We start from the raw sequence: 57,671 nt of genomic DNA, 5'->3' as shown, positions 1-57,671 counted from the left end.
CCAGCGATAGCCGACGAGATCGGTGCCGTTGCGTCCGTGGAACGTGAACGTATTCGTAGGCATGAATGTATTGGTGGGCATTCGGGCTTCTCCTCGCCGGGAAGACGACTTTGTCGGCAGGCGGTCCACAACGGGGCGCCATAAGGTATGACCATAATACCTTCAATCCGAAGATGCGACAGTGTTCTGCTGTGTTCGCCATTGCCCGGAGTCCGCGCCCGATGATACATTTGCGCATCGACTGATGTACATCTGTGTCGACGGGAATGAAAGGCCGCATGTCATGTCATATGACTCCATCTATCAACCCGGGTTGTTCCGGGGCCAGGTCGTCATCGTCACCGGCGGTGGCAGTGGCATCGGGCGGTGTACCGCACATGAACTCGCGCAACTCGGCGCCCACGTGGCGATTGTCGGGCGATCCGAGGAGAAGTTGCGGCGGGTCAGGGACGAGATCGAGAACGATGGCGGATCGGTATCCACGTATGTGTCAGATATCCGTGACGAGGAGACTGTCGCGCAGACGATCGACACGATTCTGGCGGAGCATGGACGCATCGACGGACTGGTCAACAACGCGGGCGGTCAGTATCGTGCCGAATTGAAGACGATCAAGACCAGGGGCTTCGAGGCCGTGGTGCGCAGCAATCTGACCGGCGGCTTCATTGTGATGCGGGAGGTCTACAACCGCTGGATGGCAGACAACGGCGGCGCGATCGTGAACATGATCGCCGATATCTGGCACGGATGGCCCGGCTTCTCCCACTCCGCGGCGTCCCGCGGCGGCATGTTGACCTTGAGTGAATGCGCGGCCACCGAATGGGCCGAGTCGGGCGTGCGGGTGAATACCGTCGCGCCGGGTTCGATCGCGTCGAGCGGCCTGGACACCTACGACGACAAGGACACCTCGTTCATCCAGAACGAGGTCGTCACGGGTATTCCGTTGCAGCGGTTCGGCACCGAGTCCGAGGTATCGGCGGCCATCGTCTTCCTACTGTCGCCGGCGGCGAGCTTCATCACCGGCTCGTGCATTCGGATCGACGGCGGTGCGCCCAATGCGCGTCGGGGCTGGTGGGATCTGCAGCCGGTTCGTAATAACCAGGCGTACAACGGTTTTCACCGCGCCGCATTGCCGTCGATCCTGTCCGAGGTGGCTGGAAAGCCCTGACGACTTCGCATCTCGGCCACACGTACGGCGCGACGCGGAACATTTGTTCCGCGTCGCGCCATATGTACGTCTACAGCAGGTAGTTTGCAGCGGCCTCCTGATCAGCCTTCCGAGTGGGTGAGGCCGGCGGCCGCACGGGCCGCATCGAGAAACGATCGCACCAGTGCCTCGTCCTTGTAGTAGGGGTCGCCCACTCCGGACACCGCGCGTCGGCGACCGTACTCGTAAAGTACCGCCAGTTTCCACTGGGCCAGCGTGATGTACCAGTTCAGATTTGCCAGACTCCGTCCGGTAGCCGTGGCGTACCGGGCCGCCAGTTCGGCACGGGTCGGGTAACCGTCCTCGAGGCAGGCGGTGCCGAGTTCCGCTGTGGGCGTGAGTGGTTCGCCTGCGGACGGGTAGCACGCCAGAAAATACCCCACGTCGAATAGGGGGTCGCCGATTGTGGCCAGCTCCCAATCCAGCACCGCGGCGATGCGTGCGGGCGCGGTCGGCGCGGCGATGACGTTGCCGATGCGAAAGTCGTTGTGGATGATCGTCGCTCCCGATTCGGCGGGAACGTGGGCGGTCAACCACTCGGTAATATCGGCGAATTCGGTGGGCGGCCGGCCGTCGGCATCCGCGACGAGGCGCGCCATCCGGCGCAGGTGTCGTTCGTTGAATCCGTCCGGACGGCCTAGATCGCCCAGTCCGGCTGCACGCCAATCGATCTCGTGTAAGGCGACCAGTGTGTCGATCAGCGTCTCGCCGAGGCGACGACGGTCGGCGGGTGCGGCGAGTTCGTCAGGTGTGGCGGTGGTGATGACGGGGCCGGTCACATGGCTCATCACGTAGAACGGCACGTTCAGGACCTCGCCGGCCGCGCTGGTCGCCAGCACCCGGGGAACTGGTACTGCGGTATCCGCGAGTCCCTCGAGCAGCCGCGCTTCCCTCAGCATGTCGTGCGCGCCGGCGGGAACCGGCGGTGGCGGTGGGCGTCGCACCACCACCTGGCGCTGCCCGTCCGAAACCAGGAAGGTGAGGTTGGAGTGACCGTCCCCGATGCGCTTGGTTGCCAGCGGGCCATCAGCGATACCCCGCTCACTCAAGAAGTGTTCCAGCGCGGAGAGAGTCACGGGGGACCAGTCCCACGTCATCGGTTCGCCTCCGTGAGATGCTGGAGATAGTCGGCGGGCCAATGGGTTTCGAACTGACCGGCACCGGGTTCGCCATCGATGGTCGCCGCGCAGGCCGCTTCGGAAATGACGGTGGTCATCCGGTCGTTGGTGGGCAGCCGGAACAGGCCGAACCGCTCCAGGGTGAGATGGGTGCGGCCGCCGGTGATGTCGACGAATATCGCGTCCAGGCTACGTTGCGCCATATCGGGGTCGTAGCCGGTCTTCGCCTCGATATGGGAGACCGGCACCGTGACACCGTCTTTCACGACATACCCGGCGAATCCCCACTCGCCCTTTGCGATCCAGATCCAGCCGTTGATCGCTCGACCCGATTCGGTATAGGCGATGATCCACTTCCAGTGGTGTGGCACACCCCAATTTCGAGGTCCCCACGAATGATCGCGATGGCCCTTGCGATCCAATTCGATGCGGCGGTCGCCGACCTCCAGGAAGCCGGTGACGTGGCCGGTCTGCTCGAGCCGGTTCTCGGCGAACCACGTCGGCAAGCCATCCGGATTCTGGTGGTAGCTGAACGCGTCGTGAATGGCTTCGAAGTTGTATTCGAGCCGCACATCTCCGGCGGCGAAACCGACCTGCGCGGTGCGGCGTAGTTGCGGCTGCGCGACCGTGAGCCCCTCGAATTCGAAATCGTCGAAGTCCATCTCGTGCGGAATCGATCCGGCGGCGAGCTCGCGGGCGATCGGCTTGTCGTCCGGTCCCCAGACCACCACGTTGTAGCCCGTCTTGCCGCGGTCCGTCAGATACAGATAGATCTGCAGACCGAGTTGCTCATCGGGCATTGTCATCTGCCAGAACAGAGAGTCTCGCATCCTGCCACCGGGGGCCGGTCGGTGCCGCAGGTCGTCTTGCGGGCCGAAGCCGGAGGCGAGGTCGCCGAGGGTCGTCATCGGTCGAGGCCTTTCGTAGTCCATTTGGGCGGCTATTCGCCGGTGAATCGGGGCGGGCGCTTTTCCCGGAAGGCGGCCAGCGCTTCCGGCATGTCGGCGCAGCGGGTGAGTAGCGCTTGGCCGCGATTTTCGAGCTCCAGGGCGGCCGCATAGGAACCGATCTCCTGATTGCGTTGTAGCGCGCGCTTGGAGAGGCGAACGCCGCCAGGTGAATTCGCCGAGATCGCGCCCGCGAGCGCAAAAGCCTCGTCCATGAGTCGATCGTGTGCCACGATTCGATTCGCCAAGCCGATCCGCACAGCTTCCTCGGCACCGACCAGTCGCCCGGTGTAGGCGATTTCGGCGGCCCGGCCGGGGCCGATCAGCCTGCTCAGCTGCCAGGAGTTGCTGAGTTCCCCCACTGACAGGCCGACCTTGACGAACGCGGCGTTGAATTTTGCCTTGGGTGCCAGCAGGCGGATATCGGCTGCCAGTGCCAGGGACATTCCGCCACCGGAAGCCGCCCCGTAGATCGCCGCGATCACCGGGAACGGCAAGTGCCGCAGGGCGGCCATGCCGCCAGCGGCAAGTTCCTGGAACTGCAGAAATTCCCGGATCCCCATGCGGGTGATCACCGAGATCTCATCGAGGTCGAATCCCGAGCAGAACGCGCGATCACCAGCACCACGGATGATCAGCGCGCGGGCGTCGGTGTCCCGCAACGCATAGGCGGCGGTGCCGAACTCTTCGAACATGGTGACCGTCTGGGAGTTCATCCGCTCGGGGCGGTTGACGGTCAGCACGGCGACCCGTCCGGGATGGATATCCAACCGCAGGGTCGTCAGCGCGGGTGGATCGTAGTTCGTCAGGGTCACGTCGGTGCTGTCCGCAGTCTGGGTCATCTCGGTCACCGTCCGGTGAATTCGGGGCGGCGCTTCTCCTTGAAGGCCGCCAAGGCTTCAGGCATGTCGGTGCCCCTGGTCAACAGCGCCTGCCCCCGGTTCTCCAACTCCAGCGCCGCCGCGAACGACGACACCTCCATGTTGGCCTGCAGCGCCCGCTTGGAAAGCTGCACGCCACCAGGCGAGTTCGCGCTGATCTGTGCGGCCATGGCGATCGCCTCGGCCAGCAGTGAGTCGGCGGGAACGACAGAATTCAGCAATCCGAGTCGCTCCGCCTCGGCGGCTTCCATGACACGGCCGGTGTAGGCGAACTCGGCCGCCTGGGCGGGGCCGATGAGGCGGGGGAGTAGCCAGGAAGCGCCGAGATCGCCTGCGGACAAACCGATTCGGACGAAAGCGGCGTTGAATCGGGCCGACGCAGAGCCGATCCGGATGTCGGCCGCCAGCGCGAGCGACAGTCCACCGCCCGCGGCCGCGCCGTTGACCGCAGCGATAACGGGAATTCGCATGCCGCGCAAGGCCGCAAGTGCCCGCGCAGCTCGCTCCTGCTGATCGAGCATCCCGATCGGTGACAGCGACGGGAGCAGGTCGGCGTCGGCGAGGTCGTATCCTGCGCAGAACGCCTTGCCCGCACCGGTGATGATCAATACTCGGAGGTCGTCCTCGCGATCCAGGGTGCGAGCGAGCTGCTCAAGTTCGGCGAACATCGTGTTCGTCATCGCGTTCAGCCGCGTGGGCCGATTCAGGGTCGCTACGGCGATGCCCGGCTCCGGGCGATCCAACTGGATCGTTTCCAGCTGCATGATGTCGTTCACGTGGGATTTCCTTCGCTGGATGGAGTAGCCGCCCGCCGCTACCACGGTGATCGCGCGGCCGCGATCGCGCTAGCCTCGATCGAGGGGGTCGCCTCCCTCGCTGGGGTGAGATGCCGTAGGCTTGCGCACCCTTCGCTCATCAGGCGATCCGCTGCACCAGGGTGGCGGTGCCGAGCCCGCCGCCACAGCACATGGTCACCAGTCCGATCTCCGCGTCACGGCGCTCTAGTTCGGCGATGATGGTGGCGATCAGCCGGGCGCCGGTGGCTCCGACTGGGTGGCCGAGCGCGATTGCGCCGCCGTTGACGTTGACTCGGTCCATATCCGGCTTCAACTCCCGCTCCCAGGCCAGGACTACAGAACTGAACGCCTCGTTGATTTCGATGAGGTCGATATCGTCGATGGTCATCCCGTTGCGCTCGAGCAGTTTCCGGGTCGCGGGAATCGGCCCGGTGAGCATGATGATCGGGTCGACGCCGACCGTCGTCTGGTCCAGGATGCGGGCACGCGCCCGAAGCCCTTGTGCGTCAACGGCTTCGCGCGATGCCAGCAGTACACCCGCGGCGCCGTCGCAGATCGGTGACGAGGTTCCGGCGGTGACCCGGCCGTCCGCACGGAACACCGTCTTCAGTCTGGCCAGGGTGGCCGTGTCGGTCGATGGTCGAACGGATTGGTCGCTGGTTCGGATTTCCCCGGCGAGTTCGAGCGGAACCATCTCGGCGTCGAATCGCCCCGCGTCGATGGCAGCGCTCGCCAATGCGTGTGAGCGAACGGCGAATTCGTCCATCTCCGCACGGGTGATGGCCCATTGATCGGCGATGAGTTCCGCGCTCTCGCCCTGAGAGACGAACGCGTAGCGCTCGCGCAGCTCCGGTGGCCACGGGTCGCCGTAGAGCTCGGAGATGGCAGCGGGGGAGTTCATCGGAACGTGCCCCATGTGCTCGACGCCGCCCGCGATCACCAGATCATGGGTGCCGGAGCCGACGAGTGCCGCACCCATCTCGACAGCAGTCTGCGCGGATCCGCAGCGCCGGTCCAGGGTGACCGCCGGGACCGCCGCCGGATAGCCGGCCTGCAGCCAGGCATTTCGCCCGATATTGCGGGACTGCTCGCCGAACGGCGCGGTGCAGCCGATCACCAGATCCTCGACGACGGCGGGATCGATCCCGCCGCGCCGGATCAGGTCCCGATAGACTGCGGCGAGCATGGCGTTGGGATGCGTGTCGCGATACCAGCCACGTTCCGGATGTGACCGGCCTATCGGCGTGCGGATCGCTTCGGCGATGATCACCTCACGCGCAGTGCGCTGGAAGGGACCGCGTGAGATTCCCATCAGATCACCGTCCCGCCGTCGACGGGAAGTACCTGGCCGGTGATGTAAGACGCAGCGTCGGAGGCGAAGAAGACGAAGCTCGCGGCAATCTCATCCGGTTCGGCCCAGCGCCCCAATGGAATTCGGGCCAGCGTCTTCGCGGCCAGCTTCTCGTTGCCGCGAATGTTCTCGGTCATGGCGGTGGCTGCCAGCGGCGCGATGGCGTTCACCGTCACCTGCTGCTTGGCCAGCTCCTTCGCCAAAGACTTTGTCAGGCCGATGATTCCGGCCTTGGCGGCGCTGTAGTTCGCTTGTCCGATTGTGCCCTGCAACCCAGCCGCCGAGGTGATGTTGATGATGCGCCCGGTGCCGTCGCACGGTAGATAGGGCAGTACTGCTTGGCTGCACACAAAGCTGCCTAAGAGATGGATATCGAGGATCCGCCGGAATGCCTCCTCGGTGAGGTTGCCGAACATCGCCGGTGCAATGGCGCCGGCGTTGTTGACCAGAATGTTGAGCGTGCCTCCGCCGTACACGGCGGCCTGCTTCGCGGCTGCGGTCGCCTGCTCCGCGTCGCGCACATCGAGAGCCGCTGAGGTCGCTGTGCCGCCCGCAGTGGTGATCTCTCGGGCAACCGAAGCCGCGGCTTCGGCGTCGACGTCGGTGACCAGCACTGCGGCACCGGCCTTCGCGAATGCTCGCGCGATGGCGGCGCCGATTCCGGCACCGGCTCCGGTGACGAGGGCGGATCTTCCAGTGAGGTCGAACATCAGTAGCTCCTGGGGAGGCCGAGGACGTGCTCGCCGAGGTAGTTGAGAACCATCTCCTGGCTCAGCGGTGCGATGCGGGTGAGTCGTGCTTCACGGAAGTACCGGGCGACGTGGTACTCCTCCGAATAGCCCATGCCGCCGTGGGTTTGCAGGGCACGGTCGGCTGCTTGGAAGCCGGCCTCAGCGCAGAGGTATTTCGCTGTATTCGCTTCGCGGGCACAGGGTCTGCCGTTGTCGTAGAGCCATGTTGCCTTGCGGAGCACGAGTTCGGCCGCGTCCAAGTGCGCCAGCGAATCGGCCAGGGGGAATTGGATGCCCTGATTCATGCCGATCTTTCGGCCGAACACCTCACGCTCGTTGGCGTACTGGGTGGCACGGCGTAGCGCCGCGCGTCCGATGCCGAGAGCCTCCGAGGCCACGAGCATTCGCTCGGGATTCAGTCCGTCGAGGATGTATTTGAATCCCTTGCCCTCCTCGCCGACTCGGTCTTCGACAGGGATCTCCAGATTGTCGATGAACAGTTCGTTGGAGGTGACGGCATTGCGGCCCATCTTCGCGATAGGCCTGATGTCCACCCGGGACCGGTCGAGGTCGGTGAGGAAGAGGGTGAGCCCGTCGGTCTTCTTTGCGACGTCCTCGAATTTTGTAGTGCGCGTGAGTAGAAGGACCTTCTCCGACTCCATCGCCTTGGAGATCCATACCTTGCGTCCGTTGACGATGTAGCGGTCGCCGTCGCGGCGGGCGAAGGTGGTGATCCGGGTGGTGTCCAGGCCAGCGCCGGGTTCGGTGACCCCGAAGCACACATGCAGGCTGCCGTCGACGATGCGGGGGAGAGTACGTCGTTTCAGTTCCTCGGAACCGTGCACGATCACCGGATGCATGCCGAAGATCGACAGGTGCATGGAGCTGGCGCCGTTCATGCCCGCGCCGGAGGCGGCGACCTCCTGCAGCAGGATGGATGCTTCGGTGATGCCGAGGCCGTGCCCGCCGTACTCCTCCGGTGTCGTGATGCCGAGCCAGCCACCTTTCGCGAAGGTGTCGTAGAACTCGGTCGGGAACTGGTGCGCGGCATCCTTTTCCACCCAGTACTGCTCATCGAACTTCCCGGCGAGTTCGCGTACCGCGTCGCGAATTGTCGCTTGGTCGTCTGTCAGGTCGAAATCCACCGCACCCGTCCCATCAGTAATATCCTGTTTGGACCAACATACTAAAGGACTGACCAAAGAGCAATGTGCGCGGGGAGGGGAGCGATCACGTTCGCCGTCATGGGCCGATGCTATATTGGGTCGGACCTTTAGACCAAGGATTGGGGATCGTATGCCATCAGCCGCCGGAGGTCTATCGCCCGACGGACGCTCAGCCATCAGACTTGCTCCGATGAAGGTGCCGAAAGCCTCGGATGTGCTGGCAGGCGAACTGCGGGAGCGGATCCTGAGTGGGGAATTCGCGGAGAACACCCAACTGCCTCCGGAGCGGGAACTTGTTGTCCAAACGCAAATGAGCCGCACCACCGTGCGGGAGGCACTGCGAATCCTCGAGGTGCAAGGGCTGATCCGGATCAAGGCAGGCCGGGCCGGCGGCGCCTTCGTCCAGCGCCCCGGCGAGCAGTCGATGGCCGCCTCGGTCGCGCTGTTGATCCGAGGTCGTCAGATTCGGCTCGCCGCGCTGCACGAGACACGTGAGGCGATCGAACCCTTCTGCGCCCAGCTCGCCGCGGCGAGCCGAACCGACAGCGATCTGGGCACGCTGGACGCTGCGAACCAGGCCATCGTCGATGCGGAGGGGGAGCTCGCGGCTTTCCTACAGGCGAATGTCGATTGGCATATCGCCGTGGCGACCGCGAGCCACAACGAACTGCTGACCGGATTGATGATCGCGTTGTCACGGGCCATCTATACCGCCACCGCCACCGAGGGTTTCGTGGACGAGCAGGTGCGCAACACCACGCTACGCGCGCACCGTTCGGTGACCAGGGCGATCAAGGACCGCGACGCCGATGCTGCGGCGCGTCGGATGGCTCGGCATGTGCATTCGTATGCCGAGAGCGTGCTGGCCGTGGAGGAGCGTACCGATATCCCGCTCGAGCCGGCGTAGTCAGCGTGGCGTCGGGCCTTTGTCGTCGAGATACAGCGAGATCGCCTCGGCGCGGTTGACCGCGCCGAGCTTGCGCAGCACCTTCTTCACATGGGATTTCACCGTTTCGACGGTGATGACCAACTGATCCGCGATCTCGTTGTTCGAAGCGCCTGCCACAATGAGTTTCAACACTTCCGTCTCGCGCTGGGTCAGCAACTCCCGCAGCGCTGGCCGCATCGGTGCCCGGTGTACGGGTCGGGGCGACGTCTGGCCGCCGATATCGAGATCGATGTCTCCGCCGACGAAGGATTCGGTGTCGGCCACGAGTCGTCGGGCCGCCGCGAAGATAGCCTGCTGCCTGCGTTGCAGGCGATCCGATCGCATTTCCCGCTCGGAGACGACGGCGAATGCCGATGCGATGAGGTCCAGCAGCTTGACGTCCGCGGAATCGACTGTCCACGGTAGTGCGCGGGCGGCATGGAACAGCGCGGACACCTCGGAGTTCAGGATCACCGGCGCCACCACGTAATTGGTCGCGCCCAGCAACATCGACATAGCACCGGCAGGCTTCGACATGGCGTCACCGACAATAATCGGTCTGCCTTCGACAACACAGCGGAGCTCCTCGGGAGAGAGCTGCCATTTCGTCGAATCTTGTGGCAGCCAGGCATTTCCGCGGGGGTACACGTATCGAATCCAGTAGCCATCGGTGTCAATGACCGAGTAAGTCGCACATCGGAAGTCGAGTGCGCCGGTAAGTTCCGAGCATGTCTGGCGAATGAGTGCGTCGGCAGAACTGGCGGCGCGCATCCGGGTGATCGATCGCGCGATCGCGGAGACGCGGTGCGACCGGGTCCTGTGCACTAGCTCGCGAGCTTCGGATTGGGCGGTGAGACATCCGGTGATCAAGCGCGCTCGGGCGGCGTCGGCCGCTGCGAAACCTGACGGCTCGGCCGATAATGCGACGGCAGTCGACTCTTCGGATATCGCGATCGCCTCGGGCAACGTGGTCGCCATGCGCTGGCGTCCCTCGAGCCGCAGCTCGTGCCGGAGGTCGAGGTCGAGGGTGACGAGAAGGTCGAGAGCCTTGCGAGCCGCGTCAGGGCTCATTGGGCAATCCCATACGGCCCCTGAGTCATCCGTGCATAGGTCGCGACCGCCGCCGCGCGACTCGAGGTGCCGAGCTTCTTCGAGATCCGCTTGAGGTGCGACTTGATGGTCGCTTCCGAGATCACCAGATTGCGGGCAATCTGAGCATTGGTCGCGCCGGTTGCCAAGTGGGCGAGTACTTCTCGCTCCCTCGACGTCAGTGATGTGGTGCCGGCCGGCCCAACCTGCGGGAACCTCGGTGGCCGCGGTGCCGGTCCGGACGGTTGGGGCACTCGCGCCAATATGTCCGAGTCATCGAGCATCGATACGACTTCAGCATAAGTGTCGGTGGTGCGTTTGACCTGCTGCTCCATCCGATCCTGCAGCACCGCGCTTTCGAACACGATGGACAGGCACTCTGCGAATGTCGCCAGCAGTTCGCGATCATCCCTGGTGATGTGGCCGCGATTCTGCGGGCGGTCTGCATGTAACATCCCGATTGCCCTGCCGTGCAGGGTGATTGGAGCCACGACGTAACCCCATGACCGTGCCACACCGACGATCTGTTTGTAGGTTCGTTTGTCCGAAGCGGGATCGGGCACGAGGGCAGCTGTCCGGCGCCTGATCAATTCCGTCTCCAGCGGTGCATCGGACAGCGGAATGCGGGCGCCATCGACGAACTCTTCGAACCCCGGGGTTTCCGCGCCCCGGTCTTCCTCGATATGCAGCCGCTGAGGCAGCCATATCGATCCGCTGACGGTCGATATCAATGCGCGGCCGAACGACAGATCCCGGCACGCGCGAACCGGCGCAGCGCCGATCAACTCGCGTGGTGCGAATCCGGCCAGCTCGTCGATTCCGTATCGGATCTCCGACAATGTCGAAAGCTGGTGTTCGAGTGCTGTTTCCAGGCCGGCGTGCTGCAGTCGATGAATCGATGTCAGCAGCTCGTATGCCTCCGAGCGGCGCTCGGATGTCGTCTCCACGCTGTTGACGAGTTCTTCGATGCGACCGCGCAACCGGGCGAGGCGCGCATCGAAGGGTAGGGCTGAGTCTGGTTCGGATTCGATCCCGATGAGGTCAGTCGCGAGAAGGACTAGATCCCTCATTTGTTCGGCGAACGATTCGTCATCCACGGCCGAAATCCAGGATGCGTATGGCATCACGGAGGCCTCCTAGCGCACCGCAGGGTCGACGGTGACCCAGAGAAACGTTACTTACACGTTGCATGAAGACACGTGAAGTTCACATTGTATTCGAAGTGAATTGTGACGTCAAACACGTGATATTAGAGGGAAATCCGTCCTGTATAACTTGCTCGCCTCCCGGAAGGAGGGGTGAGCTCCCCCTGAAGGGGTACGAGTGGGGGGCATTCGAGTGATTTACCGTCTGATCAGGGGTTTTTTGAATATGAGCTTCCTAACATCGGTCCGAACACCGAATAGGGAGTTAATCATGGAAATCAAGGCCGCAGTGTTACACGAGGTCGGCGAACAGTTCAGCGTCCAAGCCGTCGAGCTCGCAGCGCCCGCGGCCGATGAGGTCGTGGTCGAAATCGCCGGTGCCGGAATCTGTCACACCGATCTCGCCGTCAAGGCAGGTCATCTGCCGTTCCCGCTACCCGGCGTCCTCGGGCACGAAGGCAGTGGAACGGTGGTCGCGGTCGGCGCGAATGTCACCTCGGTCAGCGCCGGTGACAAAGTGGCGATCAGCTTCAACAGCTGTGGGGACTGCACGCAGTGTGGCAAAGGCGCACCTGCGTACTGCCTGCGCTTCATGGAATACAACTTCGGTGGCGTTCGCGCCGATGGCTCCTCCGCCGTCGCCGAGGCTGGTAAACCCCTGGGCAGCAACTTCTTCGGTCAGTCATCGCTGGCGACGCACGCCATCGCGCACGTGCGGAATGTAGTGAAGCTGCCGGACGATGTGCCGATCGAGTTGGCCGGTCCACTCGGGTGCGGTATCCAGACCGGCGCCGGCGCCGTCATGAACTCCCTCTATGTGGAGGCGGGCGCTTCGCTGGTGGTGGCCGGTGCCGGTGCGGTCGGGCTCGCCGCCGTGCTGGCGGCTGTGGTGCGGGAGGCCGCGTTCATCATCGTCGTCGAACCGCATGAGACCCGCCGCAAGCTGGCTCTGGACCTCGGTGCCACGCATGCGATCGATCCGAGCGCGGGCCCGGTCGCCGAGCAGATTCGCGCCATCGTTCCTGAGGGCGTCGAGTACGCGATCGACACCACCGCGGTGGTGTCGGTGCTCGAACAGTTGCTGGCGTCGTTGGGCGCCCGCGGGACGCTCGGCCTGATCGGAGTGCCCGCGAACCCGGAGGCGGTGCTGCCGGTCGCGCTCATTCCGGCCGTGCTGCAGGGGCTGACCGTCCGCGGGATCACAGAAGGCGACGCCGACCCGCAGATCTTCATTCCTTACATCCTCGACCTGTACCGCCGAGGCAAGTTCCCGTTCGACAAGTTGATCAGCACGATGCCGATGTCGGAGATCAACGAGGCCGTCGCGGCGCAGCAGCGCGGCGATGTGGTCAAGGTCGTCCTCACTACTCAGTAAAGCCGAAACCGCTAAGCACACAAAGGATTACATCATGACAATCGAACGTGACCTGTTCTATATCGACGGCGGTTGGCGTGCCCCAGCGTCCTCCGGGAAGATCACGGTGATTTCGCCGAATAACGAGCAGGTGCTCGGCTCGGTACCGGAGGGAGCCCCCGCCGACATCGATGCGGCGGTGGCTGCGGCCCGCGCCGCGTTCGACGATCCCAACGGCTGGTCGCAGTGGTCCCCGGCCGAGCGTGCCGACGCGATGGCGCGGCTGGCCGACGCGCTCGACAAGCGTGCGCCCGAGATTGTGCAGGCTGTGAGTTCACAGAACGGTATGCCGGTTGCAGTCTCCGAGAAGCTCGAGGCGATATTCCCGCAGTTGCTGTTGCGGTATTACGGGGATCAGGTTCGGAATGAATCCTTCGACGAGACCCGTGTGGGACTGTTCGGTGGATCGACGCTGGTCAACCGGGCACCGATAGGCGTGGTCGGGGCTATCGTCCCGTGGAACTTCCCGCAGGCGCTGGCGGCATTCAAATATGCCCCCGGACTGGCGGCAGGCTGCACGTTCGTCATCAAACCGTCGCCGGAGACCGTCTTTGACAGCTACCTGCTCGCCGAGGCGATCGACGAGGCCGGAATTCCGGCCGGTGTCATCAATATCGTGCCCGGCGGCCGCGAACTCGGCGCCTATCTTGTCGCCCATCCGGACGTCGATAAGGTCGCCTTCACCGGTTCCACCACGGCGGGCCGCAATATCGGCGAAGTATGTGGCCGACTGCTGCGGCCGGTCACCCTCGAGCTCGGCGGAAAGTCGGCGGCAATCATCCTCGACGACGCTGATCTAGACTTGGCCAAGATCGGGGAGCAGCTGTTCGGCGCGACCCTGCTCAACAACGGGCAGGCCTGCTATCTCGGGACCAGGGTGCTCGCGCCCAAGTCGCGTTACCAGGAAGTTGTCGACGTCTTCACGGGCTTGGCCAGCTCTCTGACTCTTGGTGACTCCCTGGATCCGACGACACAGATCGGACCGATGGCGAGTGCGCGGCAACGTGATCGGGTCGAGTCCTACATCGCGAAGGGTCGCGGCGACGGCGCCCGCGTGACTACGGGCGGTGGCCGGCCGAAGGGTCTCGATGCCGGTTGGTTCGTGGAGCCGACGATCTTCGCCGATGTCGAGAACAGTTACGCCATTGCGCAGGAAGAGATCTTCGGTCCCGTTCTGTCGGTGATCGCTTACGACGGCGATGACGAGGCGATCCGCATCGCGAACGACAGCGATTACGGATTGGGTGGTTCCGTATGGACCTCCGATCATGACCGCGGACTCACAGTCGCGCGGCACATACGAACGGGAACGATCGGTATAAACGGCTATCTCCCCGACCCGACGGCACCGTTCGGCGGCATCAAGGCCAGCGGCCTCGGACGTGAGCTCGGCCCGGAAGCCCTTGGGACCTACCTGGTTCCGAAGTCGATTTATCTCTGACCTGCCGGATCGGTGGATCGAAGGCATTGCCGTGTCGGTGTAATCCCGACCGGCAATGCCGGTCCGCTGCTGTGCCGAATTCACCCGAACATATTTGTTGCTCCAGATTTGAATACGACGTGGAAAGAAGATTCTGTGGCCGTCGACGATAGTTTCAGTCCGGTGCGCGCACGTGTGGTGCTACCCGCGGTCACCATGTTTCTAAGTGCGATCGGGGGTTTCTATGCCACCGCGATGGAGACGTTCCGATATCTCTTCACCTCGCGTTTTCAATTCCGCGAATTCATCGCCCAGGCGTGGTTCATCGCCAGCATCTCGATCATGCCCGCACTACTCATGTCGATCCCGTTCTGCGTGATGTTCGTGTACGAGATCAATATCCTGCTCTCGGAGGTCGGCGCGGTCGACCTCAGCGGTGCGGGCGCGGGTGTCGCCATTATCCGAGAGATCGGCCCGGTCGTCACCGTGCTGGTGGTCGCGGGTGCGGGATCGACCGCGATCTGCGCCGACCTCGGTGCACGCACCATCCGCGAAGAGATCGACGCCATGCGCGTACTGGGCATCGATCCTATTCAGCGGCTGTGTGTTCCGCGCGTTGTTGCCTCGACGATCGTGGCCATGTTTCTGAACGGGCTGGTTTCGGCTGTCGGATTGGTGGGCGGATTCATCGCCACCGTGTACATGCAAGGCGCTTCGCCAGGGCAATACGTTACGAGCGTATCGGTGCTGACGGGGATCCCGGACTTCTTCGTCAGCGAGATCAAGGCCGCAGTGTTCGGGCTACTGGCCGGCCTGGTGGCGTGTCACTTGGGGCTGCACGTGCGGGGCGGTCCGAAGGGCGTGGGTGACGCGGTCAACCAAACCGTCGTCTTCAGCTTTCTACTGCTCTTCCTGGCCAATTCGATCATTACGACCATTGCCCTGCGCTGATCCACCGCTGCACTGATATGAGAAAGGCATTCTGCCGTGTCTGAATCCCTACCGCGGGCCGGGTGGCCGTCGCCGGTCGCCGGCCTTCTCCGCGCCGGCGCGACGCCGGCCCGGCTGCTCACCGATATGGGCAAGCAGATCTCGTTCTACACGCAGACCGTTCTCGCGATGCCGCGGGCGTTCGTGCACTACCGCAAGGAGGTTCTACGCCTGCTCGCCGAGGTGAGCATGGGCAGCGGTGCGCTGGCGGCGATCGGCGGCACGCTGGTCGTGATCGCGATGCTGACCTCCGCCGTCGGGTATGAGGTCGGGCAGCAGGCGACAACGTCGTTGGGCCGCATCGGGATCGGTGCGATGTCCGGATTCATTTCTGCCTTCTTCAATACGCGGGAAGCGGTCCCGGCCATCGCGGGCATCGCGCTGACGGCCACCGTCGGAGCCGGTTTCACCGCGCAGCTCGGGGCGATGCGGGTGAGCGAGGAGATCGACGCGATCGAGACGATGGCGATCCCCTCGCTGCAGTATCTGGTCGCGACCCGGGTAACCGCCGGTGTGATCGCCGTAGTCCCGCTCTACAGCGTCGCGCTGATAGTCGGGTATGGGGCAACCGAACTCGTGACGGTGTTCATGTCCGGTCAGGCATCGGGTACCTACAGCCATTACTTCAATGTCTTCCTGATCCCGAGCGATGTGTTGTGGTCGCTGATCAAGGTGGTCTGCATGGCGATCGTGGTCATGTGCGTGCACTGCTATCACGGTTACAACGCGCGCGGCGGTCCCGCCGGTGTCGGCGTTGCGGTCGGCCGGGCCGTCCGGACCTCGCTGATCTCGATCATGGTGGTCGATTTGCTCGTAGGCATTGCCGTGTACGGCGGCACCTCTGGTGCGGTGAAGGTGGCGGGCTGATGGGGCATCTGCGCGAATTCGGCCGCAACGCATACATATTGATGGGTGTCGGGCTGATCGTGATCATGATGGCGGTGACCGCGGTATCCATCGGCTTCTATCGCGGCAGCTTCCTCGGCGTCGCGGGCGTCACGCTTTACGCCGACCGATCGGGTCTCATGCTCGAAAAGGGTTCCGACGTCAAGGTGCGCGGGGTGGTCGTCGGACACGTCAGCGGAGTCGAACTGGTGGACGGCAAGGCCCGTATCGCCATGAACATCTCGACCGACTACACCCGGGCAATCCCCGCCAACGTGCGGGCGACGATCGATCCGACCACCTTGTTCGGCCGGAAGTTCGTCACGCTGTCGCTGCCGGAGCGGCCATCCGCCACCACGATCACGACCGGATCGGTCATCGAAAATGGCGCTGCCGCAACCGAAGTCAATGACCTGCTGGAATCGTTGGTCACCGTGCTGCGCACTGTCGAGCCGCAGCGGGTGAGCGCAACGCTCACCGCCTTGTCGGTCGCGCTGCACGGTCGCGGCCCGGCTATAGGTCAGTTGGTCAGCGATCTCGATTCCTATCTCACCGCGTTCAACCCGCAGCTCGACACCTTGCGGCGAGACATGCACGGTACCGCCGATACGGCGGATGTGCTGGCCGCCGCAGCACCCGATCTGCTCACCACGGTCGACCGGCTGAGCACGACAGGAGACACCATCACCGCGCAGCAGAAGCAACTCAGCGCATTCCTGCTCAGCTTCACCTCATTCGGCAACCGCGGCGGCGATCTTTTCCAGGCTGCGGGCGCCCCCTTGCAGGCGTCCATGGCAGCGCTGGTCGCGCCGACCGGCGTCCTCGCCGAGTTCGCGCCGATATACCCCTGCTTCCTTTCGAATCTGCATAAGACGAACACGCTGTTGGAGAACACGGTCGGCGGTAGCGATAGGCCTGGCCTGAATATCTTGGGCACCTTGCTGATGGGTGACCCGCCGTATCGAGTGTCGCAGGACCTGCCGAAGACGGGGCTCGACAATGCGCCGAGCTGCTATGCCACCGGTGATCAGAAGCCGGGGCACGTTCCCTTCGACGACGGTAGTCATGCCTATCGGACGGCCCAGGGGCCCGAGGATCTCATCGGTAATCCGCTCGCCGAGTTGCTGTTCGGAGGTTGGCGATGAAGACCGCCGCTACCGCCTTCAAGCTGCTCGTATTCATGGTCGTGACCGCCACCGCGGGTTTTGGTGTGGTCGCGGTAGCGGGCAACCTCCGATTCGGACCCACGAACACCTATTCCGCGGTGTTCGAGAACGCTTCGGGGCTGTCCGGCGGTTCGGAAGTGCGGGTAGCCGGCGTGCCGATGGGCAAGGTGCATTCGGTCGAGCTCACCGGTGACGGACATGCGCTCGTATCGTTCGACTTGTCGACCCAACGCCCGCTCACAACGAGCACTCGGGCCGGCATCAAGTACAAGAACCTGATCGGTGATCGGTACCTCGACCTGTCCGAAGGCTCCGGGGACCCCACACCATTGCCGGGCAACCGGCAGATCCCGATAGCGCAGACGGCACCGGCCCTGGACCTGGACCAGGTCGTCAACGGCTTCCGGCCGCTGCTACAGGGTTTGGATCCCGACCAGACCAACCGGCTGGCCCGGTCGCTTGTTCAGGCTTTGAACGGTCAGGAATCGGGTATCGCCCAAATCGTCGAGCAGATGGGCACTCTCGCGAATTCGCTGGCCGACCACGATCACGCGATCGGCGGGGTGATCGACAACTTCAACATCGTGCTGACCACGGTGCACGCGCGCAGTGACCAGTTCGGTCAATTGGTGACCTCCCTGGAGGAGCTGGTCCGGGGCCTGAACACCGACAGCGGCACCATTACCTCCTCCCTCGACAGCATGGACGGACTCACTGCGCAGTTGGGTGACATCCTGAACGGCTCACGCAAGGACATCGGCGCGGATGTCGCGGGCCTCGGGCAACTCGCATCCAACCTCAACGCCAGTACGGACACGCTCAATCTGGTGCTGGCAAAACTCCCCGAAACCTATCGGCTGGCCGGCCGCCTGGCGGGTTACGGAAACTTCGTCAACTTCTTCGTGTGCGGCTTGGCAATTCGATACGGGCCGGGTCCGCAGAACACGACACCGATGTTCACCGCTCCGGCCGACAGGTGCAAATAATGGCACAACACAAATCATTCCTCGAGCGCAGCAAACTCCGCATGGGCGTGGTTGGCACACTGCTGATCATCGGTGCGCTGGTGCTCGCCTTCAAGTTCGACTCCATTCCGTTCATCCATCGCGGTGCATCGCTGCATGCCGAATTCGCCGATGCCAGCGGGCTCGCGGTCGGTGACGCCGTGCAAGTCGCCGGCGTGAAGATCGGCAAGGTCCGCAGTATCGATCTGGGCAGCGCCAAGGTTGATGTCACCTTCGACGCCGACGGAAAGAACCAGAAGCTCGGTGACGAGACCACTGCCACGATCAAGGTGCAGACCGTGCTCGGCCGTCGCTTCATCGATCTGGACCCGCGCGGCCCAGGCGAACTCCGCGACGGCGCCACAATTCCGTTGAGCCGCACGACATCCGGATACGACATCACGCGATCGCTGCAGGAAGTCACAGATAAGGTCGCCCAGACCGACAAGACGAATCTGGCGGCAGCCCTCGACCAGATCGGCAAGGTCGAATCGCAGTTGCCACCGAGTCTGAATTCATCGATCACCGGCCTGGGCCGACTCTCCAATTCGATCGCCACGCGCGACGACGGGATACGCAAGCTGCTCGCCAACACCAAAGATGTCAGCGCGATCGTCTCGCAACGCAACGGGCAGGTGGCCGCGCTCTTCGATCAGGGCAACAGCCTCTTCACCGCACTGAACACTCGTGCGACCACGATTCATCGCGTTCTGGTCCAGGCGAAAGCGGTATCCGACGCCCTCACCGGAGTCGCCCAGGACAACGCGACGACGCTGAAACCCACACTGGATCAACTCGATTCGCTGATCAACACGCTGAACAAGAATTACGACAATCTCAACAGCGCGCTCACCGGGTTGCAGCATTTCGCCACACAGGTCGGCGAGGCCGTGGGTAGCGGGCCTTTCTTCGGCGCTCTACTGCACAACATCATCCCGGCGAACCTTGCCGGTCAGATTCCCGGAAGTCCAGGAGGTCCACGATGAGATGGAGGTTCTCCATCAAAGGGCTGCGCACTCGGCCCCGAATTCGGGGGGTGAGGCTCCTCACCGTGCTCGCCGCGGTCGGGTCCGTCCTGCTCGCCACGGCGTTCTTCGTCGAGCGCGACGGCACGAACCACGTGTCCGCATACTTCCGCAGCGCCTCCGGCCTTTACGTCGGCGATCGCGTCATGATCCTGGGTGTGCCTGTCGGCACGGTCGACAAGATCGAGCCGGGTGCGAAGGGAGTCCGGGTTGAATTCACCTATGACGCAAAGTATTCGGTGCCGGCCGACGCCCAAGCGGTGATCATCGCACCAACCCTCGTCACGGGCCGCTACGTCCAGCTCGCTCCGGCATTCACCGGCGGGCCGACACTCGCAGACCATGCGACGATCCCGATCGAACGGACCGCGTCGCCCGTCGAATTCGACGAGATCAAGCAGCAGTTGGTGCAACTCAGTCGCGATGTCGGTCCCAACGATGCCGACCAGCGTGGTGCCCTGAACTCGTTCCTTGACACCACGGCCGCGACAATGACGGGTAACGGGCAGTCGCTGCACGACTCACTGACCGCCCTGTCCAATGCGGCACGAACGCTCGACGCCGGCGGCAGCGATCTGTTCGCCAGCGTGGACAACCTGCAGGCGGTGACCACCGCGATTGCCGCGGTGGACAACCAGATCAGCGGATTCAGCGACCAACTGGCGTCGCTTTCGGGTGTCCTGAACTCGAACCGGACCGAACTTGACGCGCTGCTGTCCAGCATTCAGACGACCTTCACTCAGGTCACCCAGTTCATCACTCAGAATCGGGCGGCCCTGGGCACCGATGTCGTCAAGGCGACTACGCTCACCCGACTACTCGTCGATCGAATCGATACGGTCGCGCAGATTCTGCATGCCGCGCCGTCCGCGCTGTCGGACCTCTACAACATCTACGACCCAGAATCGAATTCGCTGACCGGTGCGGTCGCGATTCCGGACGGCCTGGATCCACGATCGCTGATCTGCGCGCTGTTGACGACGGTCAATGCTCCGGCGGGCGAGTGCACCAAGGCGACAACCGCTTTCGTCGGGCAGCTCGCCAGTGCGGTCGCTCCTCAGCTCCCATCGGCACCGTCCGCGCCGGTAGGACCGATTCCCAGCCTGGCGGACATTCTCAACCCGCGCGGAGGCCACTGATGGCAAAGATATCTCGCGTGCTGGGCCTCGTCTCGAGCTGTGCCGGTCTGATCGCCACCGCCGGTTGCACATTCGACGGCGTGAACTCGATCCCGTTGCCTGGCAATGCGGTAGCCGGTAGCGGCTACACGGTAACGGTCGAATTGGCGGATGCGCAGAACCTGGTCGGCAATTCGCCCGTCAAGGCGAACAATGTGACGGTCGGCAATATCCAGCGAATCGAAAATGACGGCTGGCACGCGAAACTCACGCTGGCCATCGTCGATGATGTGGTGCTGCCCGGTAATATCGGTGCGAAGCTGTCGCAGACGAGCGTACTCGGCTCCCAATACATCGAGCTCTCCGTTCCCCCGACCGAGAAGCCCACCGGGAGGCTGGCGCACGGCGCGGTTATTCCACTGGCACGAACCGGTCAATACGCGTCCGTCGAAGAGGTGCTCTCCGCGCTGTCGCTGGTGCTCAATGGTGCTGGTCTACAACAGGTGCGGACAATCACGGGTGAACTCGACGACGCCGTGGGCGGTCGGGAGGAGTCGATCCACAGCTTGATCGGGAACCTGAACCGATTCGTCGGTGGACTCGATGCGCAGCGCGACGACATCACCCGTGCGATCGACAGTATGGATCGGCTCGGCGCCGAACTCGCTCAGCAGTCGACGGTGATCGATCGAGGCATCACATCGATACAGCCGGCATTGGATGTGCTCCGGGGGCAAGAGGGGAAGCTGACCCAAATGCTTGCCGCTGTTGGACAATTCGGTGATAAGGCGACCGGAATACTGCACGACAGCAAGATCGATCTACAGGCGAATCTCGCGAACCTCGCGCCGACGTTGCAGCAGCTGGCCGCCGCGGGCAATGACCTGCCCGAGGCACTGAAGATCGCACTGACGATCCCGTTTCCCGTTACGACCGCCGATCGCGGCATTCGGGGGGACTATCTCAATCTCTTTCTGACCCTTGACATCAGCCCGCAGACCATCGCGAACAAGGTGATTCCTAGCATCCCGCACAACTTCGGAGGCCTTACTGCCCGCCAGGCAGTGGACCCACTGATTGCTCCGGCAGCCCCCGGCAACCCCGCCAACCCCGACAACGGAGGGCCGCGCTGATGCTGTCGAAACGTATCCGAATCCAGCTCATCGTGTTCACCGTGATCGCCGTGCTATCGGTTGGCTTCTGCACCGTGAAATATGCGGGCTTGCAACGATTCACAAAAATCGGCACCTACACCGTAGCAGCCGTATTCGTCGATGCCTCCGGTCTGTATCCGAACGCGCTCGTGACCTATCGAGGCGTAGACGTCGGCGTCGTGCGCCGTATGGAATTGCGACCCGATGGCGCCGCCGCCATTCTGCAACTGCAGTCCTCGCGTGAGGTGCCTGCCGATTCCGATGCCATCGTCCGCAGCGTTTCTGCGGTCGGTGAGCAGTATGTCGACCTCGTCCCACGCTCGTCCGGTGCACCCTATCTACATGAAGGGAGCACTCTCGGCACGGACCGGACCAGGATTCCGGAGGCCTCGAATACTGTTGTCTCCCAGGTCAACACGCTATTGCAGTCGGTACCGAAGGAGTCGCTGAAGACAACCGTGGACGAAGCGTCCGCCGCACTCGGCGGCACCGGGGAAGTAGTGAACCAAGCACTGGCGGCATCAGCTTCCCTGGTGCGGCGTGCGCACGGCGACCTTCAGCAGACTACGGCGCTGATCGACTCAGCCGAGCCTGTATTGCAGGCCTTGAGCCGATCGGGACCCTCGATCAACGCTTTTGCGACCAACCTGGCCTCCTTCACCGATCAACTCGTGATGAGCGACGCGCATATCCGCGAAGTGCTGAGCACCGGACCGGCCTTCTTCGACACAGTTGGCGGGACACTGAGTGACCTCACGCCGACACTGCCACTGCTGCTGATGAATTTGCAGACAGCAGGCGAAGTGCTGCGCGTCAACGCGCCGGGTCTGCGGCACCTGCTGGTCGTGTATCCGGCATTGTCGTCGGCGATCAACTACATGCACAACGGTTTTCAGGACCCGAACGACCGCCTCTCGGGGCAGGGTCCGTTGGATGTGAAGCTGCTCAACACCGGCAATCCTTTTCCGTGCACCGAGGGATATCAGGAGACGCAACGCCGCGATCCTAGCGATCTGAGTCCCGTGCCGGCGCCGGAGAACGCCTATTGCAAGCTCCCGCAAAGTGACAATCGCGATGCCCGCGGCGTGCGTAACGCGCCGTGCGCCACCGACCCGAGTGTTCGCACCGCGAACGTCGCCGATTGCCCAGGCGGCCCGCCGTCGCAGTGGCCACAGATGATGGCCAGGCCGGGGCAGCAGCCCGTTGCCGCGGGGAGCCCGCCGGACGCCGAGACGAATCCACCGACTGTCGGTGCTGGTCCACCGCTCGCGGGCACGAGTCCGCCGGTCCAACCGGCCGCGCAGACGGTGCCGTATGACCCACAGACGGGACGCTTCAGGACGCCGGACGGCATTGCCTATTCGATCCAGAACCTGATCGCGACCGGCACCGAGGAGGAATTGGAATGGCAACAACTGTTTCTGAAATGATCGTCGATCCAGACGAAATCGACTGTGCTGACGAGGAATTGGCGGACAAGGCCGAGTCGGGTCGGGACCGGGCGACGGAGGATCAGCTGGACGAGGATCAGGTGATCGAGTCGGATTCTGTTGATACGGAACCAGTCGTCGACACGGATCCAGTCGAGGTGCGGCCGAGGTCCCTCGCGCTCGCGATACTCGCGCTGGCCGCAGCGATCGTCGTCGGAGCGTTGATATTCGGCGGGATTTCGGCCTGGCACCTGCACGTCGCGCAGCATCGACAGGACCGCGACGCGGCCATCCTGAGCACGTCCAGGCAGGCCGTCGCCGACCTCGTGACCCTGCGCCATGACAGCGCCGCCGGTGACATCAAGCGCATTGCCGATACGACCACCGGTAAGTTCCACGACCAGTTCGCCGACACCGGCGGCACATTCCTGTCGGTCCTCCAGCAGGGGCAGGTCGTCTCGACGGGCGCAGCGAAGGAGGTCGCGCTGGTCGATGCGAACGACCAGCACGCGACCGTGCTGGCCGCGGTGGTGTCGACGGTGCAGAACACCGAGGCGCCGACCGGGCAGCAACGTGTCTATCGCATGAAGGTCTCTTTGGACTCGGTCGACGGCCGTTGGCTCGTCTCGAATGTGGAGTTTGTGTCATGAAGATTCGCGCATTATGGTCGCGGCCCGCTAATGTAGTCCACCGGCTTTCGGCTGGGATGGGGACGTGGTCGGCGACGCGACTACGGCTCACCCTTGGTATGGCAGTGGTGGGGGCCGTGGCCAGTCTGGCCGGAACCGTCTACACAGGCACTGAACTGCACCACGATTCGGCGACGGCCGCCGCAGGCCGGGCCGCGACCGCGGCGGCTCGTGAATCGGTCGCCGCCTTGCTGAGCTACGACTTCAACACCGTCGACCAGCAATTCAAGGCGCGTTACGACAGCCTTACCGGCGACTTCAAGAACGAATTCCAATCGCTGGGGGACCAGAAGATCATTCCGGCTGCCAAGGACAGGCACATCGTGACGAAGGCCGAGGTCGTCTCGGTGGGCGTGGTCGGACAATCGCCCGACCACGTCACGCTGCTGGTGTTCGTGAACCAGACGACGACCAACTCGGACTCGCCAGATCCGAAGCTGGACGGCAGCCGGATCCGCGTGTCGATGACGGACACCACCGGCGGTTGGCGCATCGCCGGGCTCGAACCGATCTGATCCGACGTCAGGAAGCAATCATGGGAATCGCAGTCTCCGTCTCGAATCTTACGAAATCCTTCGGCAGCCAGCGGATTTGGCAGAATGTGACGCTCGATCTGCCGGCCGGGGAAGTGAGTGTGCTGCTCGGTCCGTCGGGCACCGGCAAGTCGGTGTTCCTGAAGTCGCTGATAGGCCTGCTCCGGCCTGATCAGGGCTCGATCATCATCGACGGCACCGACATCACCACCTGCTCGAACAAGGAACTGTACGAGGTGCGCAAGCTCTTCGGTGTGCTGTTTCAGGACGGTGCGCTCTTCGGTTCGATGAGCCTGTACGACAACGTCGCCTTCCCGCTGCGCGAGCACACGAAGAAGCGGGAGTCGGAAATCGAGAAGATCGTCATGGACAAGCTCGATCTCACCGGACTGATCGGAGCCGAGAACAAGTTGCCCGGTGAGATCTCCGGCGGTATGCGTAAGCGCGCCGGTCTGGCCCGCGCCCTGGTGCTCGACCCGGAAATCATCTTGGTCGACGAGCCGGACTCTGGCCTGGATCCGGTGCGCACCAGCTACATCAGCCAACTGTTCCTCGATATCAACGCCCAGATCGACGCGACGTTTCTGATCGTCACACACAACATCAACCTCGCGCGCACGGTGCCCGACAATATCGGCATGCTGTTCCACCGTGAGCTGGTCACCTTCGGACCGCGGGAGGTGCTGTTGACCAGTGAGGAACCGGTCGTCAGGCAGTTCCTCAACGGCCGCATGATCGGCCCGATCGGGATGTCGGAAGAGAAGGACGAGGCGCAGATGGCCCGCGAACAGGCCATGGTCGACGCCGGACACCACCAGGGCGGCGCCGAAGAGGTCGAAGGCATCATCCCGCAAATGCAGGCAACCCCCGGCATGCCGTTCCGGCAGGCGGTCGGCCGCCGCCAGCAACGCGTCCGCGAGATCATGCACACGCTGCCGATGCAGGCTCAGCACGCAATTATGGACTCTCTCAATACTATGACCCCGATGGTGTCGCTTCCAGCGGAAGTCTGACGCCCATAGGCCGCTTCGGCGTCGAGCGGCGGGCCAACGACGTATTCTGACGGAAGGGCCGTAGCGGAAGGGTTGCCCTTCGTTACGAGACACCTCCGGCGACTCGATGTGAGGACAATCTGCGGCGACCCCGCGGTTTTCGGCGTGCCCCACGAATCGAGTTCCTGAGTTGTCGGATATCGAGCAACCTGGCACCGAGCGCGATCTGTCGCTCGATATCGCCGCTGACCTCGAGATCGAGGGATTCAGTGACGCAGTCGAAATCGGGCACGGAGGCTTCGGCGTGGTGTACCGGTGTGCGCAACCGGAACTCGAACGTGCGGTCGCCGTCAAGGTTATGTCTGCCGATGTCGGGCTGGAAGATCGGGAACGGTTCATTCGCGAGGGGCGTGCGATGGGACGGCTCTCGGGCCATCCGAATATCGTCCAGGTCCTGCAGATCGGCACGACGGCGCTGAACCGTCCGTACATCGTGATGCCGTTCTACGAACGCCGGTCATTGGCGGATCTGGTGGGCCGGGATGGGCCGCTGCCGTGGCCCGAGGTCAGGGCCATCGGGATCAAGATTGCCGGCGCACTGGAATCCGCGCATCGATCCGGCATCGTGCATCGGGATGTGAAGCCGGCCAATATCCTCCTCTCCGACTATGACGAACCGCAGCTGACGGACTTCGGTATCGCGCGCTTCGGCGGCGCGTTCGAGACGTCGAGCGGGGATATCGCCGGATCGCCTGCATACACGGCTCCGGAAGTCTTGCAAGGGGATTCGCCGGGTCCCGCCGCCGACGTCTACGGTCTCGCGGCGACGCTCTTCTGTCTGCTGACCGGACACGCCGCATTCGAGCGCCGGAGTGGCGAGCGAATCGTCGCACAGTTTCTCCGGATCACCACCGCACCCATTCCGGACCTGCGTGCGGAGGGCATCCCCCAAGGCATCAGTGCCGCAATCGAACACGGCATGGCCAGGGATCCGGCAGCGAGACCGCAGACGGCAGCCGAGTTCCGCGATGAGCTGGAGGCGATCGAGGTAGGTAGCAGGAGCGCCGAGACGCCGTTGCCCCGACCGGCCGTTGTTCTCCCGGCGGTTTCGATTCGGGCTCGCACACCGCCGGGCGTGTCCACCAGATTCCGCCCGCCGACGCCCGCGCACTCGCTCGTAGGCCGTCGCCGGCTGTTGGAGTGGCTGTGGGGCGGCAGTCCGCGACGGTTGGTCGTTATCCACGCCCCGGCGGGCTTCGGCAAGACGACGCTTGCGGCACAATGTCGGGCGGCCCTGTCCGATCAGGGAATTCCGGTCGCTTGGCTGCACGTCGACCGCGACGACAACAACGTCGCCTGGTTTCTCTCGAACATCCTGAACGCGTTCCGTCATATTCGGCCCACGCTGGTGACCGATCTCGGTCAGGTGCTGGAGGAACACGGGCAGGATGCGGCCCGGTACGTGCTCGGCGAGCTGATCAACCGAATTCACGATGCCGGGGCGACTGTCGCGCTCGTCGTCGATGACTGGCATCAGGTGAGCGCCGAGGGCACGATCACGGCGATGGATTTTCTGATCGAGAATGGCTGCCATCACATCCGCGTGATCGTGACCAGTCGAACTCAATCAGGACTGCCTCTGAGCAGCATGCGGGTGCGGGACGAGCTCGTCGAGATCTGCGCGGACGATCTGCGCTTCACTGACTCCGAGGCCCGAGAGTTCTTGGTGGACATCAATGATCTGGGGTTGGACGGTGCCGGGATCACGGCTTTGACCTCGTCTACCGAAGGCTGGATAGCGGCACTTCAGCTCGCATCCCTGTCGCTGCGGCGTCGAGAGGACGCGGCGGCTTTCATCAAACAACTGTCCGGGCGGCACCATGCCATCGGCGAGTATCTGATGGCCAATGTCGTCGACAACCTCGAGCCGGCACTGCTCGACTTCATGATGGTCACGTCGATCACCGAGCAGATTTGCGGCAGTCTGGCCGGACGGCTTGCCGGGGGATCGTCCCCGCAATTGTTGCTGGAGGAGATCGAACGGCGAGATCTGTTCCTGCAGAGCATCGATGACGACCGGGAGTGGTTCCGATACCACCATCTGTTCGCCCAGTTCCTGCAGCGGCGTCTCGAAACCGATTGCCCGGACCGGGCTCTCGAACTGCACCTCACGGCATCGGCATGGTTTGCCGAGCACGACATGTTGAGTGAGGCCGTCGATCACGCACTGGCGGGCTCTGATCCGGAGCGCGCTATGGAGTTGGTCGAGGCCGATGGGATGGAACTGGTCGAGAACTCGAAGATGTCCACGTTGCTCGGTTTGATCGCGAAGTTGCCCCTTGCGCTCGTGCGAACCAGGCCGCGTATGCAGTTGCTCGTTGCCTGGGGAAATGTGCTGCTGCACCATCATTCGGCGACAGAGGCCGCTCTCGAGCAGGTGGACTCCTCACTCGATGACGAAGTTCTTTCCGACGGTGATCGATCCGATCTCCGGATGGAGGCCGATTTCGTTCGTGGTGTGGACAGAGTCTTCGCCGATCGCATCGACGGTGTGGACGAGTTGATCTCCGGCTGCCGGAGCGCATCGGATATTGTTCGCCCATTCCTCGGCTCCGCAGTCGCGGGTATCGCGTCCTTTGTTGCGGTGCACAGCTTCGATTTCGACGCGGTACAGCGGTGGCAGGCATGGGCGTCGACGTATCACGCGCAGACCGCTGGGCCATTCAGCGTGATGTACAACTACTGCATGGCCGGGATAGCGTCCCACGAGCAACTCGAGGTCGCCCGGGCCGAAGGCCAGCTTCGTGATGCTCTGCGACTCGGGCGTGAGAGCGGACCGCACGGATACGCGGCGCGGTTGGCCGGCGCGCTGCTGGGTGCCCTGCTTTACGAAAAGGGAGCAGTCGGCGAGGCAGAACAATTGCTGGACGAGAGCACCCAGCTCGCTGACGAGGGCGGCATCGTCGACATGATGCTCGCGACCTACGGCATCGGCTCACGGATCAAGGCATTTCGGGGTCAGATCGATGATGCGCGGCACAGGCTCGAACAGGGCATGCAGATCGCCGAGGCGCTCACTCTGCCTCGATTGGCGGCGCGGATTGTGAACGAGAAAGTTCGAATCGGGTTGCCGCTGACGGAATCTCAGCTGGCGCGGCTACCCGCTGTGCCGGGCGGTCCGCGGCTTGGCAACGGTATCGAAGAAGTGACCGCGCAGCTCGACGAAGACTCGGTTATCAGGGTGCTCCTTGCCGAAGGCACGCCGGAATCGTTGCGGTCCGCAGTTATTCGAGCGGCGGCGCTGGTCGAGCGCGTCGAACGACAAGGGCGTCCTAGAGCGCTCGTCGAATGCGCAGTGCTGCACGCGAACTGCCTCGGTGCGGCCGGTGATGTCAGCACCGCGAAGGATGTTCTTTTACCGGTCCTGTCCAGGTGCGTCGAGATCGGTCTGCCGCGCCTCGTACTGGACGGCGGGCCGAGTATCGACGGCATTCTGACGGCCGTGCTCGAGGCTCTGAAATCGGGCGACGATGCCGCGTCGCTGTCGAATCTGACCGCATCGTCTATCGACGATCTCCTGCACGCATAACAGGTCCTTCAAGGTCGTCTCTCCCTCCCGAGTGGGGGCAAGACCCCTCGATGTGGTGACGCGCACCCGGGCGCTTTCCATGAGACTCGAGTCACAGTGCGGTTCCGGACAGCGCCACTGCACCGGCGTTCTCCGCCACGAATCGAGAACCGAGAGAAGGTTGACCATGACGACGGTCGAATCCGCCGACACCGCAACAGTCCCCGATGAGATCGCTCGGCAGATTGTGCTTCCACAGGGCCACAGCGACGACGCCAAACTGTATGAGGCCTATCGATGGCTGCGGGAGAACCAGCCCCTGCCGCAGGTGAGCGTGGACGGCTATGACCCACTGTGGCTCGTCACCAAGCATGCCGATCTCATGGAGATCGAGCGGCAGCCCGCGATCTTCAGCGCCGGCGGTGGTGAGGAGAAGGGCTCGCACAATCCGATTCTGCAGAACCAGGCCGGCGATGCCTTCACCAAGCAACTGCTGGGAGGCAGCCTGCGGATTCTCGACGCGCTGCCGTACCTCGATCCGCCGGAGCACACCACGATCAAAGATGTGGCCTTCGACTGGTTCCGGCCGGCGAACCTCAAGAAGTGGTCGGACCGGATCCGTGAGATCGCGAAGGGTTCTGTCGAGCGTCTCGTCGCAGGCGGTGCGGATCTCGATGCCGTCCAAGAGTTCGCCGTCTTCTTCCCACTGCACGTCATCAATACGCTCTTCGGCGTTCCCGAAGAGGACGAGCCGCGGATGATGTCGCTGACGCAGGATCTTTTCGGTGTCGCCGACCCGGACGCCATGCGCGCTGACGTCGAAGCTCTTTCACCCGACGCGGCGGCACAGCAGTGGGCGGCGGCGATCGCCGACTTCTACGCCTATTTCGACACTCTCATCGAGAGCCGGCGTGCCGAACCCCTCGACGATCTGGCCACGCTGATCGCCGTCGCGAAAGATGAGACCGGAGAATACTTTCCGAAGATGTTCGCCTACGGCTGGTTCGTTGCCATCGCCACCGCGGGGCACGACACCACCGCGAGCACCCTCGCCGGATGCCTGCACTACCTGGCGGCCCGGCCGGACATCCTCGGGCGCGTCAAGAATGATCCGAGCCTCATCCCGGACCTCGTCAACGAGGCGCTGCGAATGGTGTCACCGGTGAAACACTTCACCCGTGTCGCGCTCCAGGACTACGAACTTCGTGGTCAGCAGATCAAGGCGGGCGACCGGCTGATGCTGCTCTTCCAGTCCGGAAACCGGGACGCCGACGTGTTCGACAACCCGGACACCTTCGATATCGACCGGCGACCGAACAAGCAGATCGCCTTCGGCTACGGACCGCATATGTGCATCGGCCAGCATCTGGCCAAGCTCGAGATGAAGATCATGCTCGAGGAACTGCTGCCGCGGCTGGCGCGCGTCGAGGTGACCGGTACGCCCAAGTTGATCCAGACCAACTTTGTCGGCGGCCTGCGCCACCTGCCCGTACATCTGACCTTCTCCTGAGACCTGCGGTGCGCCGGGGGTTGAAAGCTCCCCCGGCACACCGTTTTTCATCGAATAGAAAGTGCCGTGCCGCGATGCCGAAAGTGACCTACCACCTGCTGGACGGGACCACGACGCGTGTCGACGTCGATCCAGGACAGAGCGTCATGAGTGGATCCGTCAACAACAATCTCCCGGGCATCGTCGCGGAGTGCGGAGGCAGCTGCGCCTGCGCAACCTGCCACGTCCATCTCGCCCGGGGGCACTGGGAGCTGTTCGCCGAGCCGACCGACGAGGAAACCGAACTGATCGCCTACCTCGACGGCGCTGATGACGAATCTCGGCTGTCGTGTCAGCTCATCGTCGGCGACAACGATGAAGAGATCCATATTCGCGTCGCTGACAGCCGGTGATCCGGTGACGAATCCAATGACCGGTCACTCGGCGTGGACAAATGTCCGGCATGCGCTGTATGTGCTTGTCGGGATCGGAGCGGTAGTTCTGACCTGGCCGTATGCGTTCGACTGGATGCGGGCGGGTGGCAATATCCTGAACCCGATCGCCTTCTTCGGCGACGCGTTCGCCGCCGGCGGCACAGCCGCCTTTCTCAGTATCGACATGTTGATCACCTGGGCCGCGTTTATCGTGTGGGTGGTCACCGACACCACGCGAATCGGTATGGGCCCCAAATGGGGAGCACTCTTCGTCGCCCTGTCCTACATCGGTGTCTCAATGGCATTTCCGCTGTATCTCGTTGCTCGCGAACGATTCTTGGATCGAAGCCATGATCCGCTGATCGAACCTGTGGTCCGATCGGAGGTGACGCGCGGATGACTTCGACAGCACGATCGACAGATTCGGTGGTGATCATCGGCGCCGGCCACGCAGGAGCGACGCTCGCCGGAATGCTACGCCAGCAGAATTTCGAAGGGCCGATCACGCTGATCGGCGACGAACTTCACCCGCCCTATCACCGCCCCCCGTTGTCGAAGAAGTTCACCGACGACGCGATGGTGCAGTGGCTCAAGCCCATTCAGTTCTATGCGGACAACAAGATCGAACTGCTGTTGGGTGTGCACGTCACCACTATCGACCGGGATTCCGGTCGGGTTATCCTCGACAACGGCGAGTTCCGGGAATACGGGACCGTCGTGATCGCGACCGGCGCCACGCCCAGGCGGATCGCGGTTCCAGGTGCCGACGCCTCGGGTGTATTGACGCTCCGGACAATTCCGGATGCGCGCCTGCTCGGCGCCGCGCTCGAGCTGACGAGCGCGCTGGCGGTGATCGGCGGCGGATATGTGGGGATGGAGGTTGCGGCCGTTGCCCGATCGAAGGGTATCAACGTCACTGTTGTCGAACGCGAGGACAGGATCCTGGCGCGCGTTGCGAGCGCCGAACTATCCCGCCGGCTGACCGAGTACCACGTTTCGCGTGGGACGCGCGTGGTCACCAACTTCAACGTCGCGGGGTTTCGAACAGTGGATGGAGCAATCACATCCGTTGTGGCCGAAGATTGTTCGGTCATTGCCTGTGATCACGCCCTGATCGGCATCGGTGCGGTGCCCAACGTCGACTTGGCCGTACTGTGCGGCGTCGAATGCGACGCAGGCATTCTGGTCGACCGGGTCGGGCGCACGAACGTGGCGGGAATCATGGCGATCGGTGACGCCACCCGTCGACCGCATGACGCGCTTGACGGGCTGTATCGCCTCGAATCCATTCCGAGTGCGGTGGAACAGGCCAAGCATGCCGCCGCAGCCATCGTCAGTTCCCATGGGGGAGCCCATGAAACCCCGTGGTTCTGGTCGGATCAGTTCGAGCTGAAGCTGAAGATCGCCGGGCTGCTGGAGGACGAGGTCACCACGATCGCACGCCCGGGGGCGTCGCTCGACTCCTTCGCATTGTTCCATCTGCGTCGGGACTGGACCGTATGTGCGGTCGAGACGGCGAACAGCCCGAAAGATTTTATGGCCGGTAAGAAGTTGATCTCTGAGCGCTTGCCGGTCGACCCGGCTGTTTTGGCCGACGGGGATGTATCGCTGCGGGATGTGCTGGCCGCGCGGTCGCGGACAGGGCGCTGATTGCGATTGTTATGCCGCGCGACCGCTGACGCCGGTGAAATGCGGTGGACTGGTCAACTGCGGTATGCGACAGGCAATTCGGTCCAACAGCCGGGTCAGATGGATGTTCCCGGCGAGCAGTGATTTGCCGTTCGGGACTACCGCGCCGCTCAGGCCGCGCGCGGGGTCGGCCCAGGCGAATACCGAGGTCAGTCCCGGGTGACCGAAGAGCGATTCGGTATTGCGGCCGAAGAGGCTGATGTGCTGGCCGAGTACGAATCCGGAGCTGATCCGCAATCCGGGCACTCCAGCCAGACGGCCGCGCGGCGCGACCGCCTGACGCACTGATTCGGGGTTGAGCACGCGGACACCGTCGAGTTCACCACCGCGGAGCAGGATTTCGTAGAAACGCGCGAGTTCGGCCGCGGTCGAAACGACGTTCGCCGGCGGCAGTACCGCAGTCAGGAAGGAATCTTGATTCGCCAGCTCGACAATGTCGTCGAGCGAGCCGGACAGGCCTCGGCGCATGATGCTCGTCACCGGCGCCGGTGCCGTCCTCCCCGCCATGGCGCACCGCCCGACGAGGGCGAGATCGTGTGGTGCGACACCGTAATTCGTCCACCGGAAGCCGAGCGGGCGCAGGATCTCCTCGGCGAGGACGTCACTGATGCACCGGTCCGTCGCGGCCCGGACGACCTCCCGTAGTACCAGACCACCGGTCAGTGGATGGTAGATGTGCAGTAGGCCGGGGCGATGCAGCGGGCGCAGTGATTGCAGAATCGATCGCATCCGGTCGTCTGTGTCGATGAGCGCCGCCAAGGGCACATCTCGCGGCATTTCGGGGATACCCGCGCTGTAATCGAGCAACTGTTGGATGGTGATGTGGTGTTTGCTGTGAGCAGCGAACGCCGGCAGATACTGACAGACACGGTCGTTGAGCGCGAGGGCGCCGCGCTCGGCGAGCATGTGCACGACCGTGGCGGTGATGCCCTTCGACGCCGAGTAGATGCACATAGGCGTATCCGGTGTTGCCGGTTTCGCGTTCTCCGGTTCGTGCCCGATCGCGCGGTTGAGAATTACCGCGCCGTCGCGGCGCAGGCAGATCTGAATCGCCGGATTCACACCAGCCGCGTACCATTCGCATACCGCCGACCAGATCGATTCCACCGCCGCGTGATCCAATCCGGCGTGCGCGGGATCGGATTCCGGGCCGATCATGGTGATCGCGCGGAGATCGTCCGGGACCGCAATTCTCCGGTCGGGACCGAGGCCGAGCATCGACGGAATATGCCTGATCATCGTTGATCACCTTCTCTGGGCAATTGTGCGCTGCATCCTATTTCGAAAAGGATTGCCTAGCACAGCGTCGCAGTATTACCGGCGAGTTATCTTGGTGCCGCCGTCAATGATTGGCCGAAGGTTTGTCGGGCGCGACAGCTGGCTGCGACTCTGACGACGAACTCTAGAGTGCCTGCTCGTCTGGAAGGATCCGATCACCCATTGCGTGCAGCGACCGCAACGCGAGCTCGATGTGCACTCGACGCTCTTCGAGGACGTGGCCGAGAAGTTGTTCGGCCTGCCGTACGCGATAGCGGACGGTGTTCTCATGGATCCCGAGTTCCTTGCCCGCGCTGGCGGCATTGCACCCGTTGATCAGGAACACTCGCACGGTATCGCGCAACCGTGTATTCGAATCTCGTCGATTCGCCAGGGCGCCCAGCTCGCGAGTGATCAGCGCGCGCATCGCGTCCATGCTCCCGTCTCCCGTTGTGAGACAGACGAGTTCGACATCCGCATATCTGACAAGCGCGACCCCTCCGGCGGCCACCCGCTGTGCGGCCAGGGCCTCGCGGTGACTGTGCACGAATCCCGTGACACCTGGCGATGAGGTGCCCATTGCGATCCGAATTCCTCGGCGGGGCAATGGTAAGGGGCCGTCCGTGGGTGGTTCTGGCGTCGCTACCCACGCCCACAAACCGCGAGCGCCGCTGGCAATCATCAACGGCCTGGTGCCACCCAGGGCGGCGGCAGTCTCCGTTGCCTGTCGCATCAGCACTGGGAGCAGGTCGGATGCGGCGGCGTCCGTGTCCGTGTCCGTGTCCGTGTCCGTGGTGAGCGCAAGCGCGGTCTGATACCGGCGGACCGCGTGACCCAAAGTTCGTGACAGCTCATCGATCTCGACCGGTTCGCCCCGCAGGACGGCGTGAACGGCGGACGTCCGCCGACTATCGACACCGCGCTGCAGCTGCTCCCGCTCCAATGTGTAGGCGGCTATGGTGGCCTCGAGGACAGTGTCGATCCACTCGGTGGCGCGTTCCCAAAGCAGGACCAGAGCTTCCCGGCGCAGACTCTCCTCGGTGATTGATTCGTCGACCGTGTGGATCACGTACTGCCACAACACTCTTTGACCGATACGGAAGCCCTGCATCGGTATCCCGATGTCGAGATTGCGGCGCGCGAGCGTGCGCGCGAGGTCGATCGCTTCAGCTGGGACCCGGACGTCGAACGAGCTCCGACCCAGCGCCGCCATGAACTCCCGGAGTTGGGTGCGCAGATTCACCTCTGCGGCGTGGCGCATTTCGAGATCGCCGGGCAGATTCGGGAGATCCGCGAACACCTGGTCGCCGATCAGTCCGGCCAAGCGGTCGATGTCCGTATGGCGTTCCGGCTGCGTGGCGAACTGCGTGAGCCATTCCCGAGGGCCGTCCTCCGGCATTGCCACCTCCTCGCTTTGTCGGTGGCAACAATCGACCGGTCATGGATTGAACTGTAGCCCAGGACAATCGCCCGGGTGATACGGAAGACTGGGACCGACCGGACTGGGCATACACCGGATCGTGAGGAGATCGCATGTTCGCCCCACCACCGGGAGATCAGTGAGCATTCCGATATTTCATGACATCGCCGAAAACTGGCCCGTCTATGCGATGATGCCGCTCGTTGCGGCAATGATCGGGTACGTCACAAAACTGGCCGCTGTGGAAATGATGTTCCGGCCTGTCGAATTCATCGGTATACCACCGTATCTCGGCTGGCAAGGCGTGATTCCACGCAACGGCCCCCGAATGGCCGCCGGCGCGGTAGACCTGATGCTGGGCAAGCTGATCGACCCACAGGAGATCATCGAGCGCATAGACCTCGACGATCTGATGAAGCGGCTCGCGGACCCGATGCACGAGATGGTCGCCACGGTGACGCGGGAGTTGATGAACACTCTCCAGCCGACGTTGTGGCAGGCACTGCCGGAAGTAGTGCAGAACCGTGTCATCGGCGGTGTCGAAGCCGCGGTTCCGGGGATGCTGGACACCTTCATGGCCGACCTGCGCGCCAATGTCGATGCGGTACTGGACATCCGGATGCTCGCGGTCAATGCGCTGGTCAGGGACAAGACCCTACTGGTCAAGATGATCCGCACGATCGGCAATACCGAAATGCGGTTCATCGTGCGGGTCGGAATCCCGTTCGGCTTCGTACTGGGCATCGTGCAGGCCGGCGCCTGGGCCGCCACTCACTCACCGCTCATCATGCCCTCGTTCGGCGCGGTCACGGGATTCACCACCGATTGGCTGGCCCTGCAAATGATCTTCCGCCCGGTCCGCCCGCGGCGATACCTCGGCATCTTCACCTGGCAGGGACTATTCATCAAACGCCGCGACGAGGTGACGCGGGACTACGCGAAGCTGATCTCGGAGGAGATACTGACACCCGCGAATGTTCTGGAAGATCTTGTCAGAGGCCCGAATTCGGATCGCTTCCTGTCGATGCTGGACCACGAGATCCAAGCCGCTATCGACAATCAGGCCGGACTCGCCAAGCTTCTCATGCAGTTCGCCGCCGGCACACGCTACGACGAGCTGAAGCGCATCGTCTCCGATACCGCCGTGCGGCGAATGCTGGAGCGCACCAACGAGTTCGCCGGCTACGCCGCTGAAGCCATGGACCTGCCTGAGTTCATGGAAGCCAAGATGAAGCTGATGACCGACGAAGAGTTCGAAGGCCTGTTGCGCCCGGCATTCAAACAGGATGAGTGGAAGCTGATCACCGCCGGAGCTGTGCTCGGCCTACTGATCGGCGAGATTCAACTGCACCTGCTGTTGACTTGACGCTTGTCGGCGAGAATCTTCTCAGGCTGCCGCGGCGGGTCACCGACCAGTCGGGGCGATGGCGTTTAGCACGAGGGGCATCATCGGTGAGTCACCGGCCTGTCCGGCAGTACCGTCGCCACCGCGGGAGCTGGTCGCGCCATGTTGATGCACCCGCATGATCGAAGAATGCAGCTCCCGAGACATGACTTAGCTCGTCAGCGATTGATTCGGCTGTTAAGGGGCAATCCAGGGTCGTCGCCGCAGTTTTGTGCAATTCGTATCTCTCCATCAAAAAGCGATTCTGTTGCACCTCCAAGTGCCGTGGTTGTGCACGTATGTACCTCGAGTTGGGGGAGGATGTCCCTCACAGGGGGGATGTGAATCGTATGCAGATGCAGGACACTTTCCTCGGATGTAGGAAATATGTAGCTGCGGACGGAAGGTAAGTCGTGCCAAAAATAGTCTATGTCACACCCCACAGCGACGAGATTACGGTCGATGTTGAAATCGGGCAGTCTCTGATGCAGGGTTCTGTGAGAAATAATGTTCCTGGAATTATAGGAGAATGCGGTGGTGAAGTTTCGTGTGGCACGTGCCATGTCCACATCGCCCACAAATGGCACGGATATGTTTCAGAGCGTTCTGTCGATGAGAACGACTTACTCGAGTTCATGGACGAGTACTGTGAAGACTCCAGGCTTGCCTGTCAAGTTACGGTGACGGAAGAGCTGGATGGGATGCGGGTTGTCGTTCCGCCTCAATAGCATCGAATAAATTCATTTGTTCATCACGTCCGGCATTGCGCGCCGGCTCAGCGTGTCGTCGCCGATCAACTTGGGTGCACTAGGCTGACTTGTCTGCGATCTACAGCGATACTGCTTCCGACCCGATCGCTGTTCCGATCTTCCGCAGCACCCCGCTTTCTTATGTGACTTGACAGGTTCCGGTCTCATGGCGAAATCATTCGCTACGGCATTGCCTGTCGATGACCACAGTCGCTAATGCTCCGTCTTCGCGGCGTCTGTTAGGCGGTTCGCACGCGGGAGATCATCGAGCGAGGAGCCCCAGTCGGAGGAGCATCCGCTCGATCAGTTGGCGGACAGCAGGAGTTGGAGGCCTTCCGATATATGTGGCGCCGACGGACAGCAACGTCTCGTTGGCGCGAGGCTGTCGGTTTCCTCGACGTTCGACCTTCGTGCGGGCGTGTCAGCGTCGCGGGCCAGGTGCGAGCGGAGGTGGCGCGCGAGCGGTCCTAGTCGGCAGTATCCCCCTGGTGGGTAGGCCGCTTCACCACCCAGGGTGATTCGAATCTGGGACTTGTACCTCATGCTCAGAAATGAACTTATCCAGCTTATGCCTGTCGGATCGGTTTACGCGGTTCGGTGATCGCACATAAAAGGACTTCGTTCGTTTTGAAAATAATCAGGAGGCACCTATGGCAGACGCAGGCGACAACATGATCTCCTATCCGGCCAGGTATTTCGCGGCGTGGAATAGTCGGGATATAGACGTTGCAATGCAGATTGTAGCAACGCATGTCGTTTGGTCCGACCCGTCGTTGCCGGCCCCGCTGGCAGGTTCTGAGCAAGCGCGGGCCTTCTTCGAGAGCGTATGGGCGGCGTTTCCGAATCTCACTTTCGAGATGATTGGAACGCCGTTGCTCGACATCGAATCACGGCGGGTGGCCCATGAATGGGTGATGCGTGGCAAGGACTCGGGGACCGGTTTCCCTCCGGGACGGGAAGCGACCGGGAACACCTTCGAGATCTATGGGACCGATGTGTGGGTGGTGGATTCGGAAGGGGCAGCACAGTCGGTTACGGCCTATTATGACGCGGGCTCTTTCGCGCGCCAGCTCGGTCTGAATTGATTTCGGCCGAAGAGAGAGGATGTAGGATGGCCGCGAAGAACAACCGGATGCTCATGGACACCGTAGATGTTGTCATCGTAGGCGCGCGCCTCGCTGGACTCGCAACTGCGATTCCGCTTGCGCATGCGGGTCTGCGGGTGGTAGCAATTGACAAAACACACTTCCCATCGGACACGATGTCCACCCACGCCATGGTCCCCAGCGCGATACAAGAGTTGGTGTTGCTGGGTGCGCTCGACCGTGTACTCGCTCTCGACCCGGCGAAGTCCCGCTATCTCGCGATACACGAGGACGGCATCAGGTTCCGCGAACGGTACCGTTCATTCCTTGGGATCGACTACGGCCTATGCATTCCTCGTGATCTGTTGGACATGCAAATGGTCGACACGGCGCGCGCGGCAGGTGTGGATGTTCGCGAGCGATGCGGTTTCGAGTCGGTCATCTCCGATGGCGATCGTGCCGTCGGAATCCGGTATCGCTCAAGGGGTACTCTGCATGAGCTGCGTGCTCGTGTGGTGGTTGGAGCCGACGGGCGCAAATCGCGGGTAGCGGCCGAACTTGGTGTGTGGGACCCGTACCGGGGTTCGAAAAACGGTCGAGGATTTGCTTTCCGGTACCTCGATGACCCGATCGGACCTGATGCCCAGGAAGAATACGGCATCTATCGATACGGCACGACGGTATCGCTAATGATGCCCGCCTGTCCCCGCGGTCGAGCAATAGCGGTCCATATGTGTGATGCTGTGGAAATCCCTGCTTTCCGGGCCGACCCTGAGGGGATGTGGAACGCCAAGCTGGCTGAAGATGCTGCGTGGCGTGACCGCGTCGGCGGTGCGACGAATATGTCGCCGGTGCGCGCAACCGATGATCTATCCGCGTACTACCGTGCCTCGTCCGGGCCTGGATGGGCACTGGTTGGTGATGCCGGGCACTTCAAGGATCCGGTGACCGGCAACGGCCAGCGTGATGCACTCAAGCACGGCCGTCTGCTCGGCGAGACGATCGCGACGACGATCGAGGATTCGGCGAAGTTGGACGCAGCATTGCGACAGTGGGAACAGAACCGTGACCGCGACACGATATCGACCTACCACTGGGGTAATCGCGAGACCAATCCGGCACCATCGAGCCCGCTGGCGAAGGCTGTGATCGCGGGCTTCGCTGACAACCCAGCGGAAGTGCCACAGTTTTCGGACACGTTCAACCGGGTCCGGCCTGTGGAACATGTGTTGAACCCGGTGAGGCTGACCGCAGCAGTGATTCGGGCACTCCGTACTCCGGGTGTCAACCGGCGTGAGATTTTGGCAGAGGTAGCGCAGCAGCTTCCGCACGAGATTGATGTGCGTCGGCACCGGTTGATCGACGGCTTCCGGTCAAGTCGAAAAATCTCCACAGAACGGCCGGGTTGGACCGTTGGCACGGCACCTCGGGCGAGTTCTGACTCAGAGAATCGCAATGGCGGTGCCGTTCTCCCCGAAGCCGGCGACCCCGACCGAAGCACGACAGGTGCTTGACGGTGCGACCCCTGCGACTTGAATTTGGAAGTGAGATGCCGAACTTGAGGAGACGGTCAATTTCCAAGTCGGTAACAGACCGCCTTCGTGTGTGTCGCAATACCGGCATTATGCACGTGAGGTTGGATTAAATGCTAGGGTTGGCAACATGGTTGCGCCTCCGGGCGGAACGCGACGCAGCAAGGCTGGCGCTGACTTTTGAGAACTCGACGTTCACCTATGCCGCCCTTCAGAGTGAAATAGAAGGGTTCGCAAGCTTCCTTGCGACACAGAATGTGGTCCGAGGTGATCGTGTGGCATATTTAGGTATGAACGACAGTTCCTTCGTGGTCGCATTATTCGCAACGGCACGGCTTGGAGCGGTATTTGTCCCATTGAACTTTCGGTCGGCGGGCCCTGAACTGGCCTTCGTTATTGACGACTGTGGCGCGTCGGCGCTCATCGGAGAAGAGTCATTCCTCGGTATTCTCGACGGCATCGAAACGAATCCCGATCTGAAAGTGCGCATAAGCTTAGGTGAATTCGGGTGGGATGGATGGACGGTTTACGATACCAAAAGGAAATACCCGGAAGGCTCTGAAGTTGCGGTAGAACCCGACTCGCCGGGAATCATACTTTATACATCGGGCACCACGGGTCAACCCAAAGGTGTCGTGCTAACTCACCGTAATCTGTTCACAAATAATGTCAATTGGATGCTTTCGGTGAACTACCACCGTGATAACACCGCACTGACATCGGCGCCATTGTTCCATTCTGGTGGCCTGTGCGTTATGCTACTGCCGCTACTCATGGCAGGTGGACATGTCGTGCTCCACCGCCAGTTCGATCCGGACCGAACCTTGCATGATGTGGCTCGTTATCAGGTGACGACATTATTTTTGGTCCCTACGATGATGTTGTACCTAACACAAGCGCCGTTGTTCGCTGACGCCGATATGTCGTCGATCGAATTCGTGGTCGCAGGCGCGGCGCCAGTTCCGGAGCGGCTGCTGCAGATATTCGGTGAGCGCGGCATCGCGGTCAGTCAGTGCTGGGGTCTGACTGAAACATCGACAGGAGCGACCTTTCTTTCGCCTGAATGGGCACTAGATAAGCTCGGCTCGTGTGGTACACCGGGGATGCTGAACGAGGTGAAGTTGATTCGGTTCGACGGGGCGCCCTTGGAGGAGTCAAATGTCGCCGGCGAACTTTGCGTCCGCGGCGGCATCGTCACACCAGGCTACTGGAACCGAGCCGACGCGACGGCCGAGGCACAGTTGCCCGGCGGATGGTTTCGAACGGGCGACGTGGCTTATCGGGATAAGGACGGTTTCTACTTCATCTGCGATCGCCTGAAGGATATGGTCATCACAGGCGGTGAGAATGTGTATCCGGCGGAGGTCGAAAGCGTGATTTTTGATCACCCGGACGTCGCCGACGTAGCGGTGATCGGCGCACCCGATGAGGAATGGGGTGAACGGGTCGTCGCGGTAGTAGTGCCCAGACAAGGCGCTACGATCGAACTGGAGGCTCTTCGTGAATTCGTCGCGGCCAGACTGGCGCGGTACAAGCTCCCGCGTGAGTTGCGGCTGGTGCCAGACTTGCCGCGGAATACCACGGGCAAGGTCATGAAACAGAGCCTTCGTGTGCGTCGGTTGTAGACGCGGTGATTGCCGACGTGCCTGGTACCAGCCGCGCCACCATGCGAGTGGGTGTTTGGTATGACAGCGATCGGGAGATTCCGCCCGGGTCGATTGGGAAGAACCAGGGCAAGCTCCCCCGGGGGATGATGCGGACTCTCGGCCGCCGCACCGCTACCAGCTGGCAGCCGTCGTGTTCGGGGTGTTCGCGGGGTCGCCCCGCCGGAGCGGCTCCCAGGTTCCGGCCTGCAAGCGGGACCGATCGCTGATCACGGCAGTTCTCATACCGGCGGGTGGCACCCAACAGGCTGCGCCGCCCCCGCTACCCGCCGGTGTTCGTCCGAACATCTCTGTGGCACAGATTGTCCAAGTTCGAGCAGCCGGTGGAGGACAAATGGCAGCGGTGAGCCCGACGAGCCAGGGCGTCAACGCATTGCGTTGCTGGTAGAGATCACAGCCCGTTACGGGAGTCTGGACGCCTTCCTTGTACAGCTCCGCAGGGAATCGGAGAACGCCACCGTGGTGCTGCCACGGATCGTTGACCCCGCCGCCTCACCCTTGGCCCACTCCGCAAACTCGACTATGCTTGGCGAACGTCCTTGCCGCGCAACCGGAGAAGTCGCAGAAGAACCGGCGAACCACCAGCCGCAGAACCGATGCCCGGTCGGCGACAGCCATATCGGCCAACCGCCCACGATAACGGGAATGCACTCGCATCGAAGCAGTCGCGCATCCGGGACACCGTGCACTGACCGCCGCCGCTCCCGCTTCAATCACCAGCTCACCCTCGTCACCGAGGACCTCCACGGGCACCAGATCATTCAAGTGCGGCAGCATCTTTCGAAAAATGTCACCTGAGCAGGCCTCAACAGCGGCCGGGTCTGATCGTTCAACGGCCCGAACTCACCGGAGCGAGTGTTCGCGTTCGTCTCGCTCCCGCTGGCCGAGGTCCGCACAGTGAAGAACGGCTTCGGCGGCACCGTCAACGACGTGGTCATGACTCTGTGCACCGCGGCCTTGCGCCGCTGGCTCATCGAACACGACGCCACACCCGACCGGCCCAACGCCGCGAACCACTCGCGCGAACACCGGCGGATCCCGACGCGGCACTGCGAGCCTGGCTGCGTGACTACGCCCGCACGCACCCCAGATGGGGATTTCGTCGCCCGTACCACGACGCCCGCGCCGAGGGCTGGAACACCAATCACAAGAAGATCCAACGACTTTGGCGCGATGAAGGCCTACGAGTGCCACAGCGGCGCCGGCGCAAACGGATCGGGACCTCCACGGCCACCGACACGAGAGCGAACGCACCGAATCGAGTGTGGGCGGTCGACTTTCAGTTCGACGCGACCGAGGACGGGCGCCCAGTCAAGATCGTCTCGATCGTCGATGGGCACACCCGAGAATGGCTCGGCGGGCTGGTCGATCACCGCCGACCGACTCATCGACGAGCTCGACCGCCTCGCCGCCGACCGCGGCTACCCGGGCGCGCTACACAGCGACAACGGCCCGGAACTGGCGTGTGAAGCCATGCGGGACTGGGCCTACGAGCGAGTCGGGCTGGCATTCATCCCGCCGGGGCAGCCCTGGCGCAACGGCTACATCGAATCGTTCAACGGCCGCCTGCGCGATGAATGCCTCAACATCAACAGCTTCTGGTCACTGACCCAAGCCAGAGTCGTGATCAGCGACTGGAAGGACGAATACAACTACCGCCGAAGACATTCCGCGCTGGGATACCAAACCCCAGCCCGATACGCTGACACCTGCATCCACCGATCACCGACTCTCACACCCGGTGGACCAATTCACGGGGTCCGGTCAGGGCCACGAGACCTGCGAGGTCTCGGTCGGTAGCTCCGCTGGGCAGCGTCGCGGCCCGGATGTGGTACCCCAGGTCGATCGAGGAGGATTCCTCCCAATACGGGCGGTCCAGGCCTAGCGGGACTCGCTGTAGTCGCCTGCGTAGTGGCGCGGCCTGGTAGAGGCGATCGGCGACCAGGCACCGCAGTGTCATGATGTCGAGCGGCTGGTTGGACGCAAGCATGATGACCGCGCCGACGTGCATCGGTGTCGTGGGTGTCCCCATGTCGAGCAACTGTGTGTCCAGGGGACTGAGCTGTTTGGGGCGTCCCGAGTTCACCGATCTCGGAATGACCTTGGGCCGAGCAACCTCATGCACATCGTTTGTGGTGATGAGGTCACCTGGTGTCACCACGTGCGCTTGCAGAAAGAGATGAGAGAGGCAGTGCCCGCGGTCGGGTCGCACCTGCTCGATCGCCGCACTGGAAGGCGCTGCAGCGAGATTGTCGACAGTGTTCGTTTCCAAGTCGGTCATTGATTCTCCGCATTTGTACTGCTGGTGACGTCGGCGCATGGCTAATCGTGCCGTCGTGACCGAACGGAACCGTGGGGACGTCGAAGTAGGTGGGCGCGCACTCGATTCGGACTGTCCACGTTGAGATGCAGCGCGGGACAGCCGGAAGTGCTTGATGTGCTCACGCTCTGGTGAGCAACTGTTGAAGGAACCGTTCACACGGTGCCGGTCGCCGACTGGCATCGATGCCAGTATTTGATGACGTGACAATGAGGTTACTGCCCGCGACGGGATTTTGTGCGCCGAACGACGTGTCCGAAAGGTTCAGTTCGCCCGCTTATGAAACTACGGACCAGTCAGATTGCGTGTTGCGCAATGGAATACGTTCGTTTACAACGTGATTCCACGTACGCGCAGACGAAATAGACACTGGTGCTGTGGAATTCGTACACCGCAGGACAGGGTGCGTCAATTGCCCTGGCCTGCTGGTGGATTCGCTGGTCTGCGCTGCATTCGTCCACGTGTGTCCGCGTGCAGCGCTCGTGGGAAAGGCGGCCGACACCTCCGAATACCTGGTGCGCCACCGGGAACCGATGTCAGTGGCGACGGCTGTCCGGACACCCTTCGGGATCGATGGCGTCGCCGATGCGCCGGCCGATCCGGGTCAGCTGCTGGACCTGAGCCTTGGTGAGCGGGTCGAAGACGTAGCGCCGCACCGCTTCCACGTGCCCGGGCGCGGATTCCTCGACTTTGCCGAAGCCCTCATCGGTGAGCGTGGCCAAGGTGTAGCGGCCGTCGGTCGGGTCGGGCGCGCGGCTCACCCAGCCGCGTTTCTCGAGTCGGCCGACCGCCTGCGACAGCCGCGCCAGCGAGCCGCCGCACAGCGCCGCCAGCACACTCATCCGCAGCGTCCGCTCCTGCGACATGGACAGCGCGGACATCACCTGGTACTCGAAATGGTTGATCGCCGCATCCCGCTGCAGCTGCGCGTCCAGCGCGGCTGGCAACCGGATCAGCGTGCCGACCAGCGATATCCATGCCTGCTGTTCCTCGTCGTCGAGCCAGCGCGGCTGTTCATCGGTGCCCATGTCTACAGAATAACTTAAATCGTGAAGTGAAATCGATGAGCGATGACTTGCATGTTTAAGTAAATAGTCCTAACATTCACTCAACGGTTTAAGTGACCAAGGAGGGTTGACAACTATGAATGTGGCGCTGTGGATTGTGGCAAGCGTGCTTGGCGTGGCATTCGTGCTAGCGGGGGCAATGAAGAGCACCCAGCCGAAGGAGAAGCTCGCGGAGAAGATGCCGTGGGTCCAGGACGTGTCCACCGGCACCCTGCGACTGATCGGCATCACAGAACTCCTTGGCGGACTCGGCCTGGTACTGCCCGCCTGGACCGGCATCGCACCGGTGCTCACGCCCATCGCGGCGAGCGGGATCGCACTCATCATGGTGCTGGCAGCCGGAGTGCATGTGCGCCGCAAGGAGTTCAACGCGCTGCCGGTCAATGCTGTTCTGCTCGCACTGGCGGTGTTCGTAGCCTGGGGCCGCTTCGGGCCGTACTCCTACTGAAACCCGAGACGAAGCGGGGCGGCGCACCGAATGTCGGAGCGCCGCCCGCTCTTTTGTGAAATCCGCGGGCATGGCTACTCCATCGCACTGCCGAGGTGGCTCACGGAGGAGTTGAATCGCCGTCTGGGTCGGCGAGGATTGGATACGCGAGTCCTGGTGTGGGGTCGAGCCGGGTTGCATGTCGGTGGCGAGCGCTATCGTCGCGCCGTGAACTGGTTCGGCGGTGGTCGGCTCCTGAGGCCAGGTGACAGTGCGCCCGGTGAGTCTGTGGCGGAAGGAAGTATCTTCGCGATTCTCAACTTCGTGTTCGGCACAGGCAGACGCAGCTACAGGGTCGGTGGCCGCTACGAACTTCGCGCTGACATGTTCTTTGTGCTCGGAGAATGGGAGGAACGACTACTCGTCGTAGAGTACGACGGAGAATACTGGCACCGTGAACGCGAAGAGACGGATATGAGGAAGATCTGCGAAACTCTCAGTCTCGGTTCCGACTTCGACGTCATACGCCTTCGCCAGCAACCCTTGCGGCGCCTTCGCCCAGCGGATATCAGCGTCCCGCGGCGGGCTGACGCCATGACCTGTGCGCGCCTCGTCCTGCTCCATATCACTCATAGACCGGGTCCCTTCCTGCCTGATCATGGCACCTTGGATCGGATCCTCCAGTTTCTCGAGTTCGGTGCGATCCCTCTTCCGGAAGACGTCATTGTTTGCGACGCCTGTCTTGAGCTGAATTATGTTCTGCAAGAGGACTATCCAGGTGGGGCGCACGGCGAGCGTCATGTCACAGCAATGAGAAGAAGTCATTTCATGGAAGTGGCGACGGCGCTCAGTCGGTTAGGTGAACGGCCCGAAAGTGCCTGGCGCCCTGAGGATCGTGACTGGGAGCATGAGGAGATCCGAGAATATGAGAAGCGAGGGTTCAGAGCTGAGCTCGAACAGCTGCGCGAAGCCAGTCGGCCCCCAGCGCCTTCGAATCCTGCGCCGTCGACCCAAGTCGGATCCACTTTCCCTCTCATCACGAAAGCGGAGACGGGATGGATCGAAGGGAGCTGAACTCTCGCTCAGCGGTTCACGCACCAATTCGCTTACATCCAGAAAAACCGCTCGAGTATGCGGGTCACGTCCGTTGGTTGTTCGAGTACCGAGCAGTGCCCTGAACCGGGGATCTCCTCGAACTGGGCGCCTGGGATCAAGTTGGCCATTTGTCGTGCGAGTCGCGGTGGTGTCATCACGTCGTTCGCGCCACAGACGACGAGGGTCGGCAATGTGATGTGACTGAGCTCGTGTTCTATCGAGGGGCGGGTCATCGCGGCGCGCATCGCTTGCGCTACTCCTCGTCGATTGCAGTGGTCGAGTTGATCGAGCCATTCGTCGACCGTCGCTTTGCCTTGCATACTGGAGAGGTAGGCGGGACTGAACATCAGTGGCGCGATGGTGTATCGCAGTATTCTTGGTCCCAGGATGCGGAAGAATCTGGTCTGTAACTCATTTCGACGTATAACGCGCGTGGATGCGGCGATGGCGCAGGTATCGAGCAGGACCAGGGACCGCAGAAGATCGCCGTGCCGAATGGCCAAGCGCTGCCCGACAAAACCGCCGCTGGACAGCCCTACCCAGTGGACGGGGGATGAGCCGAGCATGGCGATCAACGCGGCTGCGTCGTCGGTGAGAGTGTCCATGTCGTAGCCCGTCCGAGGTGCCGGGGTGTCTCCATGCGCGCGCCAGTCGATGGCGACGCAGCGGAAGCGGCCGCGCAACCCCTCGATCTGCTGCTGGAACATCCATCCGCCGAACAGCGTTCCGTGCCCGAAGACGATGGTCTGTGCCTGTGGCCGCCCCGGTGGTTCTCCGGTGTCGGTGAAGGCGAGTGTGATGCCGTTGGTGTCGATGGTCGGCATGCGCGGACTCTATCGGCGCTCGTAGAGGGCACGCAGCTGGCGCTTGTAGATCTTGCCGGAGTCGTCGCGGGGCAACTGGTCGACGACGCGGATGAGCGTGGGGACTTTGTAGTCGGCGATTTCTTCCGTGAGCTCGGTACGAATGATCGTTTCGTCGAGCTTCGCGCCGGGCCGGGCGATGATATGAGCGGCTACTTGCTCCCCGAGATCGCCGGGGTGGGGAATTCCGAATACAGCGACATCCTCCACTTGTGGGAGGGCGCTGATTGCCGCTTCGATCTCGGCGGGGTAGATATTCACGCCACCGGCGATGATCACGTCGCTGGTGCGGCCGGACAGGTAGAGGTATCCGTCGTCGTCGAGGTAGCCGAGGTCACCCACGGTGATCATGCCCGGCAGGGGTGTGGTCTTCGGGGTGAGCTGGTTGAGGTAGTCGAAGTCGGGCCAGTAGTCGGCGCTTTTGATGAACACTCGCCCGATCTGGCCCGGTGGCAATTCGGTGCCGTGCTCGTCGGCGATGACGACGGCGGCCCCGTCCAATGGACGGCCGACGGTCCCAGGGTGTTCGAGCCAGTCGGCCGTACTGGTCCAGGTGATGGCACCGGATTCGCTGCAGCCGTAGAACTCCCACAGCGCGGGACCGAACCAGTCGATGGCGGCTCGTTTCACCGCGGGCGGGCAGGGTGCGGCCGAGTGGATGAGGTGGGTAAGGCTGGTGATGTCGTAGCGGGCCCGCGTATCCAGGGGCAGGGAAAGCAGCCTGGAGAGCATGGTCGGGACGATCTTGGCGTGTTGAATTCGATTCTGGTGCACCAGCTTCAGGAATTGCTCGGCATTCCACCGCGGCATGACGGTGATGTTGGTGCCCATGCGCAACGCCAGCAGCGCCACCGCGTTCGGGCTTGTGTGATAGAGCGGTCCGGCGACCAGCATCTGCCCGCCAGGTGCCAATCCCATCCGCCGCGCCGTCGCGCTGGCGATCGATAGCAACTGCTGTGGTGTCATCCGCTGGCGCAGTACACCTTTCGGGCGTCCGGTGGTACCGGAGGTGTAGATCAATCCCATGGAATCGGCGATCGTGCCCTCGACCCACCCCAGCGGTTCGCTGGCCGCGTCGATCCACTCCTCGAACATCGCGTGTCGCCCGGTCGGCTGATTCAGCGATCGGCCCAAGCCGGTCTCGTACGTCAGTTCCTCTGGCATCGCGATCTCGACGATGACCGGACTGGCATTCGCCGATTCGGCTGCCTTCTCGATGATGGGCACGAATTCGGTGTGGGCGAACACCATTCGGACATCGGCGTCTCTCAGCAGGTGCGCGACTTCGGGTGCCTGCCATCGCGTGTTGATCGGTACAGGGTTCGCGCCGCAGGTAGCGGCGGCGAGGGAGACCTCGAGGAACTCGATGTCGTTGCGGGCCATGATCGCAACACGCTGACCCGCGCCGACTCCCGCATCGGCGAGAGCGGCCGCGAGTCTCCCGGCACGCTGGTGCGTCTCCGATTGGCGCCGTGTCCGAGCGCCACAGGTGATGATCGGGTCCGACGCTGCAGCCGCCTCGCTCATATCCCGAAGTCTGCCATCCTCGGTGCGAACAGGCGCGCACCTTCAGCGATCTTGGAACAATCCGAAGAACGTGGACATGGTCTCGACCGTGACAGGGTTGTCGCTGGGCTTGCCGTACAGGAACCGTGGACCTTTTGAGGCGCCGGGGATTTGGTGACCGCCGTCGACGATCGTGTAGAGGCTGACCGGTGACCGGTCTGCCTGTGTGTAGTCCGTTCGGCGGACCGTGGTGCGTGAAGGGCGGTCCGGGGCGAGCCACTGAACGGTCGGGGGAGCATCGATGCCGTTGCGGGCTGCGAAGTACTGCGCGGTGTCGAGGGCAGACAGATGAACTCCTTTGGGGAACAGCCCGCGAAAACTGACTCGGCCACCCTCGTACGGGGCCAGCGGGTCCGCGGTCCCGTGGATGGAGAGCAAAGGTACGGCCCTGCCCGGCTGATCCGAGACCGAGCGGTTTTCGGGTGCGGGCAGGTTGCAGCCGATCAATACCGCGCCGGCGAGTACCTCCGGTGCATCGTGCAGGAGCCGAATCGTCATCTGGCCGCCAAGCGAATATCCGACAGCGAAGACCCGCTGTCGGTCGATCACGTACTGTTCGGCCAGATCCTCGACCAGCCGGCGTAGAAATCCCACGTCATCTATGGTTTTTGCCGTTGCAGACAGCATGACCGCCCTTCGGGCGCCGTTCCATTCGCGGCCGACAGCGTCCGGATACGCGACGGCAGCGTGTCCGCGGGCCGCGAGGGCATCGAAGGCCCGGGTGCTGAACTTGCGCATCGAATCCCCGGTCTGGAGAAACCCGTGCAGCACCAAGACCAGCGCCGGGTTGTCGGCCGGATTTCGTGGAATCACCACTGTTGAGGTGCGCTGGCGGCCTCCGTGATCGACGACGTATCGGTCAACGATGACGTTCGTAGCGAGGTGCTCCGGATCATCCACGGACTCGATTGTTGCTGGCCACGACGCCGGATGTTGGCGATATCGCTGACGATGCCCCGATCTTCACTAAACTTGATCTTGCTGCCGTGCAAAGCCAGGCAGTGTTAGGTACTGGCCGTCCCGACATCGAAGGGAAGGATCAGATGTGGTATCTCATCGACGCCGCTGAACCCGAGGCACTGCTGCGGTATGTGCCCGAGGAGGGCACGGCGCGGTGGCGTTCTCTCTACCGGGCGGTGCGTCCCAATTCCCTTGCAAGCCTTGCTCATTCAGCCATCACGCGAGCTATCGAGACTCATGCATCATTCACTCGGTCGATCACTATTCGCGGCACGGCGCACAGTGTGGTGGCCAATCCGATCAACGGGTTGAACGGGCGCACGCTTGCCGTGCAGCTCTGGGCCGGAGACGACGGGGCCGAAATCTTGGATCCACCGCAGGTGGATGCGTTCGTATGGGATGGGCAGTTGTGGACGCTGATCAGCGCTGGCGCCGGAGGGTCAGTGCTTCCTGCCAGTCACAATTTGCTGCACGGTGCTTGGTTCCTGTCCCGGATCATCGAGTGCGAACGCCGTGATCAGCTGATCACCGCCGCCATCGACCCGCAGCCGGACACCGAGTGGCAGGGTCCGATCCAGATCCTCACCGCCGATGATGCCCGCACAGCACGAGTAGCAGGCTGCTTTCGGTATCACGAGCCGCACCGCCTGCGTGGACTTCTACTGCAAGTCGAACATGGACGCGACCCCGGCATCGTGCTCCCCACCTACCACAATGACGCAACCGTGGCGCTGCTCGGCGGCACCACTGCGCTGATCGACATGCGGCTCATGCAGATCATCGAGTGGCTGACGCCCCCACTTCCACAGATCGCCTGGCGCCACCACCCCGCGTCAGGGGATACGGTCGCATCGACAAGCGAGGGTGAGTGGAACCTTGCGACAACGCATCTGGTCCATCCCGACGACAAATCGATCTTTTTGAGCATGATGGCGGACCTGGCAACGGGCAGAGTATTCGGAGCTCACAGCGTTGTCCGACTGCTAACCGTTGACCATGATTGGCTGCCGATCGAGATCTACACGGTGCCTCTACCTTCAGGTTTTCCGGGTTCGGAAGGATCGCTCAGGTTCTTCACCTCCCTCATTCGGCCTGCCGGTGACTTGCCTATAGGGCGGATAGCTGAACCGTTGCGGAAGGTTCAACTGTGATCTACGCTACAAAATGCACTCCCTCCAGGGAGTTACGCGAGATGTGAAGCCGGCCGTCTCCGCGTCGCTAGGTGGCTACGCATGTGCGCAGCTGAAGACGTCCTGGAGGTGGTTTCGATGGTTGATATCCCTATTGAGGCATCGCAGTCTCCGAGCTCTGGTAGGCCTGCATCCCAGCGTTTGCCAGGCGGCGAGAAATCACGCCTCGCATCCCCGGCGGACATGCCTGCGCGCATCGTCCGATGCTCGCACCCTGGCGGCACACACTCCCCGAAGCGCTGGGTGGTGGTGGAAAGACTCGGCGACACCAACGACGTCACAGTTCTTGTAGACGGTCAGCATCCGCGCCGCTTCGCCAACCTCAACCGCGTCACGATCGCGACGAACATCGTGATCGCCCGTCGGCTGCCGCCCCTCGTCGAGCGATGCGCGGTGAGCCGTCGGGTCGCGATCGACCAACTCGAGCTGGCGTGCGGAGCATCGATCAATATCGTTGCCAGCCCGATCTGCGGCCCATACGGACATGTCCGTGCCGTCGCCCTCTGGGCAGGCGACGCTGACGAAGGACTGCCGCCGCTGCCGAACATTGGTGTCCTGGAATGGGATGCCACGGTCGTGGTGTCAGCGTCCGCGTCTGCGCGCTCGTTGTTGCTCGATGACCAAAAGGTGGAGCGACTCATGCTTCCGGAGATGTTGTCGTACTTCGATCGTTTCGAGGACCGCTCCCAGTTCCTGGCGCTCCTCAGCTTCGACAGCCCGATCGATGAATGGATCGGTTGCGCCACAAGGACGTTCGGCGACGGTGTTGTGCATAGGCTTCACCTCGCTGCGCGGGCTTCTGGTATGGGAACCAACCGCACGGTTCGTGCCGTCGTGTGCGACATTTCTGATGTCGAAGCGCCGGTGCCTCCCGACATGTACTCCAGTGCCTTGCGGAATGTGCCGGTGCTGCGCGGCCACGCGTTGGCTCTCATCGATCTGAATGGACTGGTCATTCATGATTGGGTCGCCAACGACCATGACCGGATCGCAGGATGGTCGCACCATCGCCCTCTACTGCACCCGGATGACCAGGCTGCCATCCTCTCCGCCGGACTCGAAATGCTTTCCGGCACTGCGACTACCGCCAGCGTGCGTGCCCGGGTCCGATTCGATTCGGCCGACGATTGGATCCAGCTGGAATCGTGGTGGACCCGGATCGTCACCGGCGATCAGCCCCAGGTGCTCGCGGACATCGCGATCGTTCCTCCGATGCCGGCATCTGTACTCGACAAATGTTCTCGATGCCAGGGGATTTCGGATGAAGCCGCCTAGCGCTAGTGGCCCGCTGATGCGCACGAGCTGCCGCCCCTCAGTTTCGGTGTCCGAGGCGCGCGTCTCAGCCGCACTGGGCGAGAACTGTTCAACGAGACAGGATTCGGAGCACATCGATGAAGGAGGCCGTCATGAGGAATAACGTCTACCGGCTCGAGGACCGATCCCCGGCGGTCATCGATGGCGTGCCGCTCGACCTGACCTTTGCCGCCGGTGCAGCGCTGCGGGCCGCGCAGTCCGCCCTGGACCAATATCGAACTCGGCCATACGATCCCGCGGGCTGGAACAACCAGACATCAGCTGCGGCGGCCATACAACGTATCACGTCCTTCGATGCTCGACTCCAGCTGCTGCAGCCCGAGTGCCGGAACGTGATGAGCGATGAGGAATTCGAGTTCTATCGCGCCGGCTGGGAGCAGCAGTGGCGGCTGCAGGAACTGATCGCGCATTGGGCGGCCGCCGAGGCCAACCGGGACAAGGATCCGCACATGGCCGATCGGCGTTCTGCTCAGGTCGGCGGCGCGGGAATCGACCTCGATCGTGCTCGAGCCTGCGCTGACGAGCATGAAGAATCTGCTTGGCCGCCACCGGTGTGGACACGGATGGAACAGCTGGCCGTGGACTATGCCGAGATCACAGCCCAGCTGGGCTGGGATCCATGGCACTGAATCCTAAATGACGTCGAGCAATCCATTCACCCTGCGCAGCAATGTCCTACGGGGTGGTTCAAACTAATGTGATCACAATGTTTGACACCATTGCCCACCTCGGAACATCGAATCCCTATACCCGCCACTAGTTTCTGGTACTCGATGACATAATCCGCAATCCGAAGCTCTGGAAGATCTTGCGCGAATATGTGACATCAGTTACATTTAACGCATGCCTCTCTTTTGAGAGATTCCCGGCACCCGCTATGCGGAACCGGATGACAAGCTGGATGTCCCACATACCTCTGCCAATAGGTTGAGTGTCGCGTCTTCAGGCCCTGGGACATCTCGGCATGGCCTTGCGATTCTGACACTTTCCGAATACATCCTTCCACGGATTTCGGTGAGGCTGCGTCGGATCGGAAGGGAGTGGGTGAGATGAAAATCCTCGATCACGCCTATCGGCGTTCACATCGCTCTTCCGAGAGTGAGGCGATCCTGGTATGGGACGAGGCGCTCGACGAACGGTTCGAGCGGCTCTACGACAAGATTCTGGACAACGAGTTACAGCGCAAGCGCCGCGTTCGGCATCGTCGCATGCTCGACGCAGAATAGCGACGCTCTGGTCACTGTGGATACATAATTCTCGGTTCGACCGCCTGGTCATCCGCTACTCGATTGCTTCCTGCTGTGATCGATCGAGACGACGGCTGTCATTCATCGTTAATTGCAGTCCCGGCAACACTGATCGATTCAGCACATGTAGTTCGAATCGCGCAGCTTCGGGACCGGCTGAGTCATGCCGAATCCATTACTAGCACGCTACGGGCGGTGTCTTCACGCCACGCAGGTGGAACCTGGCTATTCGGCAATGGGATTGGAGGTTTTCGGTGGCAGAAAATCCGTGTGATCGCTGTGGTCGTGTGTGCCGCGATCGATTGTTGAATATTCGTCAGATTAGTGAGCGGACCGGGCATTCCCCGGACCGGATCAGGCACCTGCGTACGCAGGGCCATTCGCTGTATTCACGGGCGTGGAAAAACAGTGATGCCGCGAATTCCCCGCTGCTTCTGGAAGCGTCCGTGGTCGATGAATGGGTGCGAGCCCGCAAAGAATCCCAGGGGAACCGATGACGACCGCCGCCGGTAGGAACCGGCGAATCCGAAACAACCGGCGAGGCCGGGCACCGGGCTACTGCGCCGGGCTGGCGGTAATCATGGCCTGCGCGACCGCGATGACCGCGACTGATGTGTCGGGCACCGCGGCAGCGGATGCCTCCCCGTCAGCGCTGGACACATCGGGCTGCCCGGCTGTGACCGGTGTGTTCCTGCCCGGAACCTGGGAAACGCATGCGGGCGCTGACGAAACCCAGGCCGTGGGCTTGTTCGCGCCGGTGGCCACGGCGTTGGCACAGCAGTTCGGCTCCCAGTTCCAATATCGGTTCCCCGCGTACGCCGCCGAGGCGTTCGACGGCATGGCCTACAGCGACAGCAAAGCTACCGGCGTCGCTGCCGTCCGGCGGGTAGTCGGCGATATCGCAGGTGCTTGTCCTGCAACGAAATTCGTCCTGGCCGGCTACAGCCAGGGAGCCGACGCGATGGGGGACGTCGCGGCCTCGATCGGATGCAACGGGGATCCGCTCACCGCGGATCGAGTGCTCGGAGTGGGATTGGTGGCCGATCCGAAGCAGGGCACCGCCGGCGGCAAACTGATCGGTCCCACGGTGGACGGTCAGGGCATCGCCGGCACCCGCGCGAGCGGGTTCTGCGCGTTATCGGCGGTGACTGCGGAAATCTGTGCCACCAAAGACAAATACTGCGCCACGAACTCGAGCGAAGACCCGATCACCGCTGGCATCGGGCGGGCCCTGACCCAGTCCGGCGATTCGATCGGCACCGGCAATAGCGGTACGGGCCAGCAGGATGATTTGGGGCACGCGCTCTCGACCGATCTGTCGGCCGGCAAGATCGCCGATCTGCCTGCGACCCTCGCCCGTCTGGGCACCGAGGCGACCACTGGCACGGACTCGTCCGCGCTGAGCGCTACTGCCTCGGACGCGGCGAAAACCCTTCAGCCTCTTTATGATTTGAGCACCTGGGCCTCCGATACCCCCGACGCACAGAAGAAGCTCTCGGACGCCTCCGATGGTTCCGCGGACAAACTCGCCGGGTCCGTTCTCGACGGGGTTCGACGTTCCGACGTCAGCACAGCAGTGGACGCGCTGTCGGATCTCAGCACACAGAGCGGGAAGACCAACAACGAGACCGACCGAGCGCAGGCCGCGAAGACCGCCGCGAATGCCGTAGCACCCCTGACGGATTCGTTGTCGTCGTCCACCTCCGATCTGGCGTCGCAGGCCGCGCAGGTACTGGCCATGCTCAAGCCCACGGTCATTGTCAACCAGCTGGTGAACGTCGTGGAAAACGGATTGTCGTTCGCGCAGAACGTCCCCACCCTGGCGGACACGCTGGGACGGATGATCGGGGTGCTCGGGAATCCGGCAATGGACACCGCCGCCAAGGTGAACGGGCTGCACGAGATGTTCGGGCAGCTGAACAACTTGTTTCAGCCGCTGGTGAAGATGGCCGCCGGTGTCGATCTGCACACCGCTTCCCGGCTGATCGCGATGATCCCCGATCCGAGCGGCACCGCCCAGATCGTCGCGGCGGTAGTGGGTGTACTGGCGAACCTCGATGTGGCGAAGCTGGCACAGCAGGTCGGGCAGTTGCAGGACAAGGTGTGGGCTCTGGCCCAAACCATCAGCAGCGGAGGTGATCTGCTCGCCGTCGGTGCCCGTCTGCTCGACTTCGTCCCCACCGCACTCGGCTTCGCCACGCTCGCACTGAACACCCTCACCGGACAGTCGACCTCGACCGGGGGATCGCAGAGCACGACCGATCTGAGCAGCTTGTCGAAATCGCTCACCACCAAGAGCGATACGAGCAGCGGCGGAGACGGTATCGATGCGCTCTCGAAGTTGCTGTCCGAGGGCGCGGACGCGGTGTCGTTCCTGACCTCGGGTGTGCACGAGAGCTATGAACACTATGTCGTGGATTCCGACGGTCGTACCGCGGTGCAGTGGCTGAGCGACTGGTTCGGCAACCGCATCCGCCACGTCGTCGGAGTGGTCTGATGGGCGCGCTGGCCGTGGTGCTTGTGCCGGTCGCCGCCCTCGCGATCGCCGGCGCCGCGTTGCTGCTCGGGTCCGGGGACCGCACACCCATTCAGCAGGGCTGCCTACCGGATGTGCCACGCACGCAACCACATACCGGTGCCCAGGTCGTGGTGCCGCTGCCAGCAGGAACCTACACCGTGTCTTCACCGTTCGGGCCCCGCGACGGCGGAATGCATCAGGGTGTGGATCTGGCCGCCGCGCCGGGTACCGCGATCTTGGCGGCTACCGACGGCACGGTGGCTGCGGCCGGCCCGGCGGAGGGGTTCGGGAACTGGATCATCATCGACACCCAGATCGACGGAAGCCTGCTCTCGACGGTCTACGGGCACATGTTCGACGACGGGGTGAACGTCACTGTCGGACAACAAGTCCAGGCAGGACAACGTATCGGTGCGGTGGGCAGCAACGGGGAGGCCACGGGCCCGCACGTGCACTTCGAGGTGGTGCCGGGCGGACGGCTGCAGGGCGGTCGTCAGATCGACCCCGTGCCGTGGCTCGCGCAACACGGCGCCGCAATCGACAGGTCCGACGCGGTGGTGCAGCAAGTCGCGACTACGACGACCGCCGATGCGACGGGCGGCGCCAGGACATCGCGAGCGAGATTCGGTGTCGCACAAGAGGCCGGATTCTCCGGAGGATGCATGCCGGTCGCCGCGAGCGGGAGCGGCGGCGGCCCGGATCTGCGGACCGGTTCTGTCCCTGCGGCATTCGAACCGTGGATCCGCCGGGCGGCCACCACCTGCGTGGAAGTGACCGGGCCTTTGTTGGCCGGTCAGGAGGAGCAGGAGTCGGGATTCAACACCGAGGCGGTCTCGCCGGACGGTGCGCGGGGACCCGCACAGTTCATGCCCGGAACATGGGCGAACTACGGCATCGATGTCGAAGGCAAGGGGTATGCCGACGTCACCTCGATTCCGGACGCGGTGATGTCGCAGGCGAAATACGACTGCGACCTGGCACAGAGCGCGAAAACGGGTCTGGCGCAAGGAACCTTGCACGGTGACCTGACCGAGTTGTGGCTGAGCATGTACAACTGCGGCCCCGCCGGCACTTTCGCAGCCGGGGGAGTATGCCAGAACTCGCAAACCGTGAACTACGTGAAAGCCATCCCCGCACTGGCCGCTAAATACGCTGCGGCGCTGGGCGGCTCGTCGTGAACGCCGAGCCGAATCCCGGCGTCCGCGATATCTGCTGGACCTCCATGCGATCGCCGATGGCCTGCGAGCGCTTCGTCCACACACTGCTGCGTGACTTCGCGGGCGGCATCGAAACAGACACGCCAGCACAGGAACTGGGAAGGGAGCGCCGTGATGGACAACGACCCCGAGACGAGTACTGACACCGTCGAACGTGACGACTACACCGCCGAACAACCGGTGGATCTGCGCCGGCAACGGCTACGCATTCGCAGCGACGACGGCAACCCCGCACTCAGCGGCGAGGCAGATAGCGAGGTGGGCCCAGGGCATGGTGAGGATCCAGTCGCGCTGGCGCAGGACGAGAGCGACCCCTACGGGGTCGGTGAACAGAATTTGGCCGGGCCGGGGGAGCCATCGGCGGACGAGGTCGCGGCGGTGCGGGAAGCGCGGCTGGCGATGCTGCTCAAACCCGCGGCAGGAGTACACACAGACC

The 57,671-nt window shown here is 62.9% G+C and carries 52 protein-coding genes and 1 pseudogene (2 of these 53 cut by a window edge); 34 read left to right on the top strand and 19 right to left on the bottom strand.

From position 1 onward, the window contains the following. Window positions 1–81, bottom strand: partial view of an alpha/beta fold hydrolase gene (locus JWN03_RS16485; protein WP_297615414.1) — the beginning only. Its footprint begins 804 nt before the window's first position; 81 of the gene's 885 nt are visible here — the first part of the coding sequence; its start codon is at window positions 79–81; its stop codon lies beyond the left edge, outside the window. 202 nt (window positions 82–283) lie between these two features. On the opposite strand from JWN03_RS16485, the gene JWN03_RS16480 reads away from it, so the two are divergent. Then, a complete protein-coding gene (locus tag JWN03_RS16480) occupies window positions 284–1,168 on the top strand; it encodes an SDR family oxidoreductase (RefSeq protein WP_297615412.1) in 885 nt (294 codons plus the stop codon). A gap of 101 nt (window positions 1,169–1,269) precedes the next feature. Here the strand turns inward: JWN03_RS16480 and JWN03_RS16475 are convergent, their stop codons facing one another. From JWN03_RS16475 to JWN03_RS16445, 7 genes are all read right to left on the bottom strand, one after another. After that, the gene (locus tag JWN03_RS16475; protein ID WP_297615410.1) at window positions 1,270–2,304 is read right to left on the bottom strand and encodes a phosphotransferase family protein; all 1,035 of its coding nucleotides are present in this window, start codon (window positions 2,302–2,304) and stop codon (window positions 1,270–1,272) included. Next, on the bottom strand, window positions 2,301–3,233 hold the full coding sequence (locus JWN03_RS16470; RefSeq protein ID WP_297615408.1) for a DUF7064 domain-containing protein: 933 nt from the start codon (window positions 3,231–3,233) through the stop codon (window positions 2,301–2,303). The genes JWN03_RS16475 and JWN03_RS16470 overlap by 4 nt, the downstream gene beginning before the upstream one ends. A 32-nt stretch (window positions 3,234–3,265) precedes the next feature. Beyond that, window positions 3,266–4,114: an enoyl-CoA hydratase/isomerase family protein gene (locus tag JWN03_RS16465; RefSeq protein ID WP_297615406.1), complete on the bottom strand. Its 849-nt coding sequence runs from the start codon at window positions 4,112–4,114 to the stop codon at window positions 3,266–3,268. Between the two features lie 5 nt (window positions 4,115–4,119). Then, window positions 4,120–4,917: an enoyl-CoA hydratase/isomerase family protein gene (locus JWN03_RS16460; protein ID WP_297615458.1), complete on the bottom strand. Its 798-nt coding sequence runs from the start codon at window positions 4,915–4,917 to the stop codon at window positions 4,120–4,122. Window positions 4,918–5,068: 151 nt separating this feature from the next. Then, on the bottom strand, window positions 5,069–6,262 hold the full coding sequence (locus tag JWN03_RS16455; protein WP_297615404.1) for a thiolase family protein: 1,194 nt from the start codon (window positions 6,260–6,262) through the stop codon (window positions 5,069–5,071). Further along, entirely contained in the window at window positions 6,262–7,011 is a 750-nt protein-coding gene (locus tag JWN03_RS16450) for an SDR family NAD(P)-dependent oxidoreductase (protein WP_297615402.1), read from the bottom strand. The genes JWN03_RS16455 and JWN03_RS16450 overlap by 1 nt, the downstream gene beginning before the upstream one ends. Continuing rightward, the gene (locus JWN03_RS16445; protein WP_297615400.1) at window positions 7,011–8,177 is read right to left on the bottom strand and encodes an acyl-CoA dehydrogenase family protein; all 1,167 of its coding nucleotides are present in this window, start codon (window positions 8,175–8,177) and stop codon (window positions 7,011–7,013) included. The genes JWN03_RS16450 and JWN03_RS16445 overlap by 1 nt, the downstream gene beginning before the upstream one ends. 211 nt (window positions 8,178–8,388) lie before the next feature. Here JWN03_RS16445 and JWN03_RS16440 point away from each other — a divergent pair, with 211 nt between their 5' ends. Beyond that, window positions 8,389–9,105: a FadR/GntR family transcriptional regulator gene (locus tag JWN03_RS16440; RefSeq protein ID WP_441343001.1), complete on the top strand. Its 717-nt coding sequence runs from the start codon at window positions 8,389–8,391 to the stop codon at window positions 9,103–9,105. Here JWN03_RS16440 and JWN03_RS16435 read toward each other — a convergent pair whose 3' ends face one another. Both JWN03_RS16435 and JWN03_RS16430 read right to left on the bottom strand, forming a co-directional pair. Further along, window positions 9,106–10,197 carry a helix-turn-helix domain-containing protein gene (locus JWN03_RS16435; protein ID WP_297615395.1) on the bottom strand — a complete coding sequence of 364 codons (1,092 nt, stop codon included), beginning with the start codon at window positions 10,195–10,197 and terminating at the stop codon, window positions 9,106–9,108. Next, window positions 10,194–11,000, bottom strand: coding sequence for a LuxR C-terminal-related transcriptional regulator (locus JWN03_RS16430; protein ID WP_297615393.1), 807 nt, complete (start codon window positions 10,998–11,000; stop codon window positions 10,194–10,196). Before JWN03_RS16430 ends, JWN03_RS16435 begins: the two co-directional genes overlap by 4 nt. A gap of 631 nt (window positions 11,001–11,631) precedes the next feature. Here JWN03_RS16430 and JWN03_RS16425 point away from each other — a divergent pair. From JWN03_RS16425 to JWN03_RS16340, 18 genes are all read left to right on the top strand, one after another. Further along, complete coding sequence (locus JWN03_RS16425) at window positions 11,632–12,735, top strand: NAD(P)-dependent alcohol dehydrogenase (protein ID WP_297615391.1); 1,104 nt, start codon at window positions 11,632–11,634, stop codon at window positions 12,733–12,735. A 34-nt stretch (window positions 12,736–12,769) separates the two neighbouring features. Further along, the gene (locus JWN03_RS16420) at window positions 12,770–14,215 is read left to right on the top strand and encodes an aldehyde dehydrogenase (protein WP_297615389.1); all 1,446 of its coding nucleotides are present in this window, start codon (window positions 12,770–12,772) and stop codon (window positions 14,213–14,215) included. A 195-nt stretch (window positions 14,216–14,410) separates the two neighbouring features. After that, on the top strand, window positions 14,411–15,145 hold the full coding sequence (locus JWN03_RS16415; RefSeq protein WP_441343003.1) for an MlaE family ABC transporter permease: 735 nt from the start codon (window positions 14,411–14,413) through the stop codon (window positions 15,143–15,145). 126 nt (window positions 15,146–15,271) lie between these two features. Then, the gene (locus tag JWN03_RS16410; protein WP_297615454.1) at window positions 15,272–16,051 is read left to right on the top strand and encodes an ABC transporter permease; all 780 of its coding nucleotides are present in this window, start codon (window positions 15,272–15,274) and stop codon (window positions 16,049–16,051) included. Beyond that, window positions 16,051–17,214: an MCE family protein gene (locus JWN03_RS16405; protein ID WP_297615387.1), complete on the top strand. Its 1,164-nt coding sequence runs from the start codon at window positions 16,051–16,053 to the stop codon at window positions 17,212–17,214. The genes JWN03_RS16410 and JWN03_RS16405 overlap by 1 nt, the downstream gene beginning before the upstream one ends. Then, window positions 17,211–18,221 (top strand): MCE family protein, encoded by a 1,011-nt coding sequence (locus JWN03_RS16400; protein ID WP_297615385.1) that lies wholly within the window; start codon window positions 17,211–17,213, stop codon window positions 18,219–18,221. The genes JWN03_RS16405 and JWN03_RS16400 overlap by 4 nt, the downstream gene beginning before the upstream one ends. After that, complete coding sequence (locus JWN03_RS16395) at window positions 18,221–19,225, top strand: MCE family protein (protein ID WP_297615383.1); 1,005 nt, start codon at window positions 18,221–18,223, stop codon at window positions 19,223–19,225. The genes JWN03_RS16400 and JWN03_RS16395 overlap by 1 nt, the downstream gene beginning before the upstream one ends. 50 nt (window positions 19,226–19,275) lie before the next feature. Further along, complete coding sequence (locus JWN03_RS16390) at window positions 19,276–20,403, top strand: MCE family protein (RefSeq protein ID WP_297615382.1); 1,128 nt, start codon at window positions 19,276–19,278, stop codon at window positions 20,401–20,403. Then, the gene (locus JWN03_RS16385; RefSeq protein WP_297615380.1) at window positions 20,403–21,515 is read left to right on the top strand and encodes an MCE family protein; all 1,113 of its coding nucleotides are present in this window, start codon (window positions 20,403–20,405) and stop codon (window positions 21,513–21,515) included. Before JWN03_RS16390 ends, JWN03_RS16385 begins: the two co-directional genes overlap by 1 nt. Further along, the gene (locus JWN03_RS16380) at window positions 21,515–22,966 is read left to right on the top strand and encodes an MCE family protein (RefSeq protein WP_297615378.1); all 1,452 of its coding nucleotides are present in this window, start codon (window positions 21,515–21,517) and stop codon (window positions 22,964–22,966) included. The genes JWN03_RS16385 and JWN03_RS16380 overlap by 1 nt, the downstream gene beginning before the upstream one ends. Beyond that, complete coding sequence (locus JWN03_RS16375) at window positions 22,963–23,616, top strand: hypothetical protein (RefSeq protein ID WP_297615376.1); 654 nt, start codon at window positions 22,963–22,965, stop codon at window positions 23,614–23,616. The genes JWN03_RS16380 and JWN03_RS16375 overlap by 4 nt, the downstream gene beginning before the upstream one ends. After that, window positions 23,613–24,170, top strand: coding sequence for a hypothetical protein (locus JWN03_RS16370; RefSeq protein ID WP_297615374.1), 558 nt, complete (start codon window positions 23,613–23,615; stop codon window positions 24,168–24,170). The genes JWN03_RS16375 and JWN03_RS16370 overlap by 4 nt, the downstream gene beginning before the upstream one ends. A 20-nt stretch (window positions 24,171–24,190) precedes the next feature. Beyond that, the gene (locus tag JWN03_RS16365) at window positions 24,191–25,201 is read left to right on the top strand and encodes an ABC transporter ATP-binding protein (protein ID WP_297615372.1); all 1,011 of its coding nucleotides are present in this window, start codon (window positions 24,191–24,193) and stop codon (window positions 25,199–25,201) included. Between the two features lie 169 nt (window positions 25,202–25,370). Beyond that, complete coding sequence (locus JWN03_RS16360) at window positions 25,371–28,769, top strand: serine/threonine-protein kinase (protein WP_297615370.1); 3,399 nt, start codon at window positions 25,371–25,373, stop codon at window positions 28,767–28,769. A 166-nt stretch (window positions 28,770–28,935) separates the two neighbouring features. Further along, window positions 28,936–30,258, top strand: a complete 1,323-nt coding sequence (locus tag JWN03_RS16355; RefSeq protein WP_297615368.1) for a cytochrome P450 — start codon at window positions 28,936–28,938, stop codon at window positions 30,256–30,258. Window positions 30,259–30,332: 74 nt separating this feature from the next. Further along, window positions 30,333–30,650, top strand: a complete 318-nt coding sequence (locus JWN03_RS16350) for a 2Fe-2S iron-sulfur cluster-binding protein (protein WP_297615366.1) — start codon at window positions 30,333–30,335, stop codon at window positions 30,648–30,650. Window positions 30,651–30,654: 4 nt separating this feature from the next. Further along, a complete protein-coding gene (locus JWN03_RS16345; RefSeq protein ID WP_297615364.1) occupies window positions 30,655–31,071 on the top strand; it encodes a DUF2834 domain-containing protein in 417 nt (138 codons plus the stop codon). Next, window positions 31,068–32,321 carry an NAD(P)/FAD-dependent oxidoreductase gene (locus tag JWN03_RS16340; protein WP_297615362.1) on the top strand — a complete coding sequence of 418 codons (1,254 nt, stop codon included), beginning with the start codon at window positions 31,068–31,070 and terminating at the stop codon, window positions 32,319–32,321. The genes JWN03_RS16345 and JWN03_RS16340 overlap by 4 nt, the downstream gene beginning before the upstream one ends. 9 nt (window positions 32,322–32,330) lie before the next feature. Here the strand turns inward: JWN03_RS16340 and JWN03_RS16335 are convergent, their stop codons facing one another. Both JWN03_RS16335 and JWN03_RS16330 read right to left on the bottom strand, forming a co-directional pair. Continuing rightward, entirely contained in the window at window positions 32,331–33,599 is a 1,269-nt protein-coding gene (locus tag JWN03_RS16335; protein ID WP_297615361.1) for a serine hydrolase domain-containing protein, read from the bottom strand. Between the two features lie 163 nt (window positions 33,600–33,762). Next, window positions 33,763–35,016 carry a helix-turn-helix domain-containing protein gene (locus JWN03_RS16330; protein ID WP_297615359.1) on the bottom strand — a complete coding sequence of 418 codons (1,254 nt, stop codon included), beginning with the start codon at window positions 35,014–35,016 and terminating at the stop codon, window positions 33,763–33,765. A gap of 160 nt (window positions 35,017–35,176) precedes the next feature. On the opposite strand from JWN03_RS16330, the gene JWN03_RS16325 reads away from it, so the two are divergent. The 5 genes from JWN03_RS16325 (at window position 35,177) to JWN03_RS16305 (ending at window position 41,412) form a co-directional block, all read left to right on the top strand. Beyond that, window positions 35,177–36,403 carry a DUF445 domain-containing protein gene (locus JWN03_RS16325; protein ID WP_297615357.1) on the top strand — a complete coding sequence of 409 codons (1,227 nt, stop codon included), beginning with the start codon at window positions 35,177–35,179 and terminating at the stop codon, window positions 36,401–36,403. Window positions 36,404–36,834: 431 nt separating this feature from the next. Further along, window positions 36,835–37,149: a 2Fe-2S iron-sulfur cluster-binding protein gene (locus tag JWN03_RS16320; RefSeq protein ID WP_297615356.1), complete on the top strand. Its 315-nt coding sequence runs from the start codon at window positions 36,835–36,837 to the stop codon at window positions 37,147–37,149. 671 nt (window positions 37,150–37,820) lie between these two features. Beyond that, a complete protein-coding gene (locus tag JWN03_RS16315; RefSeq protein WP_297615354.1) occupies window positions 37,821–38,255 on the top strand; it encodes an ester cyclase in 435 nt (144 codons plus the stop codon). Window positions 38,256–38,281: 26 nt separating this feature from the next. Beyond that, a complete protein-coding gene (locus tag JWN03_RS16310; protein ID WP_297615352.1) occupies window positions 38,282–39,769 on the top strand; it encodes an NAD(P)/FAD-dependent oxidoreductase in 1,488 nt (495 codons plus the stop codon). A gap of 131 nt (window positions 39,770–39,900) precedes the next feature. Next, on the top strand, window positions 39,901–41,412 hold the full coding sequence (locus JWN03_RS16305) for an acyl-CoA synthetase (RefSeq protein WP_297615350.1): 1,512 nt from the start codon (window positions 39,901–39,903) through the stop codon (window positions 41,410–41,412). Window positions 41,413–41,943: 531 nt separating this feature from the next. Here JWN03_RS16305 and JWN03_RS45505 read toward each other — a convergent pair. Next, on the bottom strand, window positions 41,944–42,228 hold the full coding sequence (locus JWN03_RS45505; RefSeq protein WP_366914436.1) for a transposase family protein: 285 nt from the start codon (window positions 42,226–42,228) through the stop codon (window positions 41,944–41,946). A gap of 143 nt (window positions 42,229–42,371) precedes the next feature. Here JWN03_RS45505 and JWN03_RS16295 point away from each other — a divergent pair. Continuing rightward, a pseudogene (locus tag JWN03_RS16295) lies at window positions 42,372–43,251 on the top strand (IS3 family transposase); the annotation flags it as partial. Here JWN03_RS16295 and JWN03_RS16290 read toward each other — a convergent pair. Both JWN03_RS16290 and JWN03_RS16285 read right to left on the bottom strand, forming a co-directional pair. After that, the gene (locus JWN03_RS16290) at window positions 43,184–43,732 is read right to left on the bottom strand and encodes a wax ester/triacylglycerol synthase domain-containing protein (RefSeq protein WP_297615348.1); all 549 of its coding nucleotides are present in this window, start codon (window positions 43,730–43,732) and stop codon (window positions 43,184–43,186) included. The pseudogene JWN03_RS16295 and the gene JWN03_RS16290 sit on opposite strands and share 68 nt — an antisense overlap. A gap of 575 nt (window positions 43,733–44,307) precedes the next feature. Further along, window positions 44,308–44,799, bottom strand: coding sequence for a MarR family winged helix-turn-helix transcriptional regulator (locus JWN03_RS16285; protein ID WP_297615346.1), 492 nt, complete (start codon window positions 44,797–44,799; stop codon window positions 44,308–44,310). A gap of 115 nt (window positions 44,800–44,914) precedes the next feature. On the opposite strand from JWN03_RS16285, the gene JWN03_RS16280 reads away from it, so the two are divergent. After that, on the top strand, window positions 44,915–45,286 hold the full coding sequence (locus JWN03_RS16280) for a DoxX family protein (protein ID WP_297615344.1): 372 nt from the start codon (window positions 44,915–44,917) through the stop codon (window positions 45,284–45,286). 396 nt (window positions 45,287–45,682) lie between these two features. On the opposite strand, the gene JWN03_RS16275 is transcribed toward JWN03_RS16280, so the two are convergent. From JWN03_RS16275 to JWN03_RS16260, 4 genes are all read right to left on the bottom strand, one after another. Further along, window positions 45,683–46,066, bottom strand: a complete 384-nt coding sequence (locus JWN03_RS16275) for a hypothetical protein (RefSeq protein WP_297615342.1) — start codon at window positions 46,064–46,066, stop codon at window positions 45,683–45,685. A 305-nt stretch (window positions 46,067–46,371) separates the two neighbouring features. Further along, entirely contained in the window at window positions 46,372–47,184 is an 813-nt protein-coding gene (locus JWN03_RS16270) for an alpha/beta fold hydrolase (RefSeq protein ID WP_297615340.1), read from the bottom strand. 9 nt (window positions 47,185–47,193) lie between these two features. Then, window positions 47,194–48,750: an AMP-binding protein gene (locus JWN03_RS16265; protein ID WP_297615338.1), complete on the bottom strand. Its 1,557-nt coding sequence runs from the start codon at window positions 48,748–48,750 to the stop codon at window positions 47,194–47,196. 42 nt (window positions 48,751–48,792) lie between these two features. Continuing rightward, window positions 48,793–49,689 carry an alpha/beta hydrolase family esterase gene (locus JWN03_RS16260; protein ID WP_297615336.1) on the bottom strand — a complete coding sequence of 299 codons (897 nt, stop codon included), beginning with the start codon at window positions 49,687–49,689 and terminating at the stop codon, window positions 48,793–48,795. Window positions 49,690–49,700: 11 nt separating this feature from the next. Here JWN03_RS16260 and JWN03_RS16255 point away from each other — a divergent pair, with 11 nt between their 5' ends. From JWN03_RS16255 to JWN03_RS16225, 7 genes are all read left to right on the top strand, one after another. After that, entirely contained in the window at window positions 49,701–50,900 is a 1,200-nt protein-coding gene (locus tag JWN03_RS16255) for a GAF domain-containing protein (protein WP_297615334.1), read from the top strand. A gap of 285 nt (window positions 50,901–51,185) precedes the next feature. Beyond that, window positions 51,186–52,214: a GAF domain-containing protein gene (locus JWN03_RS16250; protein WP_297615332.1), complete on the top strand. Its 1,029-nt coding sequence runs from the start codon at window positions 51,186–51,188 to the stop codon at window positions 52,212–52,214. 116 nt (window positions 52,215–52,330) lie between these two features. Then, window positions 52,331–52,882: a hypothetical protein gene (locus JWN03_RS16245; RefSeq protein ID WP_297615330.1), complete on the top strand. Its 552-nt coding sequence runs from the start codon at window positions 52,331–52,333 to the stop codon at window positions 52,880–52,882. A gap of 420 nt (window positions 52,883–53,302) precedes the next feature. Further along, complete coding sequence (locus tag JWN03_RS16240; protein WP_297615328.1) at window positions 53,303–53,479, top strand: hypothetical protein; 177 nt, start codon at window positions 53,303–53,305, stop codon at window positions 53,477–53,479. A 619-nt stretch (window positions 53,480–54,098) separates the two neighbouring features. After that, window positions 54,099–55,997: a cutinase family protein gene (locus JWN03_RS16235; protein WP_297615326.1), complete on the top strand. Its 1,899-nt coding sequence runs from the start codon at window positions 54,099–54,101 to the stop codon at window positions 55,995–55,997. Then, entirely contained in the window at window positions 55,997–57,196 is a 1,200-nt protein-coding gene (locus JWN03_RS16230; protein ID WP_297615324.1) for a peptidoglycan DD-metalloendopeptidase family protein, read from the top strand. The genes JWN03_RS16235 and JWN03_RS16230 overlap by 1 nt, the downstream gene beginning before the upstream one ends. A gap of 153 nt (window positions 57,197–57,349) precedes the next feature. Continuing rightward, a protein-coding gene (locus JWN03_RS16225; RefSeq protein ID WP_297615322.1) for a MinD/ParA family ATP-binding protein crosses the window boundary here: on the top strand, window positions 57,350–57,671 show its beginning. Its footprint extends 1,055 nt past the window's final position; only the first 322 of its 1,377 coding nucleotides appear in the window; its start codon is at window positions 57,350–57,352; its stop codon lies off the right edge, out of view.

Source organism: Nocardia sp. (assembly GCF_025465275.1).
In the GTDB taxonomy this organism is placed as follows: Bacteria; Actinomycetota; Actinomycetes; order Mycobacteriales; family Mycobacteriaceae; genus Nocardia.
Note: the sequence above shows the minus strand (reverse complement) of the source record. Positions and strands in the feature narration are given on the sequence as shown.

Coding starts and splice junctions, on each gene's coding strand:
- JWN03_RS16480 (WP_297615412.1), top strand. CDS start 284: ATGTCATATGACTCCATCTATCAACCCGGGTTGTTCCGGGGCCAGGTC.
- JWN03_RS16475 (WP_297615410.1), bottom strand. CDS start 2,304: ATGACGTGGGACTGGTCCCCCGTGACTCTCTCCGCGCTGGAACACTTC.
- JWN03_RS16470 (WP_297615408.1), bottom strand. CDS start 3,233: ATGACGACCCTCGGCGACCTCGCCTCCGGCTTCGGCCCGCAAGACGAC.
- JWN03_RS16465 (WP_297615406.1), bottom strand. CDS start 4,114: ATGACCCAGACTGCGGACAGCACCGACGTGACCCTGACGAACTACGAT.
- JWN03_RS16460 (WP_297615458.1), bottom strand. CDS start 4,917: ATGCAGCTGGAAACGATCCAGTTGGATCGCCCGGAGCCGGGCATCGCC.
- JWN03_RS16455 (WP_297615404.1), bottom strand. CDS start 6,262: ATGGGAATCTCACGCGGTCCCTTCCAGCGCACTGCGCGTGAGGTGATC.
- JWN03_RS16450 (WP_297615402.1), bottom strand. CDS start 7,011: ATGTTCGACCTCACTGGAAGATCCGCCCTCGTCACCGGAGCCGGTGCC.
- JWN03_RS16440 (WP_441343001.1), top strand. CDS start 8,389: ATGAAGGTGCCGAAAGCCTCGGATGTGCTGGCAGGCGAACTGCGGGAG.
- JWN03_RS16435 (WP_297615395.1), bottom strand. CDS start 10,197: ATGAGCCCTGACGCGGCTCGCAAGGCTCTCGACCTTCTCGTCACCCTC.
- JWN03_RS16425 (WP_297615391.1), top strand. CDS start 11,632: ATGGAAATCAAGGCCGCAGTGTTACACGAGGTCGGCGAACAGTTCAGC.
- JWN03_RS16420 (WP_297615389.1), top strand. CDS start 12,770: ATGACAATCGAACGTGACCTGTTCTATATCGACGGCGGTTGGCGTGCC.
- JWN03_RS16415 (WP_441343003.1), top strand. CDS start 14,411: ATGTTTCTAAGTGCGATCGGGGGTTTCTATGCCACCGCGATGGAGACG.
- JWN03_RS16410 (WP_297615454.1), top strand. CDS start 15,272: ATGGGCAAGCAGATCTCGTTCTACACGCAGACCGTTCTCGCGATGCCG.
- JWN03_RS16405 (WP_297615387.1), top strand. CDS start 16,051: ATGGGGCATCTGCGCGAATTCGGCCGCAACGCATACATATTGATGGGT.
- JWN03_RS16400 (WP_297615385.1), top strand. CDS start 17,211: ATGAAGACCGCCGCTACCGCCTTCAAGCTGCTCGTATTCATGGTCGTG.
- JWN03_RS16395 (WP_297615383.1), top strand. CDS start 18,221: ATGGCACAACACAAATCATTCCTCGAGCGCAGCAAACTCCGCATGGGC.
- JWN03_RS16385 (WP_297615380.1), top strand. CDS start 20,403: ATGGCAAAGATATCTCGCGTGCTGGGCCTCGTCTCGAGCTGTGCCGGT.
- JWN03_RS16380 (WP_297615378.1), top strand. CDS start 21,515: ATGCTGTCGAAACGTATCCGAATCCAGCTCATCGTGTTCACCGTGATC.
- JWN03_RS16375 (WP_297615376.1), top strand. CDS start 22,963: ATGATCGTCGATCCAGACGAAATCGACTGTGCTGACGAGGAATTGGCG.
- JWN03_RS16370 (WP_297615374.1), top strand. CDS start 23,613: ATGAAGATTCGCGCATTATGGTCGCGGCCCGCTAATGTAGTCCACCGG.
- JWN03_RS16365 (WP_297615372.1), top strand. CDS start 24,191: ATGGGAATCGCAGTCTCCGTCTCGAATCTTACGAAATCCTTCGGCAGC.
- JWN03_RS16355 (WP_297615368.1), top strand. CDS start 28,936: ATGACGACGGTCGAATCCGCCGACACCGCAACAGTCCCCGATGAGATC.
- JWN03_RS16350 (WP_297615366.1), top strand. CDS start 30,333: ATGCCGAAAGTGACCTACCACCTGCTGGACGGGACCACGACGCGTGTC.
- JWN03_RS16340 (WP_297615362.1), top strand. CDS start 31,068: ATGACTTCGACAGCACGATCGACAGATTCGGTGGTGATCATCGGCGCC.
- JWN03_RS16335 (WP_297615361.1), bottom strand. CDS start 33,599: ATGATCAGGCATATTCCGTCGATGCTCGGCCTCGGTCCCGACCGGAGA.
- JWN03_RS16330 (WP_297615359.1), bottom strand. CDS start 35,016: ATGCCGGAGGACGGCCCTCGGGAATGGCTCACGCAGTTCGCCACGCAG.
- JWN03_RS16315 (WP_297615354.1), top strand. CDS start 37,821: ATGGCAGACGCAGGCGACAACATGATCTCCTATCCGGCCAGGTATTTC.
- JWN03_RS16310 (WP_297615352.1), top strand. CDS start 38,282: ATGGCCGCGAAGAACAACCGGATGCTCATGGACACCGTAGATGTTGTC.
- JWN03_RS16305 (WP_297615350.1), top strand. CDS start 39,901: ATGCTAGGGTTGGCAACATGGTTGCGCCTCCGGGCGGAACGCGACGCA.
- JWN03_RS45505 (WP_366914436.1), bottom strand. CDS start 42,228: ATGCTGCCGCACTTGAATGATCTGGTGCCCGTGGAGGTCCTCGGTGAC.
- JWN03_RS16290 (WP_297615348.1), bottom strand. CDS start 43,732: ATGACCGACTTGGAAACGAACACTGTCGACAATCTCGCTGCAGCGCCT.
- JWN03_RS16285 (WP_297615346.1), bottom strand. CDS start 44,799: ATGGGCACCGATGAACAGCCGCGCTGGCTCGACGACGAGGAACAGCAG.
- JWN03_RS16280 (WP_297615344.1), top strand. CDS start 44,915: ATGAATGTGGCGCTGTGGATTGTGGCAAGCGTGCTTGGCGTGGCATTC.
- JWN03_RS16275 (WP_297615342.1), bottom strand. CDS start 46,066: ATGACGCTCGCCGTGCGCCCCACCTGGATAGTCCTCTTGCAGAACATA.
- JWN03_RS16270 (WP_297615340.1), bottom strand. CDS start 47,184: ATGCCGACCATCGACACCAACGGCATCACACTCGCCTTCACCGACACC.
- JWN03_RS16265 (WP_297615338.1), bottom strand. CDS start 48,750: ATGAGCGAGGCGGCTGCAGCGTCGGACCCGATCATCACCTGTGGCGCT.
- JWN03_RS16245 (WP_297615330.1), top strand. CDS start 52,331: ATGAAGGAGGCCGTCATGAGGAATAACGTCTACCGGCTCGAGGACCGA.
- JWN03_RS16240 (WP_297615328.1), top strand. CDS start 53,303: ATGAAAATCCTCGATCACGCCTATCGGCGTTCACATCGCTCTTCCGAG.
- JWN03_RS16235 (WP_297615326.1), top strand. CDS start 54,099: ATGACCGCGACTGATGTGTCGGGCACCGCGGCAGCGGATGCCTCCCCG.
- JWN03_RS16230 (WP_297615324.1), top strand. CDS start 55,997: ATGGGCGCGCTGGCCGTGGTGCTTGTGCCGGTCGCCGCCCTCGCGATC.